General features: G+C 67.1%; 54 protein-coding genes and 1 tRNA gene (2 of these 55 cut by a window edge). 24 read left to right on the top strand and 31 right to left on the bottom strand.

Annotated elements, in window-relative coordinates; genetic code table 11:
* Positions 1–324 carry the end of an ABC transporter ATP-binding protein gene (locus AC6RIC_RS03410; protein WP_499735098.1) on the top strand. 435 nt of this gene lie to the left of the window's left edge, so 324 of the gene's 759 nt are visible here — the last part of the coding sequence; its start codon lies off the left edge, out of view; it ends in the stop codon at positions 322–324.
* Positions 311–1,027 (top strand): ABC transporter ATP-binding protein, encoded by a 717-nt coding sequence (locus AC6RIC_RS03405; RefSeq protein ID WP_499735097.1) that lies wholly within the window; start codon positions 311–313, stop codon positions 1,025–1,027. Before AC6RIC_RS03410 ends, AC6RIC_RS03405 begins: the two co-directional genes overlap by 14 nt.
* 153 nt (positions 1,028–1,180) lie before the next feature.
* Here the strand turns inward: AC6RIC_RS03405 and AC6RIC_RS03400 are convergent, their stop codons facing one another.
* From AC6RIC_RS03400 to AC6RIC_RS03350, 11 genes are read right to left on the bottom strand one after another with little or no spacing between them, the layout of a single operon-like run.
* Entirely contained in the window at positions 1,181–2,146 is a 966-nt protein-coding gene (locus AC6RIC_RS03400) for a 2-hydroxyacid dehydrogenase (RefSeq protein ID WP_499735096.1), read from the bottom strand.
* Between the two features lie 25 nt (positions 2,147–2,171).
* Positions 2,172–3,848: a cephalosporin acylase I gene (locus AC6RIC_RS03395; RefSeq protein WP_499735095.1), complete on the bottom strand. Its 1,677-nt coding sequence runs from the start codon at positions 3,846–3,848 to the stop codon at positions 2,172–2,174.
* Positions 3,849–3,859: 11 nt separating this feature from the next.
* A complete protein-coding gene (locus tag AC6RIC_RS03390) occupies positions 3,860–4,540 on the bottom strand; it encodes an RraA family protein (protein WP_492285811.1) in 681 nt (226 codons plus the stop codon).
* Positions 4,541–4,549: 9 nt separating this feature from the next.
* Positions 4,550–5,338: an ABC transporter permease gene (locus tag AC6RIC_RS03385; RefSeq protein ID WP_499735094.1), complete on the bottom strand. Its 789-nt coding sequence runs from the start codon at positions 5,336–5,338 to the stop codon at positions 4,550–4,552.
* Positions 5,335–6,177 (bottom strand): ABC transporter permease, encoded by an 843-nt coding sequence (locus tag AC6RIC_RS03380; protein ID WP_499735093.1) that lies wholly within the window; start codon positions 6,175–6,177, stop codon positions 5,335–5,337. The genes AC6RIC_RS03385 and AC6RIC_RS03380 overlap by 4 nt, the downstream gene beginning before the upstream one ends.
* Complete coding sequence (locus AC6RIC_RS03375; RefSeq protein WP_499735092.1) at positions 6,174–7,223, bottom strand: ABC transporter ATP-binding protein; 1,050 nt, start codon at positions 7,221–7,223, stop codon at positions 6,174–6,176. Before AC6RIC_RS03375 ends, AC6RIC_RS03380 begins: the two co-directional genes overlap by 4 nt.
* A gap of 10 nt (positions 7,224–7,233) precedes the next feature.
* The gene (locus AC6RIC_RS03370; protein ID WP_499735091.1) at positions 7,234–8,289 is read right to left on the bottom strand and encodes an extracellular solute-binding protein; all 1,056 of its coding nucleotides are present in this window, start codon (positions 8,287–8,289) and stop codon (positions 7,234–7,236) included.
* Between the two features lie 54 nt (positions 8,290–8,343).
* A complete protein-coding gene (locus tag AC6RIC_RS03365) occupies positions 8,344–9,168 on the bottom strand; it encodes a creatininase family protein (protein ID WP_499735090.1) in 825 nt (274 codons plus the stop codon).
* A gap of 33 nt (positions 9,169–9,201) precedes the next feature.
* A complete protein-coding gene (locus AC6RIC_RS03360) occupies positions 9,202–10,020 on the bottom strand; it encodes an ABC transporter permease (RefSeq protein WP_499735089.1) in 819 nt (272 codons plus the stop codon).
* On the bottom strand, positions 10,017–10,973 hold the full coding sequence (locus AC6RIC_RS03355; protein WP_499735088.1) for an ABC transporter permease: 957 nt from the start codon (positions 10,971–10,973) through the stop codon (positions 10,017–10,019). The genes AC6RIC_RS03360 and AC6RIC_RS03355 overlap by 4 nt, the downstream gene beginning before the upstream one ends.
* Positions 10,970–12,502 (bottom strand): ABC transporter substrate-binding protein, encoded by a 1,533-nt coding sequence (locus AC6RIC_RS03350; RefSeq protein ID WP_499735087.1) that lies wholly within the window; start codon positions 12,500–12,502, stop codon positions 10,970–10,972. Before AC6RIC_RS03350 ends, AC6RIC_RS03355 begins: the two co-directional genes overlap by 4 nt.
* Positions 12,503–12,821: 319 nt before the next feature.
* On the opposite strand from AC6RIC_RS03350, the gene AC6RIC_RS03345 reads away from it, so the two are divergent.
* Positions 12,822–13,505: a GntR family transcriptional regulator gene (locus AC6RIC_RS03345; protein ID WP_454654728.1), complete on the top strand. Its 684-nt coding sequence runs from the start codon at positions 12,822–12,824 to the stop codon at positions 13,503–13,505.
* Positions 13,506–13,587: 82 nt separating this feature from the next.
* Here AC6RIC_RS03345 and AC6RIC_RS03340 read toward each other — a convergent pair.
* Positions 13,588–13,663 (bottom strand) — tRNA-Ala (locus AC6RIC_RS03340).
* Positions 13,664–13,782: 119 nt separating this feature from the next.
* Between AC6RIC_RS03340 and AC6RIC_RS03335 the strand changes: the two genes are divergently transcribed.
* Both AC6RIC_RS03335 and AC6RIC_RS03330 read left to right on the top strand, forming a co-directional pair.
* Positions 13,783–14,073 carry a YggT family protein gene (locus AC6RIC_RS03335; protein ID WP_454654712.1) on the top strand — a complete coding sequence of 97 codons (291 nt, stop codon included), beginning with the start codon at positions 13,783–13,785 and terminating at the stop codon, positions 14,071–14,073.
* A gap of 209 nt (positions 14,074–14,282) precedes the next feature.
* Entirely contained in the window at positions 14,283–15,878 is a 1,596-nt protein-coding gene (locus AC6RIC_RS03330; protein ID WP_499735086.1) for a gamma-glutamyltransferase, read from the top strand.
* A gap of 50 nt (positions 15,879–15,928) precedes the next feature.
* Here AC6RIC_RS03330 and AC6RIC_RS03325 read toward each other — a convergent pair whose 3' ends face one another.
* Both AC6RIC_RS03325 and AC6RIC_RS03320 read right to left on the bottom strand, forming a co-directional pair.
* Complete coding sequence (locus AC6RIC_RS03325) at positions 15,929–17,512, bottom strand: ABC transporter substrate-binding protein (RefSeq protein ID WP_499735085.1); 1,584 nt, start codon at positions 17,510–17,512, stop codon at positions 15,929–15,931.
* 45 nt (positions 17,513–17,557) lie between these two features.
* Entirely contained in the window at positions 17,558–19,051 is a 1,494-nt protein-coding gene (locus AC6RIC_RS03320) for an amidase (protein ID WP_499735084.1), read from the bottom strand.
* Between the two features lie 133 nt (positions 19,052–19,184).
* Between AC6RIC_RS03320 and AC6RIC_RS03315 the strand changes: the two genes are divergently transcribed.
* Both AC6RIC_RS03315 and AC6RIC_RS03310 read left to right on the top strand, forming a co-directional pair.
* Positions 19,185–19,517 carry a DUF167 family protein gene (locus AC6RIC_RS03315; RefSeq protein WP_454654708.1) on the top strand — a complete coding sequence of 111 codons (333 nt, stop codon included), beginning with the start codon at positions 19,185–19,187 and terminating at the stop codon, positions 19,515–19,517.
* A 69-nt stretch (positions 19,518–19,586) separates the two neighbouring features.
* Positions 19,587–20,285 (top strand): carbonic anhydrase, encoded by a 699-nt coding sequence (locus AC6RIC_RS03310; RefSeq protein WP_454654706.1) that lies wholly within the window; start codon positions 19,587–19,589, stop codon positions 20,283–20,285.
* 53 nt (positions 20,286–20,338) lie between these two features.
* Here AC6RIC_RS03310 and AC6RIC_RS03305 read toward each other — a convergent pair whose 3' ends face one another.
* Positions 20,339–21,268: a site-specific tyrosine recombinase XerD gene (locus AC6RIC_RS03305; protein WP_499735083.1), complete on the bottom strand. Its 930-nt coding sequence runs from the start codon at positions 21,266–21,268 to the stop codon at positions 20,339–20,341.
* Positions 21,265–21,411, bottom strand: coding sequence for a histidine kinase (locus AC6RIC_RS03300; RefSeq protein ID WP_199093353.1), 147 nt, complete (start codon positions 21,409–21,411; stop codon positions 21,265–21,267). The genes AC6RIC_RS03305 and AC6RIC_RS03300 overlap by 4 nt, the downstream gene beginning before the upstream one ends.
* Before the next feature lie 186 nt (positions 21,412–21,597).
* Here AC6RIC_RS03300 and AC6RIC_RS03295 point away from each other — a divergent pair, with 186 nt between their 5' ends.
* Both AC6RIC_RS03295 and aroB read left to right on the top strand, forming a co-directional pair.
* A complete protein-coding gene (locus AC6RIC_RS03295) occupies positions 21,598–22,197 on the top strand; it encodes a shikimate kinase (protein ID WP_499735082.1) in 600 nt (199 codons plus the stop codon).
* Complete coding sequence (gene aroB / locus AC6RIC_RS03290) at positions 22,194–23,333, top strand: 3-dehydroquinate synthase (RefSeq protein ID WP_454654703.1); 1,140 nt, start codon at positions 22,194–22,196, stop codon at positions 23,331–23,333. Before AC6RIC_RS03295 ends, aroB begins: the two co-directional genes overlap by 4 nt.
* 6 nt (positions 23,334–23,339) lie before the next feature.
* Here the strand turns inward: aroB and AC6RIC_RS03285 are convergent, their stop codons facing one another.
* From AC6RIC_RS03285 to AC6RIC_RS03235, 11 genes are all read right to left on the bottom strand, one after another.
* Complete coding sequence (locus AC6RIC_RS03285) at positions 23,340–23,675, bottom strand: DUF1330 domain-containing protein (protein ID WP_499735081.1); 336 nt, start codon at positions 23,673–23,675, stop codon at positions 23,340–23,342.
* Positions 23,676–23,776: 101 nt separating this feature from the next.
* On the bottom strand, positions 23,777–24,886 hold the full coding sequence (locus AC6RIC_RS03280) for a calcium:cation antiporter (RefSeq protein ID WP_499735080.1): 1,110 nt from the start codon (positions 24,884–24,886) through the stop codon (positions 23,777–23,779).
* A 120-nt stretch (positions 24,887–25,006) separates the two neighbouring features.
* Entirely contained in the window at positions 25,007–26,815 is a 1,809-nt protein-coding gene (locus AC6RIC_RS03275; RefSeq protein WP_499735079.1) for a glucan ABC transporter ATP-binding protein/ permease, read from the bottom strand.
* 259 nt (positions 26,816–27,074) lie between these two features.
* A complete protein-coding gene (locus AC6RIC_RS03270) occupies positions 27,075–27,362 on the bottom strand; it encodes a hypothetical protein (RefSeq protein ID WP_454654699.1) in 288 nt (95 codons plus the stop codon).
* A 5-nt stretch (positions 27,363–27,367) separates the two neighbouring features.
* A complete protein-coding gene (locus AC6RIC_RS03265) occupies positions 27,368–28,378 on the bottom strand; it encodes a WD40 repeat domain-containing protein (protein WP_499735078.1) in 1,011 nt (336 codons plus the stop codon).
* A gap of 14 nt (positions 28,379–28,392) precedes the next feature.
* Positions 28,393–29,355, bottom strand: a complete 963-nt coding sequence (locus AC6RIC_RS03260; RefSeq protein WP_454654696.1) for a CobW family GTP-binding protein — start codon at positions 29,353–29,355, stop codon at positions 28,393–28,395.
* Between the two features lie 180 nt (positions 29,356–29,535).
* Positions 29,536–30,477 (bottom strand): metal ABC transporter substrate-binding protein, encoded by a 942-nt coding sequence (locus tag AC6RIC_RS03255; RefSeq protein ID WP_499735077.1) that lies wholly within the window; start codon positions 30,475–30,477, stop codon positions 29,536–29,538.
* Between the two features lie 33 nt (positions 30,478–30,510).
* Entirely contained in the window at positions 30,511–31,386 is an 876-nt protein-coding gene (locus tag AC6RIC_RS03250; RefSeq protein ID WP_454654694.1) for a metal ABC transporter permease, read from the bottom strand.
* A 22-nt stretch (positions 31,387–31,408) separates the two neighbouring features.
* A complete protein-coding gene (gene aztA, locus AC6RIC_RS03245; RefSeq protein WP_454654693.1) occupies positions 31,409–32,143 on the bottom strand; it encodes a zinc ABC transporter ATP-binding protein AztA in 735 nt (244 codons plus the stop codon).
* Between the two features lie 10 nt (positions 32,144–32,153).
* The gene (locus tag AC6RIC_RS03240; protein WP_454654692.1) at positions 32,154–32,303 is read right to left on the bottom strand and encodes a hypothetical protein; all 150 of its coding nucleotides are present in this window, start codon (positions 32,301–32,303) and stop codon (positions 32,154–32,156) included.
* Between the two features lie 259 nt (positions 32,304–32,562).
* Positions 32,563–34,197 (bottom strand): OpgD/OpgG family glucan biosynthesis protein, encoded by a 1,635-nt coding sequence (locus tag AC6RIC_RS03235; protein ID WP_499735076.1) that lies wholly within the window; start codon positions 34,195–34,197, stop codon positions 32,563–32,565.
* Between the two features lie 226 nt (positions 34,198–34,423).
* On the opposite strand from AC6RIC_RS03235, the gene AC6RIC_RS03230 reads away from it, so the two are divergent.
* From AC6RIC_RS03230 to AC6RIC_RS03220, 3 genes are all read left to right on the top strand, one after another.
* Positions 34,424–35,392 carry a TAXI family TRAP transporter solute-binding subunit gene (locus AC6RIC_RS03230; RefSeq protein WP_454654688.1) on the top strand — a complete coding sequence of 323 codons (969 nt, stop codon included), beginning with the start codon at positions 34,424–34,426 and terminating at the stop codon, positions 35,390–35,392.
* 97 nt (positions 35,393–35,489) lie between these two features.
* Positions 35,490–37,802, top strand: a complete 2,313-nt coding sequence (locus AC6RIC_RS03225) for a TRAP transporter permease (RefSeq protein ID WP_499735075.1) — start codon at positions 35,490–35,492, stop codon at positions 37,800–37,802.
* Positions 37,799–38,164 carry a DUF1850 domain-containing protein gene (locus AC6RIC_RS03220; RefSeq protein WP_499735074.1) on the top strand — a complete coding sequence of 122 codons (366 nt, stop codon included), beginning with the start codon at positions 37,799–37,801 and terminating at the stop codon, positions 38,162–38,164. Before AC6RIC_RS03225 ends, AC6RIC_RS03220 begins: the two co-directional genes overlap by 4 nt.
* A gap of 18 nt (positions 38,165–38,182) precedes the next feature.
* On the opposite strand, the gene AC6RIC_RS03215 is transcribed toward AC6RIC_RS03220, so the two are convergent.
* Positions 38,183–38,422, bottom strand: a complete 240-nt coding sequence (locus tag AC6RIC_RS03215) for a hypothetical protein (protein ID WP_454654685.1) — start codon at positions 38,420–38,422, stop codon at positions 38,183–38,185.
* A gap of 133 nt (positions 38,423–38,555) precedes the next feature.
* On the opposite strand from AC6RIC_RS03215, the gene AC6RIC_RS03210 reads away from it, so the two are divergent.
* Genes AC6RIC_RS03210 through AC6RIC_RS03190 form a run of 5 tightly spaced genes read left to right on the top strand, consistent with a single transcriptional unit; the run spans position 38,556 to position 43,022 of the window.
* The gene (locus AC6RIC_RS03210; protein WP_499735073.1) at positions 38,556–40,151 is read left to right on the top strand and encodes a gamma-glutamyltransferase family protein; all 1,596 of its coding nucleotides are present in this window, start codon (positions 38,556–38,558) and stop codon (positions 40,149–40,151) included.
* Positions 40,152–40,157: 6 nt separating this feature from the next.
* Positions 40,158–41,354, top strand: a complete 1,197-nt coding sequence (locus AC6RIC_RS03205; protein ID WP_454654683.1) for an amidase — start codon at positions 40,158–40,160, stop codon at positions 41,352–41,354.
* 12 nt (positions 41,355–41,366) lie between these two features.
* Entirely contained in the window at positions 41,367–41,996 is a 630-nt protein-coding gene (gene nthA, locus AC6RIC_RS03200; protein ID WP_454654681.1) for a nitrile hydratase subunit alpha, read from the top strand.
* A complete protein-coding gene (gene nthB / locus AC6RIC_RS03195; RefSeq protein WP_499735072.1) occupies positions 41,993–42,652 on the top strand; it encodes a nitrile hydratase subunit beta in 660 nt (219 codons plus the stop codon). Before nthA ends, nthB begins: the two co-directional genes overlap by 4 nt.
* The gene (locus AC6RIC_RS03190) at positions 42,639–43,022 is read left to right on the top strand and encodes a nitrile hydratase accessory protein (RefSeq protein WP_499735071.1); all 384 of its coding nucleotides are present in this window, start codon (positions 42,639–42,641) and stop codon (positions 43,020–43,022) included. Before nthB ends, AC6RIC_RS03190 begins: the two co-directional genes overlap by 14 nt.
* A 148-nt stretch (positions 43,023–43,170) precedes the next feature.
* Here the strand turns inward: AC6RIC_RS03190 and AC6RIC_RS03185 are convergent, their stop codons facing one another.
* Together AC6RIC_RS03185 and AC6RIC_RS03180 are read right to left on the bottom strand one after the other, a co-directional pair.
* Positions 43,171–44,193 carry a nickel/cobalt transporter gene (locus AC6RIC_RS03185; protein WP_499735070.1) on the bottom strand — a complete coding sequence of 341 codons (1,023 nt, stop codon included), beginning with the start codon at positions 44,191–44,193 and terminating at the stop codon, positions 43,171–43,173.
* Positions 44,184–44,828 (bottom strand): DUF1007 family protein, encoded by a 645-nt coding sequence (locus tag AC6RIC_RS03180; protein ID WP_499735069.1) that lies wholly within the window; start codon positions 44,826–44,828, stop codon positions 44,184–44,186. The genes AC6RIC_RS03185 and AC6RIC_RS03180 overlap by 10 nt, the downstream gene beginning before the upstream one ends.
* A gap of 308 nt (positions 44,829–45,136) precedes the next feature.
* On the opposite strand from AC6RIC_RS03180, the gene AC6RIC_RS03175 reads away from it, so the two are divergent.
* From AC6RIC_RS03175 to AC6RIC_RS03165, 3 genes are all read left to right on the top strand, one after another.
* The gene (locus tag AC6RIC_RS03175) at positions 45,137–48,679 is read left to right on the top strand and encodes an indolepyruvate ferredoxin oxidoreductase family protein (protein ID WP_499735068.1); all 3,543 of its coding nucleotides are present in this window, start codon (positions 45,137–45,139) and stop codon (positions 48,677–48,679) included.
* 327 nt (positions 48,680–49,006) lie between these two features.
* Positions 49,007–49,681 (top strand): Crp/Fnr family transcriptional regulator, encoded by a 675-nt coding sequence (locus AC6RIC_RS03170; protein ID WP_454654673.1) that lies wholly within the window; start codon positions 49,007–49,009, stop codon positions 49,679–49,681.
* 364 nt (positions 49,682–50,045) lie between these two features.
* The gene (locus AC6RIC_RS03165) at positions 50,046–50,351 is read left to right on the top strand and encodes a hypothetical protein (protein WP_499735067.1); all 306 of its coding nucleotides are present in this window, start codon (positions 50,046–50,048) and stop codon (positions 50,349–50,351) included.
* Between the two features lie 89 nt (positions 50,352–50,440).
* Here the strand turns inward: AC6RIC_RS03165 and AC6RIC_RS03160 are convergent, their stop codons facing one another.
* On the bottom strand, positions 50,441–50,839 hold the full coding sequence (locus AC6RIC_RS03160; RefSeq protein WP_499735066.1) for a VOC family protein: 399 nt from the start codon (positions 50,837–50,839) through the stop codon (positions 50,441–50,443).
* 271 nt (positions 50,840–51,110) lie between these two features.
* On the opposite strand from AC6RIC_RS03160, the gene AC6RIC_RS03155 reads away from it, so the two are divergent.
* The 4 genes from AC6RIC_RS03155 to AC6RIC_RS03140 form a co-directional block, all read left to right on the top strand.
* Positions 51,111–53,096: an AMP-dependent synthetase/ligase gene (locus AC6RIC_RS03155; protein WP_499736547.1), complete on the top strand. Its 1,986-nt coding sequence runs from the start codon at positions 51,111–51,113 to the stop codon at positions 53,094–53,096.
* Between the two features lie 11 nt (positions 53,097–53,107).
* A complete protein-coding gene (locus AC6RIC_RS03150; RefSeq protein ID WP_499736546.1) occupies positions 53,108–53,908 on the top strand; it encodes an ABC transporter ATP-binding protein in 801 nt (266 codons plus the stop codon).
* A gap of 172 nt (positions 53,909–54,080) precedes the next feature.
* Positions 54,081–54,995 carry a branched-chain amino acid ABC transporter permease gene (locus AC6RIC_RS03145; protein ID WP_454658924.1) on the top strand — a complete coding sequence of 305 codons (915 nt, stop codon included), beginning with the start codon at positions 54,081–54,083 and terminating at the stop codon, positions 54,993–54,995.
* A gap of 13 nt (positions 54,996–55,008) precedes the next feature.
* On the top strand, positions 55,009–55,393 hold the beginning of the coding sequence (locus tag AC6RIC_RS03140; RefSeq protein WP_499735065.1) for a branched-chain amino acid ABC transporter permease. It continues 695 nt past the right edge of the window; only the first 385 of its 1,080 coding nucleotides appear in the window; it begins with the start codon at positions 55,009–55,011; the stop codon falls past the right edge of the window.

The raw sequence follows: 55,393 nt of genomic DNA, 5'->3' as shown, positions 1-55,393 counted from the left end.
GCGACGATCGCCTATGGCCAGCAGCGCCTGCTGGAGATCGCCATCGCCCTGGCGCAACGCCCCAAGGTGCTGCTGCTCGACGAACCCGCGGCCGGCGTGCCCTCCAGCGACACGCCGCGCATCGAGGAGGCCTTGGCCCGCCTGCCGGCCTCGCTCGCCGTGCTGATGATCGAGCACGACATGGACCTCGTCTTCCGCTTCGCCAAGAGGGTCGTCGTGCTCGCGGCGGGCGAGGTCATCTTCCAGGGCCTGCCGGCCGAAGTCGCCAAAGACCCCAAGGTCCGCGAAGCCTATCTCGGGAGCTATGCCCATGCCGGCGGCTGATCTCGACGTCCGCAACCTCAGCGCCGGCTATGGCCAGACCCATGTGCTGGAGGATGTCTCGTTCTCGGTGGCGGCTGGCGGGCGCCTCTCCATCCTCGGCCGCAACGGCATGGGCAAGACCACGCTGATGGCGAGCCTGATGGGGCTGACGCGCCGCTATGCCGGCAGCATCAGCCTTGGCGGGCAGGACGTCACCGCGCTCGGCACGGCGGCCCGCGCCCATGGCGGCATCGGCCTCGTCCCGCAGACCCGCGAGATCTTCAAGGGCCTCACCGTCGAGGAAAACCTCTTCGCCGGATTGAAGGGCCGCCCGCGCGCGGCGATCGAGGAGGCCTACACCCTCTTCCCGCGCCTAGGGGAACGCCGCCGCAATCTCGGCTCCCAGCTCTCCGGCGGCGAGCAGCAGATGCTGGCGACGGCGCGCACCATCCTCGGCCAGCCCTCGGTCCTGCTGCTCGACGAACCGCTTGAAGGCCTCGCGCCGGTCATCTGCGACATGCTGATGGAGGCGTTCGGCCGCCTTGCCGCGAGCGGCGCGATGACCATCCTCTTCGTCGAGCAGCGATTGGAAAGCGCCCTCGCCTTCGCAGATGACGTCATCATCCTCGAACGCGGCCGGATCGTCTGGTCAGGCAAGCCGGATGCGCTGCGCGCCGATGCCGACGTGCTCGAACGCTATATCGGCGTCGGCGGGCTGCACTGAATCTGCCGCACTTGGAAACGCGGGTCATCCCGGCAGGAGCGAAGCGTAGAGCCGGGATCCATGCCTGAACCTTGAGCGGCAGCGCTCCGGCATGGATCCCGGGTCCAGCCCGGGATGACGGCGTTTTTGTTGTAAAATGACGACGCGTGAACCTCACACCACCAGATCGAGCGGCGGCACCGGCTCGCCGCGCGAAACGTGCTGCATGTTCGCGAACATGCGCTTCACCACCGGCGCGAAATTGTCGGAGGCCATGGCGGCGAGATGCGGCGTGGTCACGAGATTGTCGAGGGTGAGGAGCTGGCTGTCGGCCGGCAGCGGCTCGATCTCGTAGACATCCATCGCCGCGCCCGCGATCTCCTTCGCCCGCAGAGCCGTGACGAGGTCCGCCTCGTTGACGACGCCGCCACGCGCGCAATTGATCAGCACCGCCGTCTTCTTCATTTTCTTGAGCGCGGCGAGATCGATCAGATCCTTGGTTTCGGGCGTCAGCGGGCAATGCAGCGAGACGACGTCGGCCTGGGTCAGGATCTCGTCGATCGAGGCATGCTTCACGCCGAGCGCCGCCTCCTCGGCGGCATCGAGCGGGGTCCGCTTGCTGTAGAGGATGGTGCAGCCAAAGCCCTTCAGCAGCTTGGCGACATTCTTGCCGATCGCGCCGAGGCCGACGATGCCGACCGTCTTGCCGGAGAGCGTGTAGGTGTCGGACGGCAATTGACCGGTGCGCCAATTGCCCTTCTTCAGCTCGGCATTGCCATAGGCGATCAGGCGGAGCGTCGAGATCGTCAGGCCGAGTGCGAATTCGGAGACGGCGACCGCATTGGAGCCGGTCGTGCGCGCCACCTTGATGCCGAGCTCCTTCGCCGTCTCGATATCGATATTGTCGTAGCCGACACCCCATTTATGCAGGAGCTTCAGCTTCTTGGCCGCGCGCAGCACGTCGCCGGAGACGCCGACCTGGCCGGAGATCGCATAATCGGCCTCGGCGATGATCTGCTTCATGTGCTCGTCGCCGCGCGCCGTGCCATGGGTCAGCACGAAGCCCTCAGGCAGGAATTCGCGCAGGCGGTCGGCCCGCTCGGGCGTGGTCATGTCGAGGAGGCAGATGGTCTCGGGCATGGGATGGTCCAGTCAGAAGATCGGGTCAGATGGTGAAGCGGGCACCGGCGCGGGCAAGCCCGCCGGAGATGGCGACAGGCGTTCCGTCGGCGCGCCAGCAGGCGGCGCCGGTCAGGGTACCGTCCGGATTGAAGGCGATGGCGTTCATGCCGCCAGCGACGCGCGGCGAGCGCACCACCTTGTGGCCGCGCGCGATCAGCGCCTGAGCCACCGCCTCGGGGATGGCCTCCTCGAGCTCGAGCACGCCACCCTCGGTCCAGACGCGCGGCGCCTCGACGGCTTCCTGCAGGCTCATGCGGTGATCGATCAGGTTGACGATCGCCTGCAGGGCCGAGGGGAAGATGCGCAAGGCACCGGGCAGGCCGAGCGCGAAGGCGAGCCGGCCCTCCTTCACCGCCATCATCGGCGCCATGGAGGTGAAGACCCGCTTGCCCGGCGCGATCGAGAGCGCCCGGCCGGGATGCGGATCGAAGTTGTACATATAGTTGTTGGCGATCATGCCGGTGCCGGGGATCTGCACGCAGGCGCCGAACAAGCCGTTGATCGTCTGCGTCGCGCTGACGACATTGCCCATGGCATCCGCAACGGTGACATGGGTAGTGTCGGCGGATTCTCCGCCGGAGAGCCCGGCCGTCCAGCTCTTCGCCTGCTCCATCGCGATCAGGGCGCGGCGCTCGTCGGCATAGGCCTTGTCGATCAGCCTCGCGACGGGAACCTTGACGAAGGCCGGGTCGGCCGTCGCCACGGCACGGTCGGCGAAGGCGATCTTCAAGGCCTCGGCGAGCAGATGCACCGCATCGGTCGAGCCGAAGCCGAGCGAGCCGATATCGTAGCCTTCGAGGATGTTGAGCATCTGCGCGATATGCACGCCGGAGGACGAGGGCGGCGGCGGGCCGATGATCTCGTAGCCGCGATAGGAACCCCGGATCGGCTCGCGCAATTCGATGCGGTAGTTGGCGAGGTCGGCATGATCGATCAGCCCGCCATTTTTCGCCATGTAATCGGTCAGCGCGCGCCCGAGCTTCCCGCCATAGAGCGCCTCCGGCCCTTCCGCCGCGATCAGTTTCAGGCTCGCGGCATAGTCGGACTGGACAAGCCGCATGCCCGGCTGGAGCGGCTTTCCGTCCGGCAACAACATCGCCGCAAGGCCGGGATCACGCGCGAGATCGGCGGCATTGTCGGTGATGCAGTTCGAGAGATAGGGCGTGACCACGAAGCCGCGCTCGGCCAGCCCGATCGCGGGCTGGAGGACATCGGCCAGCGTCAGCGTACCGAAGCGGGCGAGCGCCTCGCACCAGCCTTTCAGAGCGCCGGGAACCGCGACCGCCTTGGCCCCGACCACGTTCTCGCGGTCACGCGTGTCGCGCTGCTTGCCGATCTCGTCGGACAGACACTCGTACATGCCGGCCGTCGCCTTGCCCGGCGCGGTCGAGAGATTATCGATCACGACATGGCGCCCGTCGGCGAGCCGGATATGGCTCAGACCCCCGCCGAGGATGCCGACCATCATCGGCTCGGCCACCGTCAGTGCGAAGAGCGAGGCGACGGCCGCGTCGATGGCATTGCCGCCGGCGAGCAGGATCTGCGCGCCCGCTGCCGAGGCGAGCGGGTGGTTGGTGACGACCATGCCGCGCGAGCCGCTCGCCGGCTTCTTCTCGCAGGTGAAATCAGCGACGCGTGGGACGGAGACGGGAGCGTTCATGGCCGGCCTCGTCAGCCCTTCGCCGCGGCGATGGCGTCGAGCACCATCTTGGTCGCGCCGGAGATGTCGCCGAGCTTCTCGCCCGCCTTCACCCGGCCTTGCGTCTTCTCGCCGCGCTCCTGCCGGGCGATGGCGGCGTCCGCGATCGCCTCGGCCTCGGCGCGCGGCAATACCAGCACGCCGGATTCATCGGCGAGGATGACGTCGCCGGCCTTGACCGGGACATTGCCGCAGGAGATCGGCAGGTTGAGCGTGCCGCCGAGATTGTAGAGGCGCGTGGTGATCGGCGACATGCCGCGGCACCACATCGGGAAATCGGAATCCTCGATCTCGGTGAGGTCGGTGCAGGGTCCGTCGACGATGCCGCCGACCGCGCCGGCTGCCTTCGCCGCGACCGTGACGCCGCCCCCCCAGCAGGCATGCTTGTCGTCGCCGAGCCGGTCGACGACGAGGATGTCGCCGGGGCGCAGCAGGCCGAGCGTGTGGTGCAGCAGGGTCGAATCCTGGCCGGGGATCGCCAGCGTCACCGCCGCCGCGGCGATACGCTTGCCGCGCAGCAGCGGCTGGATGCCGCGATCCATGAAGCCCCAGTGCTGGGAATGGCCGATGGTCGCGGTCTCGACCTTCTGCAGTTTCTCGACCAGCGCAGCCGGCAGCTGCTCGGGCATGGCTTCGATGCGGTAATCGGGCATGGGCGTCTCCTATTTCCCTACGGCACGGGCGACGCCGACCAGGCGTTCGACCACGAGAACGACGGCGAGCGTCGCGACAATAAGCACCACGGACAGGGCCGCGATAAGCGGATCGGTGCGCCCTTCGACATAGCGCACCATCTCGACCGGCAGGGTCGAGGCACGCGGGCCGGCGATGAAGAGCGAGATCACCGTCTCGTCGAAGGAGAGCAGGAAGGACAGGCAGGCGCAGGCGATCAGGCCCGGCGTCGCCAAAGGCAGCGTCACCCGCCGCACCACGCGCCAGGGCGTGGCGCCGAGCGTGGCGGCCGCCGCCTCGATATCATCCGGCAGATTGGCAAGCGCCGTCGTCATCATCCTGATCACGAAGGGCACGGTCACCGTCATATGGCCGAGCACGAGGCCGGGCAGCGTCGCGGTCAGCTTCAACGGCGAGAAGAACAGCAGCAGGGCCAGGCCGGTGATCAGCGTCGGCAGCAGCAGCGGCGCCAGGAAGAAGCCCGTCAGCGCATCCTTGCCGGCAAAGCGGCCCTTCGCCAGCGCAAGAGCAGCCGGCACGCCGACCGCGAGCGACAGCAGCGTCACCATCGCCGCGATCCGCACGCTGAGCCAGAGCGCCGTCAGCAGCGGCCCGTTGCTCGCGAGCTGGTTGAACCAGCGCAGCGAATAGCCGGATGGCGGGAACAGGATGAAATTATCAGCCGAGAAGGCCAACATGACGACGACGACGATCGGCGCCAGGATCAGCACATAGACCAGCGCCGCGAAGCTGGAGAGAACGCGTCCCGCCCCGGTCATCGCTGCAGCCTCCGCGCCACCAGATTGGAGATCACGAGCAGGGCGAGCAGCAGGACCAGCGTATAGATCGCCAGCACCGCCGCGACCGGCCAGTTTGTGTTGGTTGTCGCCTGCTCGAAGATCTCGGTCGCCAGCACGAAGACGCGCCCGCCACCCAGGAGCTTGGGCGTGATATAGGCCGACATCGAGAGCACGAAGCCCAAGCCCGCCGCCAGCGCGATCGCCGGCAGGCTGAGCGGCAGCGTGACCCGCCGGAAGGTCCGGAACGGCGAGGCGCCGAGCGAGCGCGCGGCTTCCTCCAGCGTGCGGTCGAGCCGGCCGAAGCCGGCGAGCAGCGCCAGGATCATATAAGGCATGATGCTCTCGGCGAGGCCGATGGTGACGCCCGTCCAGTTGAAGACGAGCTTCAGCGGCGTCGAGATCAGGCCAAGCGATTGCAGCGTCGTATTGACCAGCCCGCGATCCCCGAGAATGGCGAGCCAGCCGAAGACGCGCACCACGCCGGAGACCAGCATCGGCATGATCGCGACGACCGCGAGCAGCCCGCGAAAGCGGGAATCGGTGCGGAACAGGAAGAGCGAGACGGGATAGGCCATGCAGAGCGCGATCAGCGTCGACACTGCCGAAAGCCAGAGCGAGTTCAGCGTCAGTTCGAAGGTGAAGCTGTCATGGAAGGTGGCGCGCGCGGTCTCCAGCGACCAGGCCTCGACCATCGCCCCGGTCGGCCCAACCTCGTTGAAGGCGTTGCGGAACAGCCCGAGCGACGGCAAGACATAGATGGCGAGCAGGAAAAGCGTCGCCGGGATCAAAAGCAATGGCAGGCGGCGCGAGACGGTCATGACGCCTCGCGCGCGAAGACGCGGCTCTCGTGGCGCGGCCAGACGACCGCGACCTCGGTCCCCTCGGCCTGCGCGGCCGAGCCCGAAGGCATCTCGACCGTGAGCTGCCCATCCGTGCCTTCCACCAGCACCTCGACATGGTCGCCGACGAAGACGCTGCGCAGGACGCGGCCGGTCAGGCGCGCCGTGTCGCCACCGGCCGGCTCGGAAACCGGTACGATCCGCATCCGCTGCGGCCGGACGAACAGGTCGGCATTATCAGCAGCCTCGACCGGCACGGCCTGCCCCCAGACGGTGGCCCGGCCCTGCCCGTCGCGCGCCAGCGGCAGCACGTTGGCGCGGCCGACGAACTCGGCCACGAAGCGCGTCGCCGGCCGGTCGTAGATATCCTCGGCGCTGCCGATCTGGGCGATGCGGCCGCGATGCATCACCGCGATCCGGTCGCACATCGTCAGCGCCTCGACCTGATCGTGGGTGACGAAGAGCGTGGTGATGCCGAGCGAGCGCTGGATCGAGCGGATCTCGTGGCGCATCGCATCGCGCAGCTTGGCGTCGAGATTGGACAGGGATTCGTCGAGCAGCAGCACCGAGGGCTGGATCACCAGCGCACGGGCCAATGCGACGCGCTGCTGCTGGCCGCCCGAGAGCTCCTTCGGGCGGCGCTCGCCGAGCCCGCCGAGCCGGACCAGCGCCAGCCCCTCCTCGACGCGCTTGGCGATCTCGGCGCGGGAAACGCCGCGCTCCTCCAGGCCGAAGGCGATGTTGCGCCCGACCGAGAGATGCGGGAACAGCGCATAGGACTGGAAGACATAGCCCATGTTGCGCTTATGGGCCGGCAGCTTGGTGATCTCGTTGCCGTCGAGCGTCATGGTGCCGCGGTTCGGCTCGATCAACCCGGCGAGCATGCGCAGGGTCGTGGTCTTGCCGCAGCCGGAGGGGCCGAGCAGCGCGACGGATTCGCCCTGCTCCACCGCCAGTGAGACCTCGTCGACCGCAACCGAGTTGCCGTAGCGCTTCTGCAGCCCGGCGAGTTCGAGATAGCTCATCGTCTTCCGCTCAGCGCGCCGCCGTAATCACTTCGCGCCGCCAGCGGTTGTTCCACTGGTCGCGCACCTTCAGGACCTCGTTCCAGTCGACCGGGATCATGCGCGCAAGGTTCTCCGGCGAGGCCGCGGTGCGCGCCAGCGCCTTGGCTTCGATCTGCGCCTTGGCATTGGTCGGGGCGTAGAACATCCGCTCGGTGAAGGCCTTCTGCGCGCCCGCCGACAGCGCATGCGCGACGAAGGCAGCGGCAGCGGCGCGGTTCTTCGAGCCAGCGGTGAGATTGATCGTGTTGATCTGGAAGACCGAGCCCTCGGGCGGCAGCAGCGCGTTGATCTTGCCGCCGGTCTGGTCGGAATAGAGCTGGGCGCGGGCGTTCCAGCCGGTCGCGACCTTGGCCACGCCGTTCAGGATCAGCGAGTAGCCGTCCGGATTAGGATCGAAGGTGGTGACGCTCGGCGCCAGCTCCTTCAGCTTCTTCATCGCGGCGTCGATCGACTTGCGGTAGTCGCCGCCTTCCATCTTCTCGGTCATCGCCGTCAGCGCCAGGCCCTGGATGTTCGGCGGCGCCGAGAGCGCGATCTGACCCTTGAGGTCAGGCCGCCAGAGATCGGCGAGCTTGGCGATCTGCGGCTTCAGCGCCGCATCCTGCACGATGACGAGATGGTCGAAGGTCACGGCCGGGCCGAAATCGCCGCCGGCCGCGCGCGCTGCCGGCAGGAGCTCGTTCAGCACCGGGAACTCGGAAAGGCTGAGCTTCTCGAACAGCCCTTCGAGATTACCGATGCTGGAGGTGGTGACGTCCATGATCGCGACATCGGTCTGCGGATCGGCCTTCTGCGCCCGGACGCTGCCGACCATCTGGGCCGAGGTGCCGCCGGGCACATAGTTCACCTTCACGCCGGGATGCGCCTGCAGGAACGGCTCGATCACCGCCTTGGTGTAGTTGTCCTGGAAGATGCCGGCATAGGACATCAGCGTGATCTGCCCCGAGAGCGTCTGCGCCCGGAGGACGGCCGGCATCGCGATGGTCGCGAGGCCGGACTGGATGACGAGGCGGCGGGTGAGCATGAAAAATCTCCTGCTGTGGCGCCGCCTCGGGCGGCTGATTGGCGAATTCTCGGCTCAGGCCGGGATCTTGGACGCGAAATGGGCGATGAAGCGGGCGCAGACATCGGTCAGCTTCTCGGCCAGCTGCACACCGGTCTCGGCCGAGCAGAGCGTCGGATCGCCCTTGCCGACGCCGTCATGGTAGACCTCGTCATATTCGTTGGGCATGCCCACTTCGGCGCCGTCGAAGCTCGCGGTGCCGAGCCCCGTGAAGGGCAGGTCGAGGATCGGATCGCGCTTCATCGGCTTGCCAGCCGGGATGAAATCCTTGCGGATCAGCTCGGGGAAGAGGTGCAGGCCGAGGCTGGTCAGCGGATCGGCGCCATGGCCGGAGACCTTGGCCGACGTCTCGGCGCCGACGATGCCCGGCAGCATACCGTAGGCGATACGCCAGAGATAAAGGCTCGGCAGCACGATGCGCTCGCGCTGATAGAGCTCGCGCGCGACCTCGGAGATCGGCCCGACATTGCCGCCATGGCCGTTGATGACGATGATCCGGGTCAGGCCGTTGCGATGCAGCGAGTCGACCATCTCTGCGATGACCGCGGTCAGCGTGCCCTGCGAGATGGCGATGCCGCCGATCATCGGACCGAACCAGTCCGCTCCGCCATAGGGCAGGACCGGCGCGACCAGCGTGCGCGTGCCGGCCTTGGTCGCCTGCAAGGCGGCGAGTTCGGCGATCTTCTCGGCCAGCAGGTAGTCGCCCATTGGCGCATGCGGGCCCTGGTCCTCATGGCTGCCCATCGGCAGCAGGATGACGGGGTTTGACTTGAGCAGCTCGCGCGCCTCCCCGCCCGAGATGGTGCCCATATGGACGAGAGGATCGGTCTTGGTAGCCATGGCGTAGTCCTTCCTTGGTATAGGCTTAGGTCTTCAGCGCTCGCTGGTGCGCGGGTCGAGAATGTCGCGCAGCGCGTCGCAGAGCAGGTTCATGGCGAGGATGGTCAGGGTCAGCACGGCGCAGGGCCAGAGCAGCAGCAGCGGTGCCTGCTCCATGGTCGAGCGCGCGCCACGGATCATCAGCCCCAAGGACGGCGCCGGCGGCACGACACCCAGTCCCAGGAAGGACAGGCCGCTCTCGATCACCACGGCAGCGGCGACGGCGAGCGAGAACTGCACCAGCAGCGGCCCGGCGATATTTGGCAGCACGGTGCGGAAGAGCAGATGCGACTGGCTGGCGCCGAGCGCCCGCGTCGCCTCGACATAGTCGCGCCCCTTGACCGCCAGCACCTCGGCATAGGTCACGCGTGCGAAGCCGGGCAGGTAGAGCACCGAGAGAACGAGGATCAGCGTCCCGGCGCCCGGCCCGAGCAGCGTCACCACCAAGAGCGCCAGCAGCACCGGCGGGAAGCACATGATGATCTCGACGCTGCGCACCGTGAGAAAAGCGCCCCAGCTGCGGGCCCAGCCGCCGATCAGTCCGAGCGTGATGCCGACGAGCCCGGCGAACAGCGCCGAGACGAAGGCGACGGACAGGCTGGTGCGTGCGCCCCAGACCAATCGCGAGAGCACGTCGCGGCCGAACTCGTCGCGCCCGAGCCAGGAGCCGGCCATCGGCCCGGCCAGGCGCCGCGCCACGTCCTGACGGATCGGATCAGGCAGCGGCAGCAAGGGTGCCGCGATCGCGACGAGCAGGATCGCCGCGACGATGCTGCCGGGCAGGAGGAGCCGTTTGACGCCGCGCCGCTTCATCCGTGCTGCACCCGGGGGTCGATCGCCGCATGCAGCAGTTCGACGAGAAGATTGATGAGCAGGAACAGCACCGAGATCGTCAGGATGATGCCGACCACCATCGGATAGTCGCGCCCTTCGACGGCGCGCAGCAGCGGCGTCGACAGGCCCGGCCAGTTGAAGACGTATTCGACCAGCACGGTGCCGCCGAGCAAGGTCCCCATCTGGAGACCCAGCACGGTGACGACCGGGTTCAGCGCATTGCGCAGCACGTGAACGACGAGAACCCGCCGCGGCGACAGCCCCTTGGCCCGCGCCGTGCGGACATAGTCATGGGCGAGCGCATCGAGCGTCGCGGCGCGCGTCATCCGGAACAGCACCGCCGCCAGTCCCTTGGCGATGGCCACAGCAGGCAACGCCAGGAGCTTGAGATGCTGGCCGGGGTCCTGCGTGAAGGGCACGAAACCGCCCGCCGGCATCAAACGAAGCGTCTGCGCCAGCAGGAGGATCAGCAGCGTCCCGACGACGAAGACCGGCACGGCGAGCAAGAGCGCGGTGATCCAGGAGGCGACGCGGTCGAAGGTGCCGCCGCGATGGACCGCGGCATAGACGCCGGAGGGCACGCCGACCACGAGCGCGATCAGCGTCCCCGCCAGGATCAGCTCCAGCGTGCGCGGCAGCCGGAGCCCGATCTCCTTGATGACGGGATAGTCGTCGACCAGCGAGACGCCGAGATCGCCACGCGCCAGTCCCGCCAGGAACTGGCCGTACTGGACCAGGATCGGCCGGTCGAGCCCAAGCTTCTCGCGCAGTTCCTGCACCGTGGCCGGGTCGGGCATCGCGCCGGAGGTCGAGAGCAGCAGCTCGGCCGGGTCCCCGGGCACTATGTGCAGCGCCAGGAACACGATCGTCGCAACAACCCAGGCCATCGCCAGGGTCAGGAAAAACCGCCGTCCGAGCCAGGCCGCGCTCATCCGAAATAGGTCTCCTCGAGCATGTTGCCGGAGGAGTTCGAGAGCGCGCCGGGCAGGTTGACGAAGCCCTGGATGCTCTTGTCCATGCCATAGCCCTGCTGACGCCAGGCGAGGCCGACCAGCGGCACTTCCTCGAGGGCAGCGCGCTGCATCTCCTTGTAGATCTCGACGCGCTTGGCCTGGTCGAATTCCGTCCGCCCCCTGGCGAGCGCGGCGATGGTGCGCGGCGCATCGACCTTGAAGGAACGCCCATGCGTCGGCGAGAGCGAGGTGTCGAGCACCACGGTCAGCCCGTCCGGATCGTTGTTGTCCGAGGACACGCCGTGGATCGCCATGTCGTACTGGCCGCGCGTGCCGCGGCTGACCCGCGTCGACCAGTCCGGCAATTGCAACTCGGCCTGGATGCCGATCGCCGCGAGATATTGCTGGACGATCTCGGCCGTGTCCTTGTGCATGCCGAACTGGGCGGTGGCGAGCAGCGTGGTCTGGAAGCCGTTGCCGTAACCGGCTTCCGTCAGGAGCGCCTTGGACCGGGCCGGGTCGTAGTTCCAGCCATGCGCCAGCTCCTTGTCGTACCAGGGCGTGCCCTCGACGATCGGCACGCCTTCGAGCGGCTTGCCACGCCCGAAGAAGGCGACCTTGACGATATCCTCGCGCTTCACGGCGTGGGCCACGGCCCGGCGCACGCGCGGATCGTTGAACGGCGGCTTGGTGCCGTTGAAGAGCACGTCCATGAACGGCCCTTCCTGCGTGTCGAGCTTGAGGCGCGGATCGGCCTGCACCGTCGCCATCGACTGCCACGGCACGTATTCGATCATGTCGACATCGCCGGAGATCAGCGCCGCGTTGCGCAGGTTCTCGTCGGCATAGACGATGAACTTGATGCCCTTCGCCTTGGGGATGCCCGGCTTGTAGAACTTGTCGAAGGCGGCGAGCTCCAGCGAGGTGCCGCGCTCCTGCCCGATGAGGCGGAAGGGACCCGCGCCGATCGGCTCGTTCGCGCTGGATTTCCGCCAGATGATGAAGGTGTTGTAGTTGGCGAACCAGCTCGGCAGCGTGACCTGCGGCTCCTTGGTGACGAGACGCACCGTCTGCGGATCGGGGATCTCGACCCGCTCGATCAGCTGGAACTGCGTGCGCATATAGGCGGTCGATTTCTCGCCGGCGATCTGCTCGATCGACCATTTCACGTCGTCGGCCGTGACCGGCTCGCCGTTATGGAAGACGCAGCCCTTGCGCAGCTTGAAAACCCAGGCGCCATCGGCATCGCGCGACCAGGATTCCGCAAGCTCGCCGCGCAGCTCCCCCTTGGAATCGTAGGAGACGAGGCTGCGGTTGATCAGCATCTTGACGGTGCCGGCCGAGGCACCGGTCGAGACCCAGGGCTGCAGGTTCGGCGGGAAGGCCGAGAGGCCGTAGCGGATGATGCCGGCGGCGCGCTGCGCTCGCGCGGGGCTGATCAGGAAAGGCGAGGCCAACAGCGGACCGGCAAGACCGGCACCAAGGACGGAACGGCGAGAGATGGTCATCGGCTGATCCTCTGCTGCTGGGTCCGGCTGTCCGCGGGGCGTTATGCCCTGTCGCGTCCCGATGGCGGGAAGGGCGGAGCCGGGCGGATGCGAGCAATAACCGCGCCAGCGATCCGGCAAGGCCGGGCGTATCCGGCCGAATGGCCCGGATTCCGGCTCTCTATCGCGATGGCTGCGTGCACGGTCATGCGGTTCCCCGGCGCGGCTTCACTGTAGACGAACAGATGAGCCACACTCTTGATGCGTCATGTATACGTGGCGGATTTTTTGTTGTCTACTCTCGAAAGCCCTAAGGAAGATCGAAAGGGGCGCGATGTCGATGGCCATGACCGAACAGGACGAGATGGCTGCCTTGCGCGGGAAGCCGACCCGGGAACGGGTCTATCTCTACGTGCGCGAGCAGATCCTGCGCGGCCGCTTCCTCGGCGGCTGCTTCATCGAGGAAGAGGAGATATCTTCGGCGCTCGGCGTGTCGCGAACGCCGGTCCGCGAGGCCTTCCATCGCCTGGAGGCCGAACGCTTCATCGATCTCCTGCCGCGTCGCGGCGCGCTCGTCCGGCAGGTGACGGCGCAGGAACTGCTCGATCTCTATGAAGCCCGGCGCATGATCGAGAGCCATGCGATCCGCCGCATCTGCCGCGAGGAATTGCCGCTTCCCGCCGACATGCACGCGATCCTCGCCGAGTTGGAGCGCCTGCCACAGGGCGACTATTTCAACCGCGTCGAGCTCAACCGCGAGTTCCATTTCGTGATGATCGCCGCGCTCGGCAATGTCGTGCTGTCGGACCTCTACCAGTCACTGGGCGCCCGCCAGCAACGCGTCGCGATGACGGCGATCAGCACCGACCCGACCCGCGTCGCGCGCATCAGCAAGGAGCATCACGCCCTGATCGCCGCCCTCTCCGAATGGGACGAAGAGAAGGCGCTCGCGATCCTCGAACAGCATCTGCGGCCGATCGTCGGGGTGATCTCGCGCCTGCCGGAACAGGCCGGCGAAATCTGACACGTCAGGCGCATTCCAGCCCGGCCCGGACCGCCTCAGCGTCCCCCAGGATGCCCGACATCTGTCATTTGCTGGAAAGCCTTGGTGGAGCTGAGGGGATTCGAACCCCTGACCTCTGCAGTGCGATTGCAGCGCTCTCCCATCTGAGCTACAGCCCCAAGGCGCTGGCCTTCTAGGCTGTGCGTCGCGTGGATGTCAATCACTTCCGCCATCTGTTTTTGGCAAGTGCGAGGGATATTCCGCGTCACCTTTCCGGACAGACGCAAAAGGAAGATCGATGCGTGCCGTTCTCGACGTGGTTCTGCTCGCCCTGCAGATCTATGTATGGCTTCTGATCGCCTCGGCAGTGCTGAGCTGGCTGATCGCCTTCAATGTCATCAACACGCGCAACCAGTTCGTCTCCACCGTCTGGGACTCGCTCTATCGCGTCACCGAGCCCGCGCTGCGGCCGATTCGCGAGCGCCTGCCCAATCTCGGCGGCCTCGACATCTCCCCGATCATCCTGCTGCTGATCATTTTTTTCATCCAGAGCGTGATCGTCCGCTACATCTACCCGAACGTGTTCTGACCAGGCATCGGACCGAAAAGTGGAATGCACTTTTCGGAGACATCTGATGCCAGAACCAAAGGACGGATCGTCACTTTGTGCCCGAGAGGGCGCATGACGATCCGCCCGCGCCCTGCACGGGGCGCGACCCGCGCACCGCCACGACGCATTCGACGCCGTGGCGGACGGCATGCAGTATGGCCGCCTCGCCACCGCTTCGAGGTTTCCGCATGGCCGCTGCCGTCCTTCCCTATCGCAGCCAGAACTGGGCTCTGACCAAACCTGCCGCGCGTGGAAAGCACGGCATCGTCGTCTCGCAGAGCCGCGAGGCGGCCGAAGCCGGAACGGCGGTCCTCGAACAGGGCGGCAATGCCGCCGACGCCGCCGTCGCCGCATGCTTCGCTCTGGCCGCGGTCGAGCCCTGGAACAGCGGACTCGGCGGCATCGGCTTCGCCGTCGTGCTGAAGGCCGGCGAGAGCCGCGCGCAGGTCGTCGATTTCGGGCCGGTCGCGCCGCGCCGCGCCGATCCCGCCGATTATCCCCTCACCGGCGAGATGAAGAAGGACCTCTTCACCTGGCCGGAGGTGGTCGACGACCGCAACATCCACGGCCCCCTCTCCTTCGTCACGCCCTCCTCCGTCGCCGGCTACAAGAAGCTCAAGGAAGCCTTCGGCTCGAAGCTGCCGCTCGCCGACATCCTCGCGCCGGCCATTGCGCTCGCCCGGCGCGGCCTGCCGGCCGACTGGTACACGACGCTGAAGGTCGCCTCCTCGGCCTCGGTCCTTCGCCTCTATGCTGAGAGTGCGCGCATCTACCTGCCGGGCGGCCTGCCGCCGGTGCCGCCCTATCAGGGCATTCCCGGCTTCATGAAGCTCGGCCAGCTCGGCGACACGATCGAACGGCTGGCAAAGGCCGGGCTCGACGATTTCTATCGCGGCGATGTCGCGAACCGGCTCGTGGCGGATATCGCCGCGGCCGGCGGCGTCGTCGATGCGCAGGACCTCGCAAACTGCAAGGCTGAGCTCCGCGATGCCCCGACGATCGACTGGCGCGGCAGCCATCTCGTCCACACAGCCGGCGGACTTACGGCAGCGCCGACGCTCGAGCGCGTAGTCGCCGGCATGGCGGATGCCCCGCTCGATAGCAACGGCCCCTCGGCCGCCTGGTTCGCGCAGCTCTCGCAGGTGATGCGTGAGGCCTACAAGGAGAGGCTGGACGGCCTCGGCGCTGCCGTCACGGCGAAGGAGCCGGGCGACACCTGCACCACCCATCTCACCGTGGTCGACGGCGAAGGCAATCTCGTGACAGTCACCACGACGCTGCTCTCCTCGATGGGCAGCCGCGTCGTGCTGCCCTCGACCGGCGTGCTGATGAACAACGGCATGATGTGGTTCGATCCGCGCCCCGGCAGCGCCAATGCGATCGCGCCCGGCGCCCGCCCGCTCTGCAACATGTGCCCGGTCGTGGTCACGCCGAAGGATGGCAGCTGGCCGCGCCAGGCGATGGGCTCCTCCGGTGGACGCCGCATCCTCGCCAGCATCTACCAGACACTGGCCTGGCAGCTCGATTTCGGCATGGGCACGGAGGCGACCGCCCATCAGCCGCGCATCGACGTCTCCGGCCCGGATTCGGCCAGCGCCGATCTGCGCCTGCCGGTCGAGACGCTTGCGGCTCTGGAAGCGGCGGGACCGACCGCAATCGTCGAGCACAGCGTGCTGCCGATCAACTTCGCCTGCCCGAACTTCGTCCGCGTCGACAGGAACGGCGCGGAAGGATCGAGCGACGCCGCCTCGCCTTGGTCGGCAGCCGTGGCCGCGACGCGCTGAAACAAAAAAGGGCGGCCAGTGCGGCCGCCCTTCTTCATGATCCCATGCGATCAGCCGCGCTTAAGCCCCCACGGATAGGGCGCCGAACCGGCGAGCATCCCGGTCATGTCCTTGCGATAGGCGGTGCGGCTGACGAACTGGCCGAGCGGGATGGTCGCGACCTCCTCCAGCGCCAGTCTGGCCAGCGCCTTGGCGCTCTTGCGCTGGGCGGCCTCGTCGGGGGCGTAGAGCCATTCCTCGGCCAGGGCCTCGGCCGCATCGCTCTTCCACCAGCCGAACCAGCCCTTGTCGCCCTGCCCGCGCACCAGCGACGACATCGCCGGATTGCCCCAGCTCGTGGCCGAACCCGTCGTGTGGAAGATGCTCCAGCCGCCCTTCTCGGTCGCCTCGCGGCTGCCGCGACGCTGCACGACCGTACCCCAGTCGCTCGCCGCCATCTCGACATTCATGCCGAGCTGCTTGAGCAGTTCGAAGGTCACCTCGCCGAGCGGGCCGATATCAGGGAAGTCGGTCGGGTTGATGATGACGACCTTCTCGCCGTTGTAGCCGGATTCCTTGAGGGCTGCCTTCGCCTTCTCCAGGCTCTGCGGCATCAGGTCTTCCTGCTCGCCGTCGAAATACGGCGTGCCGCGCCACCACAGGCTGCGGCAGGTCTGCCAGAGCGTGGTGTCGTCGCCCTGGGCCGCGCGCATGTAGTCTTCCTGCTTCACCGCCATGCGCACGGCCGCACGCACCTTCGGGTTGTTGAAGGGCACCTGCAGGTGGTTGAGGCGGATGATCGCGCCCCGCCCAGCCTTGTCGATGATCTCCTGCTTGATGTCCTTGTTGCCGGCCAGCATCGGCTGCAGGTCAGTGAGCGGGCGTTCCCACCAGTCCACCTCGCCACGGGTCAGCGCCGCGGCGGAGGTCGCGGGATCCGGCAAGATGTTCCACTCGATCCGCTTGAAATGCGCGACCTTGCCGCCGGCATTGCGGCTCGGCGGCTCGGCGCGCGGCTTGTAGCCCTCGAATTTCTCGTAAACGACCTTGCTGCCGGAAACATACCCCGAAGCGACGAACTTATAGGGCCCCGAGCCGATCATCTCGGTGACCTGCGTGTTGGCGTCGGTCTTGGCCAGGCGCTCCGGCATGATGACCGGCGGCTGGTCGGATTTCGCCAGGCAGTCGAGCATCATCGGGAAGGCGCGCTTGAGCTTGATCTCCACGGTGCGATCGTCGGGTGCACCCCATTCTTCGACCGCCCGGCCGAGCAGCTGGCCGTAGGGATCGCGCTGCGTCCAGCGCTTGAGGCTAGCCGCGCAGTCGACGGCCTTGACCGGCGTGCCGTCATGGAAGCTCAGGCCCTCGCGCAACCTGATGCGCCAGGTCTTGCCGTCGGCGGAGACCTCGTGCCCCTCCGCCATCTGCGGCTGCGGCTTCAGGTTCTCGTCAGCCCCGTAGAGCATATCGAAGACATAGTAGCCGTGGTTGTTGGTGACGGTCGCGGTGGTCCAGACCGGGTCCAGCGAGGACAGGTTGGCCTGCGGCACGAACTTCATCAGCGTTGTGCTGGCTTGTGCCACCGCCAACCGCGGCAGGGCTGGGCCGGCCAGGCCGAGCGCGGCCGTCCCCATCAGAAAATCACGACGCTTCATCCGTAGTCTCCCCTTTTATGATTGGCTTGGAAGGCAGGTCCGGGCTCAGGCGAAGCCCATGAAATTCGGGCTCTCGCTGAGCGGCCGCGCCTTGGCGAGCTTCGCCAGATCCGGCACCGGGCGCGCCGTCAGCGGATCACCGGCAAGCGCCGCTTCCAGCGCAGCCGCCACCGCCAGAACCTTGGCGTCGCCGCCGCGCGGCCCGACGATCTGCAGACCGAAGGGCATGCCGTTGCGGTCGAGCCCGACCGGGAGCGAAATCGCGGGATGGCCGACGATGGTGACGGCATAGGCCGCCGCCAGCCAATGGAAATAGGTCCGCGTCGGCTTGCCGTCGATCTCGGACGGGAAGAGTTCGGTCCAGGGCCGCGGGCTCAGCGTCACCGCCGGCGACAGAATGACGTCGTAATTGTCGAAGAAGCGCTGCCAGCGCTGGTAGATCACCGTCTGCTGCTTCATCGCGCGGGTAACGTCGAGCGCGGAATAGCCGAGCCCCTCCTCGACATTGGCGCGCACGTTCGGCCCGACCATCTCCGGCGTGTCGCGAACCTTGTCGAGATGTGCGGCAAGGAAATTGCTCGCCCGCAGGATCTCGAAGACCTCGTCCGTCCCCTCGCAATCCGGCGTCGCCTCCTCGGCCGCGTGGAAGAGATGGCTGAAGGCCCTGGTCTTGTCGAAGAACGTGTCGCGGATCAGGCGTTCAGTCGGCGCGAAGCCGAAATCCGGAGTCAGAGCCACCTTGAGCGAAGCGAGATCGATCGCATCGGGACGGGCGAAATCCTCCGGCCGCCGCACGGTCTTGCCGTGGATCGTCGTCGCGAGCGGGTCGGAACCGGCATCGGAGACCATGGTCGAGAGCAGCAGGCAGAGATCCGGCACGTTGCGCGCCATCGGCCCGAGCACCGGCAGCGCAGACCAGCCGAGCTGGCGCTTTTCGCTCGGCACGAGGCCGGGGGTCGGCCGGAAGCCGACGATGCCGTTGAAGGCGGCCGGATTGCGCAGCGAACCGCCGGTATCGGAGCCGGTCGCCAGTGGCACCATGTTCGTCGCCAGCACGACGCCGGAACCGCCGGAGGAGCCAGCCGCGCTCTTCGAGGGGTCGAACGGGTTGCCGGTCGCGCCATAGACGGCGTTGCGGGTATTGGCGCCGGCGCCCCATTCCGGCGTGTTGGTCTTGCCCGCGATGATCGCGCCGGCCTTGCGGACCGAGGCGACGATGAGCTGGTCCTCCTTCGGCACGAAATCGCGATAGAGCGCGCTGCCATAGGTGGTGCGCAGGCCGGCCGTGTTCTCGAGGTCCTTGATGCCGATCGGCAGGCCGTGCAGGGCACCCAGCGCCTCACCCCGCGCCGTCGCCTCGTCGGCCGCGCCCGCATCCTTGCGCGCCTTGTCGTCGTCGCGCGCAACCATCGCGTTCACCGCCGGATCGATCGCATCCATGCGGCGGATGCAGCTGTCGAGCAATTCGCGGGCGGAGAGCTTCTTGGCGCCGATGAGGGCACGCGCGGCAACAGCGCTGAGGTCGCAGGGTTCGGTCAAGGCAGGTGTCTCCGTTGCGCTCAGCCCCACGCAAGCGCTATGCCGCGCAGGGGCAATCCCCGCAGACTAGGCGAGGACGGCCGCATGTCCATGTCCCGGCGGCGCATGGCCGCCCCTTTCCGCGCGAGGGCTCATGAGCGATCCGGCCGCCCGGCCCTGGCGGGAAACAAAGGGCGGGATCGCGATCGATATCCGCCTGACGCCGCGCGGTGGGCGCGACAGCCTCGATGGCGTCGAGACGCTCGCGGACGGGCGCACCGTCCTGAAGGCACGCGTTCGCGCCGCCCCTACCGAAGGTGAGGCGAATGCCGCGCTCATCCGCCTGCTCGCCAGCGAGCTCGAATTGCCGCGCTCCCGGCTTTCAATCGTGGGCGGTGCCAGCGCAAGGCTGAAAACCGTGGCGATCGCTGGCGATCCCCGCAGCCTGCCGATGATTCTCGCCGCCTGCCTCGGGAGAATCACCTAGACGGAAATCGCAACCCCGCATTGCAGCAAAAGCTTGACGAAGGGCGCCGTTTCCTGTTCCAGAAGGGCCATGGAAAAGCCTCCCGAGCCATTCCCGCAGCGCCTGACGGAAGGCTACCGTACCTTCCTCGACGATCGTTTCATCCGAGAGCAGAGCCGTTACGAAGAGCTCGGCGAGCACGGCCAGACGCCGCAGATCATGCTGATCGGCTGCTGCGACTCGCGTGTTTCGCCCGAAGTCATCTTCGACGCGAAGCCCGGCGAGATGTTCGTCGCGCGCAACATCGCCAATCTCGTGCCGCCCTTCCAGCCGGACGACCAGCTCCACGGCACCTCGGCGGCGCTCGAATACGCCATCCAGGCGCTCAAGGTGCGGCATATCGTCGTGCTCGGCCATGGCCGCTGCGGCGGTATCCGCGCCTTCGCCGATGACAGCCAGCAGGCGCTTTCGCCCGGCGACTTCATCGGCAAGTGGATCACCTTGATCGGCCCGGCGGCGGAGCGTACCGGCGGGCGCGGCCGCAACGAGAACTTCGAGGACTACCTTCAGCGGCTCGAGCTGGCCTCGATCCAGCAGTCGCTCGCCAATCTGCGCACCTTCCCCTGCGTGCAGATTCTGGAGAGCAAGGGCCGCCTGCATCTGCATGGCGCCTATTTCGCCGTCGCGACCGGCGTGCTGATGATCCTCGACAACGCGACCGGCCAGTTCATCCCGGCCGTCGGCGAGATGCCCAAGCGCGTCCAGCAGATCCGCTGCTCCGAGGCGTGATTTTCGGGCGTCATCCCGTGCGCGCTGCGGCGCGTGCGGGATGACATCCCGCCTCACTCTCCATCCGCCAGGGGGTGGAGATCACGAACCATGCTCTTCAGACGCTCGTCGAGGACATGGGTGTAGATCTGCGTCGTCGCGATGTCGGCATGGCCCAGAAGCTCCTGCACGACCCGGAGATCGGCGCCGTTCTGGAGCAGATGGCTGGCGAAGGCGTGGCGCAGCACATGCGGGCTCAACGCCGCCGACGAAAGCCCCGCCGCCCCGGCCAGCGACTTGAGGTCCCTGGCGAAGACCTGCCGGGTCAGGTGCCCGCTCTCGCCCTCCGACGGGAAGAGCCAGCGCCCGTCCGGCGCTCCCGCCTCTTTCAGCGCCTCCAGCCAGTCCCGCGCCGCCTGCCGCGCGGCCTCGTTCAGCGGCACCAGCCGCTCCTTGTCGCCCTTGCCGCGCACGATCAGGAAGCGCTCGCGTGTCGTCGCGGCCGACAAGGGCAAAGCGATCAGCTCGGAGACGCGCAGGCCCGTGGCATAGAGCATCTCGACGAGGCAGCGCATGCGCAGGGACTTCAGCCGCGCGGCCTTGGATATCCCCTCTTGTTCGCAGGCACCCCGCGCCGCCTCCAGCAGGCGGTCGACATCCGCGACCGTCGCCACCTTCGGCAGCGGCCTGCCCAGCCGCGGCCCGGCGATCGCAGCCGACGGATCGGTACCCGCGAGCCCCTCCGTGTAGAGGAAGCGATGGAACTGGCGCACGGCCGAGAGCCGGCGCGCCGCCGAGGAGGCCTTGAGGCCCCGCGCCGCGAGGTCGGAAAGCCAGCCGCGGATATCGTCCGCCGCGGCATCACCCGGCGCCTTGCCGCCGAGGAATTCGAGGTAATCCGCGATATCGCGCTCATAGGCGTCGAGCGTATTGCGCGCCGCGCCGCGCTCGGCCGCCAGCATGTCGAGGAAGGCATTCAGACGCTGGCGCGCCAGCCGACTCATTTCGGTTGTAGCTTGGAAGGGGGAACGATCTCGATCATCTCGCGCTGGACCGGCTGGACGAAAGTGACGAGCGCGATCATGCCCCCGAAGATCAGCCCGGCGATGATCCCTATGAAAGCCAGGAAACGGAACAGCGTCGGCACGTCGGGCGGACTCTCGCAATCGCTTGCGGTGCGCGCGATCCGGGCACCGAGCTTGACTATCCCCGATCGCAACCCGCCCGCGCAAGGGCGGGCGGGCCACAGCCCCGTGCAAAGCGGCTACGGACCATGACAAGGGCATGACGCGGCTGCCGGCCGGTGCTACAGCCGTGCCGAGGACACATTACCATGAACGCCGCCGCTTCCGTCGCCATGCCCGATATGACCGATCTCCGCGCCGCTCTCGGCCAGCGCGCGATCGTGCTCGTCGGCATGATGGGTTCCGGCAAGAGCTCGGTCGGTCGCCGGCTGGCCGGGCGCCTCGGCCTGCCCTTCGTCGATGCCGATACCGAGATCGAGACGGCCGCGCATATGACGATCCCCGAGATCTTCGCGCAGCGCGGCGAGGCGGAGTTCCGCGAGGGCGAGCGCCGCGTCATCAGCCGCGTCCTGACGACCCGTGCCCCGCTCGTGCTGGCAACCGGCGGCGGCGCCTTCATGAATGCCGAGACGCGCGAGCGCGTGAAGGAACTCGGCATCTCGGTCTGGCTCAAGGCCGAGCCCGACGTTCTGATGCGCCGCGTCCGCAAGCGCTCCAACCGCCCGCTGCTCCAGACCGCCGATCCCGAGGCGACGCTGCGCCGGATGCTCTCCGAGCGCGAGCCGGTCTATGCGCTGGCCGATATCACCATCCTGTCGAGCGACGAGCCTCACGAAGTCGTGGTCGGCGAAACCATCGCCGCATTGGACGACTATCTGAGGCTGGCAGCCGGAGCGACAGCATCATGAACGCCACCATCTCCGACAAGACCGGCGCCCGCATCGTCGTCCCCGTGGCGCTCGAAGGCCGCGGCTACGACATCCATATCGGCCGCCACCAGCTCTGCGAGGCCGCCGCCCTGATCGCCGCCTTCGCGCCCGGCGCCAAGGCCGCGCTCGTCACCGACGACAGCGTGGCCGCCCTGCATGGCGCAGCCTTCGAGACCTGCCTGCAGCAGGAAGGCATCACGGCGACCCGCATCACCATCCCGCCGGGCGAGGCCTCCAAGTCCTATGCCCAGTTCGCCGCGCTCTGCGACGCGCTGCTCGCGGCGAAGATCGAACGCAACGACCTCGTCATCGCCTTCGGCGGCGGCGTCGTCGGCGACCTCACCGGCTTCGCAGCGGCCGTGCTCCGGCGCGGCGTGCGCTTCGTGCAGGTGCCGACCACCCTGCTCGCCCAGGTCGATTCCTCGGTCGGCGGCAAGACCGGCATCAACTCGCCGCATGGCAAGAACCTGATCGGCGCCTTCCACCAGCCGGCGCTGGTCATTGCCGACACCGCGCTGCTCGACACGCTGAGCGAGCGCGAATTCAAGGCCGGCTATGCCGAGGTCGTGAAATACGGGCTGATCGACGATCCCGCCTTCTTCGACTGGTGCGAGGCGAACTGGAACCGCGTCATCGCCGGCGGCCCCGAGCGCGATCACGCCGTCGCCGTCTCCTGCCGGGCCAAGGCCGCCATCGTCGCCCGTGACGAGCGGGAGGAGGGCGACCGTGCCCTGCTCAATCTCGGCCACACCTTCGCCCATGCGCTGGAGCGCCTGACGAACTACGACTCCGCCCGCCTCGTTCATGGCGAGGCCGTCGCGATCGGCCTGGCGCTGGCTTTCCGCTTCTCGCAGCGTCTCGATCTCTGCTCGGGACAGGATGCGGGCCGCGTGTCCCGCCATCTCGACCATGTCGGCCTGCCCAGCCGCCTGCAGCAGGTGCCGGGCGGGGCCGGCAGCGCCGAGGAGATCGTCAACGCGATGGCGCAGGACAAGAAGGTCAAGCGCGGCGTGCTCACCTTCATTCTCGCCCGCGGCATCGGCAAGAGCTTCATCGCGCCGGGCGTCGCGGCCGAGGAAGTTCGGGCTTTCATCGAGGCCGAGCTCGTAGCCTGAGCGGGATCAGGCGAGGCCGATCTTTGCCAGGAAATCCGTCGCGCGGTAGCCGGGGTCCACGCCTTTCACGAGCATCGTGACGCCGCGCGAGTTCTCCGTCCGCAGCGGCAGGATCGCGCGATAGGCCGGCGAGTCGTACCAGGCGCGCGCCCGCTCGATATCGGGAAAGGCGATGACGACGAGATCGCCCGGCCACGGCCCCTCGACGATCTCCGGCGTCATGCCATGGATCAGGAAGCGGCCATCAAAGGGCTCGAGCGTTGCGTCGATGCGCGCGATGTAGTCGATGATCTCGGCGCCGAGACGGACGTCCTGCAGATGGGCGATGGCATAGGCGGTCATGGTTTTCTCCTGCGAAGGGCGGCCGGAAGGCCATCCGTTGCGAAGGACCATGACGTGTGCGGCGAATGAGGTCGATTACCACCGGGGTAATCAGACGATGATCACGGGCTGAAGACCAGCACGAGGAAGACGAAGAACACCGCCAGATGCACCGCACCCTCCAGCATGGTGGTGCGCGTGCCGGTGAAGGTCAGGGTCGAAAGCAGCAGCGTCATCGCCGCGATCACCATATTGGTCGCCGACAGGCCGAGCACGACCGGCTGCCCGGTGAAGACACCGATCAGCAGCACGGCCGGCACGGTCATGCCCAGCGTCGAGGCCGCCGCGCCCAGGCAGAGATTGACCGCGCGCTGGAGCTGGTTCGAGGTGATCGCCCTGAGCGCCGCGATGCATTCCGGCGTGAAGACCACCATCGCGATCAGGATGCCGCCGAGCGCGGCCGGCGCACCGAGCTTGGCGATGCCGAAATCCAGAACGGTCGCGAGGCCCTTCGACAGGATGACGATTGGCAGGATATTGGCGAGCAGCAGCCAGACATGCGGCAGCACCTCCCGCACCGACGATGGCGAAACCGGCTCGCCATCCGCGTCCACGGCGACAACCGGCTTGCCGTCCTCGTCCGGCTCGCGGAAGAACATGCTGTGCCGGCCGGTCTGCAGCGCGAGGAAGGCGCCGTAGAGCGCCACCGTGAAGATCGAGAAGGCGACCGCCTGGAAAGGGGTCAGCGTGCCGTCCGGCGTCGAGGTCGTGAAATTCGGCAGGAAGAGCGGGATCACCGTGAGCGGAATGATCACGGCCAGGTATGACGACGCGCCCTTGAGGTTGTAGCGCTGCTGGAAATGCCTCAAGCCGCCGATCAGCAGGCCGATGCCGACGACGCCGTTCAGCACGATCATCAGCACGGCGAACATCGTGTCGCGGCCGAGCGTCGGCGCGCCCTTGGCGCCGAGCATGACGGCGCCGACCAGCGCCACCTCGATGATGACGATCGAGAGCGTCAGGATCAGCGTGCCATAGGGCTCGCCCAGCCTCTCGGCCAGGTCCTCCGCCTCATGCACCACGCCGAAGGACGACCAGATGATGACGCCGAGCAGCCAGAGGAAGACGAACAGCGACGGCAGGGGCGCGCCGAGCTGGCCGAGCAAGGTGTCGCCGAACAGAAGGAAGGCGGCAACCGAACCCCAGGCACAGGCAAGGCGAAGAAACATCATCGGCAGGATCACTCGGAGATCGGGGGCGGGGAAAGTTACCGCCCAATAAGCGGGAAAGGCGACAGCGGCGCAACGCCCGATCGTGCCTCCGATCCCCGAAACGGCCCGAAACGTCGCTCCTCAGCCCGGAAGGATCTTCTGCGCGAGCGGGCTCGGCGTGTCCTCGGCCGCCGGCTTGTCGCTGACGAGATACTGCGCCCGCGCCAGCGCGGCGAAGCGGCCGCCCTTGGCGACGAGCTCGTCGAAGGTGCCCATCTCCTCGACCTGCCCCTGCTCGAAGACGAGGATGCGGTCGGCGTTGCGGATGGTCGCGAGCCGGTGCGCGATGACGAAGGTGGTGCGGCCCTTCATCACTTCTTCCAGCGCCTTCTGCAGCTTGACCTCGGTCGCGGCGTCGAGCGCGGAGGTCGCCTCGTCGAGGATCAGCACCGGCGGGTTCTTGAGCAGCGCGCGGGCGATCGAGAAGCGCTGGCGCTCGCCGCCGGAGAGCGTGCGGCCGCGCTCGCCGACCAGCGTGTCGAGCCCGTCCGTCTGGCGCGCCATCACCTCGGCCGCCTGAGCGCGTTCCAGCGCCTGCATCATCTCGGCGTCGGTCGCATCCGGCTTGCCGACGAGCAGGTTCTCGCGGATCGAGCGGGCGAACAGCATCGGCTCCTGGAAGACGACGCCGATATTGCGCCGGAGCGAGAGCAGCGAGATCTCGCGGATATCGGTGCCATCGACGGTGATCCGGCCCGATTGCGGATCGAAGGCACGGTGCAGCAGACCGAGCGTCGTCGACTTGCCCGATCCGGTCGAGCCGACGACGGCGATGGTCTCGCCGGGCTTCACGGTGAAGGAGACGTCGCGCACGGCGGCGCGCTTGCCGTCATAGGAGAAGGAGACGTCCTCGAAAGCGACCGCGCCTTCGAGCCGGCCCGGGTCCTTGGCGTTCGGCAGGTCGCGCACGCTCGGCAGGGTGTCGAGGACCTCGAAGAACTCCCGCATCTTCGGCGCCTGCATGAAGATGAAGTTCACGAAGCCGACGATCTGCTCGAGCCGCCCGACCAGCATGGTGGCGAAACCCATGAAGGTGACGATCTCGCCGACCGTCGTCTGGCCATGCATCAGGAGCCAGGTGCCGACGATAAAGATCAGCAGCACGGTCAGCGTCGCCGACGCCCGCGTCGCGACATTGGCGACAGCCCACCACGACAGCACCGGTAGCTGCGCCGCCAGGACATTGGCGATGGTCGTGCGCAGGCCGCGCACCTCCGCCTCGATGCGGGTGAAGCTCTGGATCACCGGCACGTTGCCGAGCGCGTCCGAGGCCCGCTCGGCGAGATTCGAGTGATAGGTCTCGACATTGCTCTGCAAGCGGTCGGTCTTGCGCAGCACATAGGCGGTCAGCGAGCCGAACAGCACGACGAGCGCGACCAAGAGCAGCCCGAGCTGCCAGTTCTTCCAGATCGTGAAGGGCAGGAGCACGAACAGCGCCACGGCCGAGGCGCAATGCTCGCGGAAGAAGGACAGCCACAGCCCCCACATCGCATTGGTGCCGTCGAGCATGATCTTGAGCACGCGGCCGGAATGGGTCTGGCTGTGATAGGCGAGCGGCAGCGACAGCGCGTGTTCGAAATAGCGGGCCATCACCATCAGGCGCGCACGATGGGCGAGCCTATCGGCATGCAGCGCGACGAACACACCCAGCGCGATGTTGGCGAGGCCGAAGCCGACCCAGGCGACGATCAGCAGGTTGATGCTGGCCCAGGTCAGCGCGCCGCCCGAGGCCTGGATCGTGGTCAACCGATCGATCAGCGCGCCGAACAGCATCGGCTCGGCGAAGGCGACGGCCGCCAGAACGATATTGGCCAGCGCCAGAATGACGCCCAACCGCCTTTCCGGGCCGAGTTCACCGAGGACGCGGGCATAGAGCGAGAGCAGAGACATCGCGTGGAGCTTTAGACCATCGGGCCGGAAGGTGGGCACCACTTTTCGAACAAATCCGATGGCCGGGCAAGGAGCGGATCGCTTGTCATTCCGGGGCGCGCCAAAGGCGCGAACCCGGAACCCACGGCTGGGTGAGACATGCAATGCTTGGGTTACGGAGGGTTCGCCCGGTCGTAGGTTCCGGGTTCTTCGCTACGCGAAGCCCCGGAATGACAATGGTGGTGCCGGCCACGAACGATCCATCGTTCGTCCACGCAGCCTAGGAGCGGAGCGCCTCCGCCAAAGCCTCCGGCGTCACCTCGGCCATCGCCATCTGCAATTTGTAGGCACGGGTCTTTTCGCCCGGCTTCATCACCAGGATGACCGTCTCGTTGCCCGGACAGGCGGGATCGGCACAGATGATCTCGTTGACGGCGATCGCCGCCGTCTCGGGCAGACCGAGCAGCTCCCGCACTTGCCCCTTCAGTCGTTCGGCAAGAGCCTTGGCTTCGGCCTTCGCATCGCCGCCCTTGCGGGTATCGGGTTTGCCGAAGAGGCCGAAGCGCATGGTGCTCAACCCGGCAGGACGAGCACGCCGGCCGCGCCATCCTCGGCGCCAAAGGCGAGTCGCTTGCCGGCCTTGTCCCAGGCGAAGGCGCTGATGCCGCTGCCCCGCAGAGCCGGCCGCACCAGCAATTCGGAACCATCGGTCAGCCGGACCATCAGGATGCAGCCATCGTCATAGCCGATCGCCAGCACCAGCGCGCCCGGATGGAAGGCGACCCGGGTGACGCGGGCATGGCGCACGCCGCATTCGCGCGGCGCCTTGCCCTGCGGCCCGTCCCCCTGGAACGGCCAGACGATCGCGCCATCGGCCCCGCTGGACGCAAGCCAGAACCCGTCATGCGACCAGGACAGCGAGCGCGGCTTGGCGGGATAGCCGGTCATCCGCATATGGCCGGGCTTGTCGCCGAGCTTCCAGCCATGCAACGCGTTCTCCTGCATCGAGGAGACGACGAAGCGCCCGTCCGGCGACCACGCCACGTCGAGATGCGAGCCCTTCCATTCGAGGAATTCCGGCTTCGCCTCAGTATTGGGATACCAGAGCGAGACGCCGTTCATCTGGGCGATGGCGAGGCGATAGCCCTTCGGCGCGAAGACGAGCCCCTGCGGCGTGCTCGCCGCCTCCAGCGTGCGGATGCGGCCCTTCTCGTCGCGGGCCTGCACGGTTTTGCCGGTATTCCAGGCGAGGTTACCAGAGGGCGACAGCGTGATCGCATCGATCCAGCGACGCTTCTGGTCCTTGGCCAGCTCCTCTGGCTCACCTTCGAAGCGGGTCGCGACGACGCGTCCGTCATCGCCGCCGGTGATCAGGCGTTCGCCATCGCCGGTCGCGCAGAGGATGCCGCCGGCATGGGCCTCGACACTGTCGACGAGGGCACCGTCGCGCCAGCGCAGCACACGCCCATCGGCGAGCGCGAGCACAAGCCCCTGCTTCAGCCAGTGGACCGCGACGACATGCGTCTCGGCGGCGATCGGGGTGACATGCTCGCGCAGCGAGACGGGTGGGGTCATCGTGGTCATGACGCGGCTTTAACTCAGGCCGCGCAGGCTTCAAACCCCTTGCGCAATTCGTTCTCGTTGAGATCGCGCCCGATGAAGACGAGGCGGCTCTCGCGCGTCTCGCCATCCTTCCAGTCGCGCTGCAGATCGCCGTCGAGGATCATATGCACGCCCTGGAAGACGAAGCGGCGCGGCTCGCCCTTGAAGGCCAGGATGCCCTTGGAACGCAGGATGTTCGGACCCTGAATCTGGGTGAGGTCGTTGATCCACGGCATGAACTTCTCGGGATCGACATCGCCCGGCACGGTCAGCGAGATCGAGCGCACATCCTCGGCATGGTGATGATGATGCCCGGCCTCGAGGAAATCCGGCTCGATATCGAGGATGCGATCGAGATCGAAGGCGTTGCGGTCGAGCAGCGCGGCAATGTCGACATTGGCGCGCTCGGCCTTGTGCAGCTTGGCATAGGGGTTGATGGCGCGGATCGCGGCCTCGACATCGGCCAGTTCCTCGGCGTTGACCAGGTCGGTCTTGTTGAGGACGATGACGTCGGCGAAGGCGATCTGGTTCTTCGCCTCCGGCGCGTCCTTGAGGCGGTCCTTCAGCCACTTGGCGTCGGTGACCGTCACGACTGCGTCGAGGCGGGTGGCGTCGCCGACATCCTGATCGACGAAGAAGGTCTGGGCGACCGGCGCGGGATCGGCGAGGCCGGTGGTCTCGACGATGATCGCGTCGAACTTGCCCTTGCGCTTCATCAGGCCGTCGAGGATGCGGATCAGGTCGCCGCGCACGGTGCAGCAGATGCAGCCGTTGTTCATCTCGAAGATTTCCTCGTCGGCCCCGACGATGAGGTCGCCATCGATGCCGGCCTCGCCGAATTCGTTGACGATCACGGCGAATTTCTTGCCGTGGTCTTCGGTCAGGATGCGGTTGAGGAGCGTGGTCTTGCCGGCGCCCAGATAGCCGGTGAGCACCGTGACGGGGATTTTCTCGGACATGGCTTGACCTGTTCGGTATTCAGCAACGGGTTCTCACCCGGACCGGAAACAAATCCGCAACCGTCATCCCGGCCGAAGCGCCGGGATCCATCATAGAGCGACGCCCTTAGATGGATCCCGGATCGGCGCCGCTTGCGCGGCTCGTCCGGAATGACGGCGTGGTTCCTGCGGATTTGTCTCTCAGGCCGGGCCGGCGGCGAGCGCCTTTTCGATCTCGCTTATATTGTGCTTCATCATCCGGATGTAAGTCCCCGCCGGCTCGCTCTCGGCCGAGAGCGCATCCGAATAGAGCCGGCCGCCAACCTTGGCCCCGCTTTCACGCGCGATCTGCTCGACGAGGCGCGGATTGGTGACGTTTTCGAGGAAGACGGCCGGGATCTTCTGCGCCTTCACCTGCCGAATGATGCGAGCGACGTCCCTGGCGGAAGCCTCGGCTTCGGTCGAGACGCCCTGCGGCGCCACGAATGCGATGCCGTAGGCCTTCACGAAATAGCTGAAGGCGTCATGGGTGGCGATCGCCTTGCGTCGCTGCGCCGGAATGCGGGCGACCGCCGCCTTCACCTCGCCTTCGAGCTTGTCGAGCTCGGCGAGATAGGCCGTGGCATTGGCATCGTAGCTCGCCTTGCCCGCCGGATCGGCCGCGCTCAGCGCATCCCTGATATTCGCGACATAGATCTTCGCATTGGCGACGCTCTGCCAAGCGTGGGGGTCGTCATGGCCATGAGCATGCGCATGGCCGCCCTTGCCCTTCTCGTCATGATCGTCACCGGCTTCGAGTGGGGTGATGCCCTTTGTCGCCGTCGCCATGGTCGCCTTGGTGCCGGACGACTTCACGAGGCGCGGCAGCCAGCCCTCGAAATGCAGGCCGTTGACGAGGACGAGCCTGGCGGCGGCCATCGCCTTCGCATCGGCCGGCGTCGGAGAATAGACATGCGCGTCGCCGTCAGGGCCGACCAGCGTGGTCACGCTGACGCGGTCGCCGCCGACCTGTCGGGCGAAATCGCCGAGGATCGAGAAGCTCGCCACCACCGGCAGCTTCTCCTGCGCGAAGGCGCCAAGCGGCGCGGTGACTGCGGCAAACCCGAAAGCAAGGCCGGCAACGAGGGCGCGACGAGTGGGCATGGGCGACTCCAAAAATGCAACGATATAACGTTTCTATCTCTGGAGGTGGGCGCGAGGCAAGAGGCGTCGCGCAAGCCCATCCTGCGAGCCGAACAGGAGCGAGCCGATATAGATCGCTCCCGCGGCGAGGATGATCGACGGCCCCGCCGGCAGGCTCGACCCGGCCGCATAGGATGTCACGAGCCCGGCATAGCCGGAAACCATGCCGAAACCGGCTGCGAGCAGCAGCAGGCGCGTGATGTCGGCCGTCCAGAAGCGCGCGGCCGCTGCCGGCAGCATCATCATGCCGACGGCGAGCAAAGTTCCGAGCGCATGGAAGCCAGCGACGAGATTGAGCACGACGAGCGCGAGGAATGTCAGGTGAACGAAGCCGCCGGAGCGGCTGACCGAGCGCAGGAAGCCGGGATCGACGCATTCCAGCACCAGCGGCCGATAGAGCGCCGCCAGCGACAGCAGCGACACGGTCGCAACGCCCGCGAGCAGGATCAGCACCTGATCGTCGAGCGCCAGCACATTGCCGAACAGCACATGCAGCAGGTCGATCGCCGAGCCCCTGAGCGAGACGATGGTGACGCCGAGCGCCAGCGAGATCAGGTAGAAGGCCGCAAGCGAAGCGTCCTCCTTGAGCACCGTCGCGCGCGCCACGGCGCCGGCCGCGAGCGCCACCGCGAAGCCGGCGGCAAGCCCGCCGATCGTCATCGCCGGCAGGGAGAAGCCCGCGACGAGATAGCCCAGCGCCGCACCGGGCAGGATCGCATGCGCCATGGCGTCGCCGGTCAGGCTCATCCGCCTGAGCATCAGGAACACGCCGATCGGCGCACCTGAGACAGACAACGCCACCACGCCGACGAGGGCGCGGCGCATGAAGTCGAATTCGGCGAAGGGGCCGATGAAGAGGTCGTAGAGCATCGGCTTGGCTTGGCTGGACGGATCAGGCGGCGTCGCGCTGGCAGGGAACGGCGTGGCTGTCGAAGGCTTCGACCATGCGCCGCGCCTTCAGCAGGTTCTCCGGCGTCAGCACGGTCGCGGTTTCGCCCCAGGCCACAGCCTCGCGCGCCAGCAGGAGCGTCTGCGGAAAAGCCTGCCTGACCGTCTCGATATCGTGCAGCACGGCGACGACGGTACGGCTCTCGCCATGCCAACGCCGGACCAGTTCGAGCAGATCGGCGGTGGTGCGCGCATCGATCGCGGTGAAGGGCTCGTCGAGCAGGATCACGTCGGCATCCTGCAGCAGGAGCCGCGCGAACAGGGCCCGCTGCATCTGCCCGCCGGACAACGTGCCGATCGGCCGGCGCTCGAAACCGGTCAGGCCGACGGCTGCAATGGCATGCTCGATCTTGTGGGCCGCACTCGCACCGATCCGACCGAAGATGCCGGCGCGATTCCACAGGCCCATGGCAACGAGATCGTAGACATGGATCGGGAAGGAGCGGTCGAGATCAGCCGATTGCGGGAGATAGGCGAGCTGCTTGCCCTTGGCGAGCGCAACACCTCCCGACAGAGGCGCCAGCGCCCCGGCGATGCCCTTGAGCAGGGTCGACTTGCCGGCGCCATTCGGCCCGACGATGGCGGTCAGGCTCCCGGCCTCGATCTCGCCGGAGAGGTGATGCACCGCCGGGTGGCGATCATAACCCAACGTCAGGTCGGTCAGGCGAATGGCGGACATCAACGCAAACTCACAGGATCACGGCCAGCGTCGCCAGCCAGAGCAGGGCGACGACGGCAGCGGCCAATCCCACGCGCGTTCCCGCCGACAGACGCAAGAGCGACCACCCCGGAGCTTCCGAGGCGGCGCGATGCGAATGGTGGGCGTGCGCGTGAGCCATGAGAAACGATATAATGTTACGCTCGTGCCGGAGCAAGCGCGATTCCGTCTGTGTCCCAACGTTCGGGACGGAAGGCATGCTCCGTACCGTTGTCATTCCGGGGCGCGCCGTAGGCGCGAGCCCGGAACCCACGACTGGGCGAGCGGCTGACAACGGGGCATCGAATGTCTTACCCGGTCGTGGGTTCCGGGTTCTTCGCTGCGCGAAGCCCCGGAATGACAAAAGTGGTTCATCCAAGAGCCGCCGGCGACGAACCCGCTCAGAACGGCAGATACTGATAGAGCCAGGTTTCGGTCAGCACGGTGTCGCCGATCTTGAGATAGCAGCGCATCTCGACCGGCTCGCTGCCGCCGACGGTGAGGTCGAACTGGGCGCGCCAATGACCGGGCACATCGTCCGGCATGGCCTCCGCGAAGATATAGGAGAAGCTGCCGCGCGAGGTCGAAAGCACCACCTCGGGCTTCACGCCGAAGGGGACAGCCTCCAGCGCCGGTCCCAGAAACTCGACCATGAACTTGCGCACGCCGCGCGGCCGCGCGGTCCCGGGCTGGCCGCCATTGCCCAGCCGCGTGGCGACGACCCGGCCGAGCTGCGTCGGGAAAGGCTCGTCGGCGAGCCAATGCAGCGTGTAGCGGAAATTATAGGCGTTGCCGGCCTTGGCCGGCGCCTCCGGAACCCACATCGCGACGATGTTGTCGTGGATCTCGTCATCGGTCGGAATCTCGATGAGCTGCACCGAGCCCCTGCCCCATTGCCCGTCGGTTTCGACCCAGAGACTGGGGCGCCGCTCGTAATGCACGCCGTCGAGATAGTGCCCGGTCTCGCGGTCACGCTGCATCAGGCCGAAGCCGCGCGGATCGCTGTCGACGAAGGCCGAGGCCATCGTGTGCGAGGGATTGTTGAGGGGACGCCAGGCGCGCTCGCCCGGCCCCGTCCAGAGCGCGAGCCCATCGGAATCATGGACTTCGGGGCGCCAGTCGATCGCGGTCTGCTTCGCCGTCTCGGAATACCAGAACATCGAGGTCAGCGGCGCGATGCCGAGCCGTGTCACGTCCTTGCGCAGATGCAGCGCGGTCTCGATCTCCATGGTCACGCCCTTGCCGCGATGCATGCGGAAGCGATAGGCGCCAGCCAGGCTCGGCCCGGAGAGCAGCGCATAAATGACGACATGCTCGGCGCCCGCCTGCGGCGTCTCCAGCCAGATATGGGTGAAGTCCGGGAATTCCTCGAGCTTGCCGGAAACCGCCGGGTCGATCGCGACGCCGCGCGCCGACAAGCCGTACTGATACAGCTCGCCGATGGCCCGGAAATAGGAGGCACCGAGGAAGGCGACCCAGTCGTTCGTCTTCCAGTCGAGTGCCTCGCCGTTGCGGCCGGGATGGCCGCTGCGGCTTTCCTGCAGGCGGAAGCCGGCGAAGCCCGCCCCGGCCGGCAGGTCGCGGGCCGGGGAGTTGGCCGGCATCTCGAAATAGCTGGGATCGTAGACGATCTCGCGCGCCTTGCCGGCCTCGACGACATGCATCCTGACCGGCTTCTGGAAGAAGCGGCCGAGATGGAAGAAGGTCACCGGCCAAGACGAGGGTCCGTCCGCCCAGAGCGCCGCTTCCGGCTTGAACCGGATATTGCCATGGGCGTCGTAGTCGATCCGCTGCATCGCTTCAGGCCGCGGACTCGGCGGTGCCTGATAAGGCTTGGCCGCCATCTCCTTCGCCCGCGCCTTCAGCGCCTCGAAGGTGAAATCACTGGCATCGCCGAGCTTCAGCCCCTGCTGCGCCAGAGCGTCCGGCGCGAAGCCGAGCGCAACGAGCGTCGCCGTCGCGCCCGCACCTGCGAGAAGAGTTCGTCGGTCGAGGCGAGGCCCCTGGCTGCTACCCTGCTCGGCACGGTCGTGCATGTCGTTCCTGATCGCTCGTTGCTCGGAGGCGCGGCCGGCCCTGCTCATCGACAGGGACCGCCGCGCGAAACCGGAGATAGGCAGCCAATCATGGCGAAACCAGTCCGCTCCTTCGGCTAAAGGCGAAGGACCGCCTTTCGTCGAATGCTTTCCCTTTCGGGTTCAGCGTGCTCTAAAAACCCGATCAACCGGCCGTATGAGCCGGAGCGACCCTAAGGGAGACGTCATGAAAGTACTGTTCCGCAACCGCCGCCTTGCCGGTCTTGCCGCCGCAGCCCTGATCGCCGCCGCCCCCGCCACCGCCCGGGCGCAGGAATTCATCAACGTCCTCACCGGCGGCACTTCGGGCGTCTACTATCCGCTCGGCGTCGCGCTCTCGAAGATCTATGGCGAGAAGATCCAGAATGTCCGCCCGACCGTGCAGGCCACCAAGGCTTCGGTCGAGAACCTCCAGCTGCTGCAGCAGGGCAAGGGCGAGATCGCCTTCACGCTCGGCGATTCGCTCGATGCCGCCTGGAAGGGCGATGAGGAAGCCGGCTTCAAGGCGCCGCTGAAGAAGCTGCGCGGCATCACCGCGATCTATCCGAACTACATCCAGATCGTCGCCTCGAAGGATAGCGGCATCAAGACGCTGGCCGATCTCAAGGGCAAGCGCCTCTCAGTCGGCGCCCCGAAATCCGGCACCGAGCTCAATGCCCGCGCCATCCTCACCGCCGCCGGACTGTCCTACAAGGACCTCGGCAAGATCGAGTACCTGCCCTTCGCCGAGTCGGTCGAGCTGATGAAGAACCGCCAGCTCGACGCCACCCTGCAATCGGCCGGGCTGGGCGTCGCCTCTCTGCGCGACCTCGCGACCTCCGTCGAGATCACCGTCGTCGAGGTGCCCGCCGCCGTCGTCGACAAGGCCGGCCCGCCCTTCGTCAAGGTCTCGATCCCCGCCAACACCTATACCGGACAGACCGCCGCCGTGCCGGCCGCCGCGGTGGTCAACTACCTCGCGACCCATGAGGGCATGAAGGAGGAGACCGTCTACCAGATGACCAAGGCGGTCTATGACAACCTGGGCGAGCTCGGCGCCGCCCATGCCGCCGCCCGCTCGATCAAGCTGGAGAACGCGCTGGAAGGCATGCCCCTGCCGCTGCATCCGGGCGCAGCGCGCTACTTCAAGGAAAAGGGCCTGAAGGTCGGTTCCTGAGCCGAAACTTCCGTCCGTAATGACGGGCGAGGCCGGCCTGACCGGTCTCGCCCTTTCCATGCCGGCAACACCGGCGTGATGCCAGGGGCACAGCAGCATGAGCCGTGACGAAACCAGACCGCTCGCAGAGCAGGATCTCGCGGGAGCCCCCGCACCGGCGGCTGCGCCCTACGATCCCGAGCACGGCCTGCCGGCCACCTTCGGAACCGGCTGGAAGGGCCGGCTGCTGTTCTGGCTGGCCGTCGCCTTCTCGGCCTTCCAGGTCGTCACCGCCTTCGGCATCCCGCTCGATTTCCGGCTGATCGGCTCCGTCGCCTGGCTGACGCCGATCACGCTGATCCGCGTCGCGTTCGTGCTCTGGTTCGTCTGGATCGTGCTCGGCCTGGTGCGCGGACGCACGATGCTCGAAGCCGCCATCGCATTCCTCGCGCTTCTCGGCGCCTTCGAGCTCGTCTCGCTCTATACCGGCACGCTGCCGAACCAGGTGCTGCGCACCGTCCATGTCGGCTTCCTGGCGCTGATCGCCTGCGGGCTCCTGGCCAATGCCGACGAGACCGCACCGCCGGCCCGCGCCTTCTGGTGGGCTGTCGGCATCGTCGGCTTCGGCGTCGGGCTCTATCACTGGTGGAACTACATGGAGCTGGTGAACCGCGCCGGCGAGCTCACCGATGCCGACATGGTCGTCGGCATCGCCGCGCTCGCCGTCCTGTTCCTGCTGGTCTGGCGGGCGATGGGCATCGCCCTGCCGCTCGTCGCCGGCACGTTCCTGGCCTATTGCCTGTTCGGCCGCTATCTGCCGGCGCCGTTCGACCATCGTGGCTACAGCCTGGAGCAGGTGATCGAGCAGATGTCCTTCGGCACCGAAGGCCTCTACGCCACGCCGACGGCGGTCTCGGCTACCTTCATCTTCCTGTTCATCCTGTTCGGCGCCTTCATGGAGCGCGCCGGCGTCATCGACTTCTTCAACGACATCTCGATGGCGGTGTTCGGCGGCAAGCAGGGCGGGCCCGGCAAGGTCTGCGTCGCTTCGTCGGCACTGATGGGCACCGTCTCGGGCTCCGGCGTCGCCAATGTCGTGGCCTCCGGCCAGTTCACCATTCCCCTGATGAAGCGCTCGGGCTTCAACGGCGCCTTCGCCGGCGGCGTTGAGGCGACCTCCTCCATGGGTGGCCAGATCATGCCCCCGGTCATGGGCGCCGTCGCCTTCATCATGGCCGAGACCATCGACGTCCCCTATTCCAAGATCGTCGAGGCCGCGATCATCCCGGCTCTCCTCTATTTCGCCGCCTGCTATTGGGCCGTGCATCTGGAAGCCGGCAAGCTCGGCCTCACCGGCCTGCCGAAATCGGAACTGCCGAGCGCGCGCGCCGAGTTGCGCAAGAACTGGTACCTGATCGCGCCGCTCCTGGTGCTGGTCTATCTCCTGTTCGCGGGCTTCACGCCGCTCTTCGCCGGCGCGATCGGCCTTGCTCTCACCGTCGCGCTCATCCTGGCGCTGGCGATCTCCGCCGGGCTCGCGACACCAGCTCTGCGGATCGTCTTCTGGGTCGGCTTCGCGCTGATCTCGGCGGCGTCGATGTCGATCAGCGTCGCGACCGTACTTGGCGTCGTCCTTCTCCTCGTCATCTGGAACGTGCTGCGCGGCCGCTCCGGGCGCGAGGTGCTGAACGCCTGCATCGAGGCCTTGGCCGACGGCGCCCGCCAGGCGCTGCCGGTCGGTCTCGCCTGCGCGCTGGTCGGTATCGTCATCGGCACGATGACGCTGACCGGCATCGGCACGATCTTCGGCTCCTGGCTGATCGGCATCGGCAAGGAGAGCATGTTCCTGGCGCTCGTCCTGACGATGATCTTCAGCCTGATCCTCGGCATGGGCATCCCGACGATCCCTAACTACATCATCACCTCCTCGCTCGCGGCGCCCATCCTGCTGCAGCTCGACGTGCCGCTGATCGTCAGCCACATGTTCGTCTTCTATTTCGGCATCATGGCGGACCTGACGCCGCCGGTGGCGCTGGCGGCCTTCGCGGCGGCGCCGATGGCCAAGGTCTCAGGCATGAAGATCGGCGTCCAGGCGGTGAAGATCGCGCTGCCCGGCTTCGTCGTGCCCTATATGGCGGTCTACGATCCCACGCTGATGCTGCAACCGGTCGCGGGCCTGACGGGCTCCAGCTACTGGCTCGCCGTCGTCTATATCGTCGTCAAGGCAACGCTCGCCATGCTGCTCTGGGGCATGGCCTTCGTCGGCCAGTTCCTGCGTCCCTTGTCGATGTGGGAGCGGATTCTGGCGGCGGTCGGCGCCGGCTTCCTCGTCGCGGCGGTGCCGCTGACCGACGAGATCGGCTTCGCCATCGCAGCGGTGATGATCGGCCAGCATTTCTGGCGTATTCGCGCCGCGAAGATCGCCGCATGAGTCTCTGCCTCGCGGCCGGCGCGCTCGTGGTGGCGCTCGGCCAAGGCGAGACCACGCTGGGCTGGCGCCATTCGGTGCAGAAGACGCTCTGGGAAGAGGTCTGGCGGGAGACACCCGCCGGGCTGGAAATCGTCGAAGCGCGTATCGAGGGTTCGGGCGCCGGCATGGACCCGCCCGACGGCGCGAGGCTGATCGGCGGCTTCTGGCGCTGGCATCCGGCCTTGCCGCCGCTCAAGGAAGTGGTGATGCGGCGCTCGGGCGCGACCGCCGACTGGCGCATCTGCACGGCATCAGGCTGCCGCCCGATGGGCGACTATCTCCCGGCAGATGCCGACCCGGTCACGTTGAAGATCTGCAATTGATGGAGAAGGCCGACGGCCTCAATCGACCTCGGTGAGATGCTCGATCTTGAGCATGCGGCGCATCAGGTTGATGAGGCCGTAGCCGGCGAAGACCGAGAAGATCGCCATCATGATGTATTCGAAGATGGTGCCGAGCTCGAACAGGCCGGCCAGGGCCCAGCCGGCCGCCAGCGCCACGCCGAAGAGCTCGACGGCAATCAGGATCCCGAACGAGGTGACCATGATCAGGTTGCGCCAGTTGGTGTGCCGTCCGGCCATGCTGTCCTTCCTTCGCGCGTGGGCCACGTTGCGCGGCCATGCGCCCCACGCACCTAGCGGAGCTTGCCGCCCCATGCAACAAATTCGCGCCCTTCGTGCAGATGGGCACGATCTCCGCGCTTGAAAAGTCCCGATGCTGGATACGCCTGTCTTCGCTTCCGCCGCCGTGGCGGCCCCCCATCGCCTCGCCTCCGAGGCGGGCCGGGCCATTCTGGCCGAAGGCGGCAATGCGATCGAGGCCATGGTCGCGATGGCAGCGACGATCGCCGTGGTCTACCCGCATACGAATGGCATCGGCGGCGACGGCTTCTGGCTGGTGCACGAACCCGGCGGCCGCCTGCACGGCATCGAAGCCTGCGGCCCGGCAGGCGCTCTCGCGACGATCGAGCGCTATCGCGGCAAGGGCTATGACATCCTGCCCGCACACGGACCGGAAGCGGCGCTCACCGTCGCGGGGGTCGTCGCGGGCTGGCAGCTCGCCCTTGAACTGTCACGCGCCCTTGGCGGTCGCATGCCGCGGCGCGAGCTGCTGACCGATGCGATCGGCCATTGCCGGGAAGGCTATGCGGTTTCGGATTCCGAGCGTCGCAAACGGCCCGACGAGCTGGAGGCCTTGAAAGCCGCACCCGGTTTCGCCTCCAGTTTCTGGATCGATGGCGATCCGCCCAAGCCCGGCGCTCGCCGCAGGCCTGAGCCTCTCGGCGCTGCGCTGGAGCAACTCGCCCATGCCGGGCTCGACGACTTCTACCGCGGCGATATCGCCCGCGAGATCGCCGCCGATCTCGAGCGCATCGGCGCGCCTGTCACCCGCACCGATCTCGAACGCTATAATGCGCGTTCGGTCGCGCCGCTCACGCTGAAGCTCCCCGGCCTCACCGTTGCCAACCTACCGCCACCGACGCAGGGACTGGCCTCGCTGTTGATCCTCGGCATCGTCGAACGGCGAGACGAGGCGCGGCTCGACAGTTTCGAGCATCATCACGGGCTGATCGAGGCGACAAAACGCGCCTTCGCCATCCGCGACCGCTATATCGCCGACCCCACCCATCTTTCCCGCCCGCCCGCCGAATTCCTGAGCGGCGCCGCGCTGATGCGCGAGGCAACCGCGATCGACGGGAAACGGGCGGCAAAACTCCCGCTGCGCGAGGCCGATGACGATGGCGCCGCCGTCTGGATGGGTGCGATCGACGGCAAGGGCCTCGCCGTCTCCTATGTCCAGTCGAACGGCCGGGCCTATGGCTCGGGCTGCGTCCTGCCCGCAACCGGCATCCACTGGCAAAGCCGCGGCGCCTCCTTCTCGCTGGACCGGGATGCGGTCAATCCGCTGGCGCCCGGCCGCAAGCCCTTCCACAGGCTGAACCCGGCCCTCGCCCGCTTCGATGACGACCGCATCGTGCCCTATGGAGCAGCGGGCGGCGATGGCCAGCCGCAATTCCAGGCGCAGATCCTGTCGCGCTATCGCGCCGGCCAGAATCTCGCAACGGCGGTCGACGCGCCGCGCTGGCTCTTCGGCAAGACCTGGGGCACCGGCTCGACCAGCCTCACATGCGAGAACCGCTTCGACCCCTCGCTGCTGGAGCGGCTCGATGCCGCCGGGCACCCGGTCGAGGAGAGCGGCCGTGCCTATTGCGAGGGCTTCGGCCATGCCGGCATGCTGGTGAAGCACGCCAAGGGTCAGGTCGAGGCCGTGCATGATCCGCGTTCCGACGGCGATTCCAGGGGGATCTGACGCCAGATGACTTTCGACGATCCGTTCCGCTGCTTCCTCCCCTATCCCGACGCGCCCGTGAAGCACGCCGTCGCCGGCCCGCTCGCCGGTTTGACGCTGGCGGTGAAGGACCTCTTCGACATCAAGGGCTATCCGACCGGGGCGGGCTCGCCGCTGGTGCTGGCGCAGTCCGGCATCAAGACCAAGACAGCGCCGATCGTGAAGGACCTGCTCCAGGCCGGCGCCCGCTTCGTCGGCAAGACCCATACCGACGAGCTCGCCTTCTCGCTCAACGGCCAGAACGCGCATTTCGGCTCGCCGATTAACCCGGCCGCGCCGGATCGCATCACCGGCGGCTCCTCCTGCGGCTCGATGGCGGCGGTGGCAGGGCGCCTTGCCGATATCGCATTGGGCTCCGACACCGGCGGCTCGGTGCGCGCGCCGGCAAGCTATGGCGGCCTTTTCGGCATCCGGCCGAGCCATGGCCGGCTCTCGCTGAAGCGGACCTGGCCGCTGGCGGAAAGCCTGGACACGCCCGGCTGGTTTGCCCGCGACGGCGACATCTTCGCCCGCGTCGCCAATGTCCTGTTCGGCCCGGACAAGACCGAACTCCCGGAAACCCCGCGCCTCCTGATGGCCGACGACATGTTTGCCCAGGCCGTACCCGAGGCGGAGACGATCCTGCGTAATGTCGTGCAACGCACGGCCACCACGCTCGGCCAGCCCGAGGGCGTCAAGCTCGTTCGCGATCTCGACGCTCTGTATTGGGCCTTCCGCTGGATCCAGGGCCGCGAAGCCTGGCTGTCCGACGGGCCGATGATCGAGCGCTTCAACCCGCCGCTCGGGCCGGGCGTGAAGGAGCGCTTCGCCTTCTCGAAGGCGGTGACCGACGCCGAATACGCCAGGGGCGAGTCCACGCGAAAATCCTTGCGCACCAAGCTCTCGCGCCTGCTCGGACAGGACGGCGTGCTGATCCTGCCGACCATGCCCGACGTCGCTCCGCTGATCGCGGCGAAGGAGTCCGAGCTGGAGGATTTCCGCAACCGGGCACTGCGCCTGCTCTGCCTCGCAGGGCTCTCCGGCTTCCCGCAGGTCACGATTCCCGTCGCGCAGCGCGAGGGCGCTCCGCTCGGCCTGTCGCTGATCGGGCCGAAGGGTTCCGACCGCTCGCTCGTCGCCTTCGCGGTGCGCTATGAGCGCGCCGCCCGCATCCGGATCGCCTGAGAGGAGACCGCCATGAGCGGACATCACCACCACGATCACGACCACCATCACGACAACCACTTCACCGCGATCGAAGCGCGGGTGAAGGCGCTGGAAACGCTGATGGTCCAGAAGGGTTATGTCGATCCCGCCGCGCTCGACGCGATCATCGACACCTATGAGACGAAGATCGGTCCGCGCGACGGCGCCCGCATCGTCGCCAAGGCCTGGACCGACCCGGCCTTCGCCGAGCGGCTGAAGGCGGACGGCACCGCGGCGGTCGCCGAAATCGGCTATGGCGGGCGCGGCGGCGAGCATATCGTCGCCTGCTTCAACACGCCGGAGCAGCACAATCTCATCGTCTGCACGCTCTGCTCCTGCTATCCGTGGCCGGTGCTGGGGCTGCCCCCGGTCTGGTACAAATCCCCGCCCTATCGCGCCAAGGCGGTGATCGACCCGCGCGGTACCATTGCCGATTTCGGCGTGACGCTGCCGGAGAGCCAGCGCGTCCGCGTCTGGGACTCGACCGCCGAGACCCGCTTCATCGTCATCCCGATGCGGCCTGCCGGCACCGAGGGCTGGAGCGAGGAAAAACTGGCCAGCATCGTCTCGCGCGATTCGATGATCGGCACCGGTTTGCCGAAGGTGGAGGACGCGGCATGAACAGCGCCCACGACCTCGGCGGCCAGATGGCCTTCGGCCCGGTCGTTCCCGAGCCGAACGAGCCGGTCTTCCATGGCGACTGGGAGAAGCGCGTGCTCGCGATCAATGTCGCGGCCGGCGCGATGGGCGCCTGGACCATCGACGAGATCCGCCATGCCCGCGAGAGCCTGCCGCCGGCCCAGTACCTCTCATCGACCTATTACGAGATCTGGCTCGCCGCGCTCGACAAGGTGCTGGTCAAGCACGGCTTCCTGAGCGCGGACGAACTCGCCAGCGGCAAGCCGGCGCCCGAACGCCGCGAGCCCAAGCGCGTGCTCAAGGGCGAGGAGGTCGCGGGCGTGCTGCGGCGCGGCTTCCCCTATGAGCGCGAGGCCAAAGTCCCGGCCCGCTTCGCCATCGGCGACAAGGTCCGCACCATCGTGATGCACCCGCAGCACCACACCCGCCTGCCGCGCTATGCCCGCGGCAAGACCGGCACGGTCGAGCGCATCGTCGGCTGCCACGTCTTCCCGGATACGGGTGCGCAAGGGCAGCCCGAGACGGCGCAATGGCTCTACACGGTGGTCTTCGACGGCCACGAGCTCTGGGGCCGCGATGCCGACCCGACCTCCACCGTCAGCATCGAGGCCTGGGAGAGCTATCTTGAGCCGGCCTGAGACCGATCTCGCGGCAGCGCTCGCCGCCGATACGCCGATCCCGCGCGACACCGAAGGCCCGATCTTCGCCGAGCCCTGGCAGGCGCAGGCCTTCGCGCTGGTTGTCGAACTCCAGAACAAGGGCGTCTTCACCGCCGATGAATGGGCGCAGGCGCTCGGCGCCGAAATCCGCGAGGCGCTCGCGGCCGGCGGCTGCAAGGACGGCTCGGACTATTACGAGCGCTGGTGCGAGGCGCTGGAGCATATCCTGATCGCGAAGGGGCTGACCTCCCATGACGGCGTCGACGCGCTCGCCGCCTCATGGGCCCGCGCCGCCGAAGCGACGCCGCATGGCAAGCCGATCCTGCTGGAGAACGATCCGCTGCGGTAACCGCCAAGTGCGCGAGAACCTCTGCCGTCATCCCGGGCTTGCCCCGGGATCCATCGGAGGGCTTCGCATGCTACGATGAATCCCGGATCTGCGCGGCTTCACCGCTTGTCCGGGATGACGGCGTGCTTCCGTGCCAGGTTGGCGTGCGCTAGCTCCCCGCCCCGCCGATCCAGAGGCCGGTGAACAGCGCCGCACCGAGCACGGCGACGAAGGCGGCCGCCAGCAATTCAAGCCCGGCGATCCATCGCGCCGAGCGCAGGCTGCCGCCGCCGGCCAATTTCAGCGCCGCGAACTTGAAGAACACGGCGAAGGCCGCGAGCGCCCCGGTCGTGATCGCCGTCCCCAAGGCCATGGCGAAGGTCGCGGCGATGCCGGCCCAGAACAGGCCCTGCGCATTGGCGAAGACGAGGATGATCAGCGCCCCCGCGCAGGGCCGCGCGCCGGCCGCGACGACGACCCCGGCCATGTCGCGCCAGCCGGCGAGCCGCGAGACCTGTTCGGCATCGGGCATATGGACATGGTCGCAAGCCGCTGGATCATGCGCCCCGCCGGCTTCCAACCGGACCAGCGCGCCCGCCTTGCGCCAGAGCATCAGCAGCCCGACGAGCGCGACTAAGAGGAAACTGCCCTGCTCGATCACGGTCGTCGCGGCGTTCATCTGCATCGCGGTCACCCGCAACAGCAGGGTCGCCACCGTGACGATCGCGATCGCAACCAGCGCCTGCAGGAACGCCGCGGCGAAGCTGAGGCCCAGGCCCCGCTTCAGGCTGCGATTGTCGGCGACGATATAGCCGGAGATCACCGCCTTGCCATGGCCCGGCCCCGCCGCATGGAAGACGCCATAGCCGAAGGAGAGCCCAAGCAGCCCCCAAAGCGCACCAGGCGCGGTCGCGATCGCCTTCAGCGTCGCCGTCAGCTCACGATAGAAGCTCGACTGCCAGGCGATCAGCACCGCGCCGAACCCGGTCGTCGACGGCATCGCCTCGCGCGGCAGGGCCGTGCCGAAGGGATTGCGCGGCGGAGGCGGAGGCGGCGGGCTGACGCTCGCAATCAGGAACGCGATCAGGGCAACCACGCCCCCGACCAGCAGCAGCGCCAGCGCGCAAACGATCAGGCGTCGCGACAGCGTGGCTCCGGCGGGGCGTGCTGTCTCGACGGATGTCACGGACATGCCACCAGCGCCCGCGTCACGATCTCGAGCCCGCTGACATCGGGCGTCGCGGTGATATCGGCTTCGGCAAGGCGCTTCTGCGTGGCGTCGTCGAGCTTGGGCGGGCGATTGACCCGCACGACGCAGCCCTGCGGCGCCCCCTTGGTCACGACCGCATCGGGCTCATCGACGATGTTGAAGGCGACGAAATAGGTGGGGTCGCCGATCTCGATGCCGAAGGAGCGAACCTTCGCTGGGGTCTTCAATGGCAGCGTGAAGACCAGCGTCAGCACCTTGTTGTCATAGCTCATGACCTGCTCGCCCGGCGTGCCGAACTCCTGCTTGCGGCCGTTGAGCTTGGCGGCCGTAAAGAATTCGACATCGGGCAGCGATTCGACATTGATCTTGGCCAGTTCGGCGAGCTCGTCCGAGGTCAGCTTGCCGTCGCCGTTCTTGTCGAGGCCTTGCGTGATATAGGCCGAATAGGCCTCGTCGAAGCTCCAGCGGTTCCGGATCGCCTGCACCGAACCGTCGGCCGCGAAGACGATCTCCGCCTTGGCCGTGACGAAGACATGCGGATGCGCAGCCGCCGGCCCGGCCGCGATGGCCGCCAGCAGGAGCCCCGACAAGGCCATGAGATGCGCGTGTCGCGTCAAAGGCGAGCCCTCCGTGATCCCGCTTGCGTGGATCATGGTGAAGCGATCGTCAACGGGCGCTTCGCCGCGTTCGATCACCGCGACAGCCATTCCCGCCAAACAGGGCCAAATCGCGGCGCCTCTCGCGTGGCGCGTACCGGCCACGCTCGCAAATCTCTGGACCCGGCCCCGAAAACTGGAATGATACCAGAATGATTGACCGCCTCCGGTCGATATGTCAGCCTTGCTGACATATCGACCGGAGGCGGTGAAGCATGAGGCCGGGACCACCGGCCCGTCGGCGGGAACGATGATCCGGGAGGCCGAGCATGGCCGAGACACCACGGAAATCCGGCACCGAGGCGGGGGCGCTGCGCAGCGTCGCTCTCGACGACAAATACGATCTCGGCAAGAGCGAGGTCTTTCTCACCGGCACGCAGGCCGTCGCCCGCATGCTGCTGATGCAGCAGGAGCGCGATCGGCAGGCCGGGCTCGACACCGCCGGCTTCGTCTCCGGTTATCGCGGCTCTCCGCTCGGCGGGCTCGACCAGCAGCTGATGCGGGCGTCCAAGCCCCTCAAGGCCGCGAACATCGTCTTCCAGCCCGGCCTCAACGAGGACCTTGCCGCCACCGCGATCTGGGGCACGCAGCAGGCTGGCTTGAGCGGCGAGGGCAAGCACGACGGCGTCTTCGCGCTCTGGTACGGCAAGGGGCCGGGCGTCGATCGCTCCGGCGACGTCCTCCGCCATGGCAACATGGCCGGCACCGATCCGAAGGGCGGCGTGATCTGCCTGATGGGCGACGATCACACGGCGGAATCCTCGACCAACGCCCACCAGACCGAATTCGTACTGGTCGACCGGATGATGCCGATCCTCAACCCGGCCGGCGTGCAGGAGATCATCGATTACGGCCTGCACGGCCTCGCGCTCTCGCGCTTCGCCTCGGTCTGGGTCGGCATCAAATGCGTGAAGGACAACATCGAATCGACCGCCTCCATCGATGGTTCGCTCGACCGCGTCACCATCGTCACGCCGACGGATTACACCCCGCCGCCCGGCGGCCTCGCCATCCGCCGCGAGCTCGATTTCGTCGAGCAGGAACGCCGGATGCATCTCTACAAGCGCGATGCGATGCTCGCCTATCTGCGCGCCAACAAGCTGAACCGCATCGTCACCCAGGGCGGGAAGAAGCCGCGCATCGGCATCGCCACCGTCGGCAAATCCTATCTCGACGTGCAGCAGGCGCTCGCCGATCTCGGTATCGACGAGGTCCGCGCCAATAATCTGGGCATCCGCCTGTTCAAACTCGCCTGCCCCTGGCCGATCGATCCGGCCGAACTCAAGGCCTTCGCCAAAGGGCTCGACCTGATCATGGTGGTCGAGGAGAAGCGCTCGCTGATCGAGGTCCAGGTCCGCGAGGAGCTTTACGGCGCCAAGCACCAGCCGATGGTGATCGGCAAGAAGGACGAGAAGGGCGATTGGCTCTTCCCGGTCCATGGCGCGCTCGACCCCAACGACATCGCGATCGCGCTCGCCGGCCGCCTGCTGCAATATCACGACGATCCCGCCTTGCGCGCCCGGCTGGAGGAGATCGCTGCGGCGCAGGGCCGCCTCGCCGAGGCGCAGGAAATCGCCAGGCGCACGCCCTATTTCTGTTCGGGCTGCCCGCATAATTCCTCGACCGTAGTGCCCGAGGGCTCGCGCGCCTATGCCGGCATCGGCTGCCATTACATGGTGCAGTGGATGGACCGCGACACCGCCGGTTTCACCCAGATGGGCGGCGAGGGCGCGAACTGGGTCGGCGAGGCGCCGTTCTCGAAGCGCGGCCATGTCTTCCAGAATCTCGGCGACGGCACCTATACCCATTCCGGCTCGCTCGCGATCCGCTGGGCTGTCGCCTCCGGCGTCACCATCACCTACAAGCTGCTCTATAACGACGCTGTCGCCATGACCGGCGGCCAGCAGGCCGAAGGCCATCTCTCGCCCGACCAGATGGCGCGGCAAGTTGCGGCCGAAGGTGTCGCCCGCATCGCCGTCGTCAGCGACGATCCCGGCAAATACCCGCCGGGCACACAATGGCCGGCCGGCACCACGCTCCACCATCGCGACGACCTCGACGCCGTCCAGCGCGAGCTCGCCGGGGTCTCCGGCGTCTCGCTGCTGCTCTATGACCAGACCTGCGCCACCGAGAAGCGCCGGCGCCGCAAGCGCGGGGCCTATCCCGATCCCGACAAGCGCGTGATCGTCAATGAGCTGGTCTGCGAGGGCTGCGGCGATTGCGGCGTGCAGTCGAACTGCGTTTCGGTGCAACCGCTGGAGACCGAGTTCGGCCGCAAGCGCCAGATCGACCAGTCGAACTGCAACAAGGACTTTTCCTGCGTGAAGGGCTTCTGCCCGTCCTTCGTCACGGTTCATGGTGCGAAGCCGAAGAAGGCCGATCCGCTCCGGCTCGACGCCTCGGCGCTCGGTGAAGTCAAATTGCCCGAGCCGATCGTGCCGGCGCTCGATCGCAGCTTCGCGGTGATCGTCACCGGCGTCGGCGGCACCGGCGTCGTCACCATCGGCGCGATCCTCGGCATGGCCGCGCATCTCGAAGGCAAAGGCTGCGGCATGATCGACATGGCCGGCCTCGCCCAGAAGGGCGGCGCGGTCTTCAGCCATGTGAAACTCGCGCCGCACCCGGACGACATCCACGCCATCCGCGTCACCGCCGGACAGGCCGATCTCGTGCTGGGCTGCGACCTCACCGTCACCGGCTCGAAGAAGGTGCTCGGCGCGATCCGGCCCGAGCGTGGCACCGTGATCGTCAACACGGCCGAGAGTCTGCCGGGCGATTTCACCCGCAATGCCGATTTCTCGCTGCCGACCGAGCGCCTGAAGCGCGCGATCCTCTCGGCCGCCGGCCGCGATCAGACGCATTTCATCGATGCGACGGCCGCCGCCGTCGCCTTCCTCGGCAATGCCATTGCCGCCAACATGTTCATGCTCGGCCATGCCTGGCAGCTCGGCGCGGTCCCGTTGTCCCGCGACGCCTTGATCAGGGCGATCGAGCTGAACGGCGAGGCTGTCGCCATGAACAAGCAGGCCTTCGAGCTCGGCCGCCGCGCCGCGCATGATCCCGAAGCGCTTGCCGGCCTCCTCTCGCAGAGCAAGGCGGCGACGCCGGCCCGCCGGCTCTCGCAGACGCTGGAAGAGATCATCGAGCGCCGCGTCGCCTTCCTGACCGCCTATCAGAATGCGGCCTATGCGGCGCGCTATCGCCATCTCGTCGCCCGCGCCCAGACGCGAGAAGCAGCGGTGATGCCCGGCCAGAGCGCGCTGAGCGAGGCCGTCGCCCGCAACCTCTTCAAACTGATGGCCTACAAGGACGAATACGAGGTCGCCCGGCTCTACAGCGACGGCGCCTTCCGCAAGCAGGTCACGGCGACCTTCGAGGCTGAGGCCAGCGACGGCAAGCCGCTGCGCTACGAGTTCCACCTCGCCCCGCCGCTGCTGGCACGACGCGATCCCAACACCGGCCTGCCGCGCAAAATGAGCTTCGGTCCGTGGATGATGGGCGCGTTTTCGATGTTGGCGAAGCTCAAGGGACTGCGCGGCACCGCCTTCGATCTCTTCGGCCACACCGAGGAGCGCCGCACCGAGCGCCGGCTGATCGCGGATTACGAGGCCCTGTTGAACGAGCTGCTGACCCGTCTCACGGCGGAGAACCACCCGCTCTGCGTGGCGCTGGCCGCGACGCCTGAAAAGATCCGCGGCTTCGGCCATGTCAAGGAGCGGCATCTCAAGGCGGCGAAGGCCGAGGAGGCGACGCTGCTGGCGCAGCTGCGCGATGGATCGCCTTCAACCGCGTTGCCGCAGGCGGCAGAATAAGGCGCGGGGAACCCCTCTCCTGCATCGAAGTCGGCTGTTGCCGACTTCGACATTTTGAATGCTGATCTCGGCAACAGCCGAGATCAGTGAGAGGGGCAGGGGTGAGGTGTCGGCCCCTGGACCAGCAAAGCGCCAACCTCCCGGCTGCGCAGCGACCACCTCACAGCAAACCGCATGAGGACCTACCCCTCACCCTGCCCTCTCCCTATGGGAGAGGGTTTCCCGCGCCCCTCTCGTTCACGCGCGCCTCTTTGGTTCAACTTGAGCCCAGCCCCCGTCGCAGCCCATACTGCTGCGAACCGTTCCATTGCCCGGATAACCGCCATCTTGATCACCCCCGAGGAACTGCGCGCCATCGCCTCCTGGTCCCATGATCTGTCCGAGGCCGAGTTCGAGGAGGCGCGGCGCGGCATCTCGTTCAAGAGCTACGGCAAGGGGGCCTCGATCTGCCATGTCGGCGACCGGCTCGAGGCATGGACCGGGGTGGCCGAGGGGCTGGTCAAGATGGCGACGACCTCGAAGACCGGCAAATCGGCGACCCTCGCCGGCCTGCGTGCCGGCGCCTGGTTCGGCGAGGGCACCGTGATCAAGGCCGAGGCGCGGCGCTACGAGCTGGTGGCGCTGCGCGAGTCGCGAATTGCCTTGATGCGGCGCTCGACCTTCCTCTGGCTGTTCGAGCATTCGGCCGCCTTCAACCGCTTCCTCGTCCACCAGTTCAACGAGCGCCTCGCCCAGTTCATCTCTCTGGCCGAGACCGAGCGCACGCTTGATTCCACCGGCCGCCTCGCCCGCAATCTCGCCTGGCTGTTCAACCCGATCCTCTATCCCGATCTCGGCCGTACCCTGGCGATCTCGCAGGAGGAACTCGGCATGCTCGCGGGCATCTCGCGCCAGATGGCCAATCAGGGGCTGGCGAAGCTCGCCGATCTCGGCCTGATCGAGCTCGGCCATGGCAGCGTCACCATCCGCGACCTCGACCGGCTCGCCCGCTACGAAGGGTGAAGAGCGGGCCTCGGCACCAAATCGCCTCTCGCGCGTTCCTTCTCCCGAACAGCCCTGGCTGAGAAAGGAACCGCCGCCATGTTTGGCCTCCTCGACCTGTTCGTGAAACGGGTCAACGACCAGATCGCCGAATACGCTGCCGCGCAGTCGGATACCGCCCGGCGCCTGTCGGGAAGCTGGTACGGTTCCCTCCACCCATGCCAACCGGCGAAAGTCCGCGTCGCGCCCCGGAATCCCGGCACGGCGTCGGAGCGGTCGCCCACACAGGGGCGCCGTCAAATATGAACGGCAGCCAACACCTGCGTTCAGATGGCATTGCACCGGGCCATGCTCTGATGACGCGCGTCGAAAGAAGGAGACGACCATGCGTGGAATTCTGATGGCCGCTGGCCTCGTTCTCGCTGCGTTCGCCGCAGCCCCTGCCGCAGCCGCGCCCGTGACACTCCCGCAGGCCGAGGCTCTCGATCGCCTGCCCGCCGAATACACCCGCCACAACCGCGAGCACCGCATGTGGGAAATCGAGCGCAACATGGAGCGGCAGGAGCGATATGGCCGTGATCGCTACGGCCGCGACTATGATCGCGGTTACGGCTATGGCCGCCGCCACGGTGGCCCGCCGCCCTGGGCACCGGCTCATGGCTATCGGCGTAACCACTACGAGCGCTTCTGAACGACCGCCGCTCCGGTTCAATCGCCCGCCATCCCCAGGATGGCGGGCATTTTCATGCTTTCGCGCGGCAGGTCCCGGAAGCGAAAACGCTACACTGGTTCGTTGAACACCGCCTCGATGGCATAACCGTCGGGATCGACCACGAAAGCTGCGTAGTAATGCGGCCCGTAATGCGCGCGCAGGCCCGGCGCGCCATTGTCACGCCCGCCATGCCGAAGCGCAGCCTCGTGGAACCGGTCGACACCGGCACGATCCGGCGCCGCAAAGGCGAGATGGAAGCCCGGACCCGGCGGCCGCTGTCCCTCCGGCCTCAGCTTAAGCGCGAGCTTGTCTCCCCCGCCCGGCAGGCCGTAGCCGACCGCCTGCCCCGCTTCGCCCGGCCGCAGATCCTGCCAGACCCTGACATAGCCGAGCGGCGCCAGCACCGCGTCGTAGAAGGCGCAGGCGCGCTCGATATCGGCAACGCCGAAAGACAGATGATGAAGCATGAGTCGGTCCGCCATCGTCGCGGGCGCGGTTCCGCCCACCGATTCGATCTGCCAAATTCGTGAGGAAAATCAGAGCCGAAGCGAAAAAATCACGCAACATATCTGCGTGAAAAGCAGACTTCGGCGGGACGATAGTCACCAAAAGGCGAATTGTCTGTCAAGCGGGTCCTTGCGAAGATAATGGCCGCCTGCAAGTCTTGCATGAGAACGAGGCCGGAAACCGGCCCGCGGAAGTCGCCACGACGCATGGCGGCTCGACAGGGAGAACGCAATCGTGGCAAGCGGCGCCGCCGGCCAGGCGGATACCTTTCCGAAATTGCTGTTGCGCAATGCACGGGAGCGCGCCTCGCGCGTCGCCTTCCGCCATAAGGATCTCGGGATTTGGCAGTCCTGGAACTGGGCTGAAGTCGCGGAACACGTCCGCAACTTCGCCAAGGGACTGCAGGATCTCGGCCTGAAGCGTGGCGAGAAGGTCGCGATCATCGGCCAAAACCGGCCGCGGCTCTACTGGTCGATGTGCGCGGCGCAATGGATCGGCGCGATCCCCGTGCCGGTCTATGCCGATGGCGTCGCCGAGGAGATGGCCTATGTCCTCGATCATGCCGAAGCCGTCTTCGCCGTGGTGCAAGACCAGGAGCAGGTCGACAAGCTGCTCTCGATCACTGAGCGCCTGCCGCATCTCCGGCACATGCTCTATGACGAGCCGCGCGGCTTGCGCGACTACGACCACAGCAAGCTCCACGCCATCGAGACGGTGATCGCTGATGGCGCGAAGGCGCTGAAGGACCCGCAGGCGCAGGCGGCGCTCGCCAACGAGATGGATCAGGGCCAGGGCTCCGATCTCGGCATCATCCTCTACACCTCCGGCACCACCGGGCGGCCCAAGGGCGTGATGCTCAGCCATTACAACGTGCTGATCGCGGCCGAGATCGGCTGCGGCTTCGATGGGCTCAACGAGACCGACGAGGTCATTGCCTACCTGCCGATCGCCTGGGTCGGCGACCACGTCTTTTCATACGCGCAGGCGATGCTCGCCGGCTTCTGCGTCAACTGCCCGGAAAGCCCGGACACGGTGATCGACGACCGCCGCGAGGTCGGCACGACCTACGCCTTCGCCCCGCCGCGCGTCTTCGAGAACATGCTGACCGTGACCATGGTGCGCATGGAGGATGCCGGCGCGCTCAAGCGCAAGATGTTCCACTATTTCCTTGACGTTGCGAAACGCTATGGCGAGCAGATCCTGAACGGCGAGAGCGTGCCGCTGAAAGGCCGGCTGCTCTACAAGCTCGGCGACTGGCTGGTCTACGGGCCCCTACGCAACCGCTTCGGCCTGACCAATATCAAGGTCGGCTACACCGCCGGCGAGGCGATCGGCCCCGAGCTTTTCCGCTTCTACCGTTCGATCGGCATCAACCTGAAGCAGCTCTACGGCCAGACCGAGGCCGGGGTCTACATCACCATGCAGCCGAACGGCGAGATCAAGGCCGACACCGTCGGCAAGCCCGCGCCGATGGTCGATATCCGCATCGACGACAATGGCGAGGTGCTCTACCGCTCGCCCTCGATCTTCGGCGGCTATTACAAGGACCCCGACAAGACCGCCGAGACGATGACCGCCGACGGCTATGTCCGCTCCGGCGATGCCGGCTTCTTCGACGAAGGCGGCCATCTCAAGATCATCGACCGCGCCAAGGATGTCGGCAAGCTCGCGAATGGCGAGCTGTTCCCGCCGAAATACATCGAGAACAAGCTGAAATTCTATCCGAACATCAAGGAGGCCGTCGCCTTCGGCCAGGGCCGCGATTACGCGACCGTGGCGCTCAACATCGACCTGATCGCCGTCGGCAACTGGGCCGAGCGCAACAACGTGGTCTATGCCTCCTATCAGGAGCTCGCCGGCCACGATCTCGTCTATGACATGATCGCCAAGCATGTCGACGAGGTGAATCGCTCGCTCGCCTCCGAGCCGATGATGGGCGGCGCGCAAATCAAGCGCTTCCTGATCCTGCACAAGGAACTCGACGCCGACGATGGCGAATTGACCCGTACCCAGAAGGTCCGGCGCGGCTTCATCGCCGAGCGCTACGCCCCGCTGGTCACGGCGCTCTATGACGGCTCGGAAGCCGCCGATATCTCGACAGAAGTCACCTTCGAGGACGGCCGCAAGGGCGCGATCTCGGCACGCGTCAAGGTGCGCGACGCCAAGGTCTATCCCGTCGCCCGGCAGGAGGCGCCGTCCCCGGCGAAGGCGGCATGAACGCGGAGCCGATGAACGTGACGGGCACCCCCATCCGCGGCAAGGGCGAGGTCCTGCTCTCTGTCGAGAACATCTCGCTGCGCTTCGGCGGCGTGAAGGCGATCGCCGATGTCTCCTTCGACATCCGCAAGGGCGAGATCCGCGCCATCATCGGGCCGAACGGCGCCGGCAAGACCTCGATGCTCAACTGCATCAACGGCTTCTACCAGCCGCAGGAAGGCCAGATCGTCTTCAAGGGCGAGCGCCGCGCCAAGATGCGCCCGCATCGCGCCGCCGCCGGCGGCATCGCCCGCACCTTCCAGAACGTCGCGCTGTTCAAGGGCATGTCGACGCTCGACAACATCATGACCGGCCGCACGCTCAAGATGAAGAAGGGCTTCTTCTGGCAGGTTCTGCGCCATGGCCCGGCGATGCAGGAGGAGATCGCGCATCGCCGCGTCGTCGAGGACATCATCGACTTCCTGCAGATCGAGCACATCCGCAAATTGCCGGTCGGCAAGCTGCCCTACGGCCTGCAGAAGCGCGTGGAGCTTGGACGCGCGCTCGCCATGGAGCCGGAGCTCCTGCTGCTCGACGAGCCGATGGCCGGCATGAACCTCGAGGAGAAGGAGGACATGTGCCGCTTCATCCTCGACGTGAACAACCAGTTCGGCACCACGATTGCGCTGATCGAGCACGACATGGGGGTGGTGATGGACCTGTCCGATCGCGTCGTCGTGCTCGAATACGGCCGCAAGATCGCCGACGGCACGCCAGAAGAGGTCAAGGCCGACCAGCGCGTCATCGATGCCTATCTCGGCGTGGCACATTGAGGAGCGTGGAGACATGAGCGACATCGCCACCCGCCCCGCCCCGAACCTCCTGGCCAACCCGCTGGTCAAGGCCGGTCTGATCGTCGCAGCCGTCATTGCGGCGCTCGCGATCGGCGTCCGGCTCGACCCCACCAACACGCTCTACGCCATCTTCGTCGATCCGTTCCAGCAGATGGTCCAAGCGCCCGACCTGCTGGTGCAGACAGTCTGGGAAGGGCTCGTCTCCGGCGTGCTCTATGCGCTGATCGCGCTCGGCTTCGTACTGATCTTCAAGGCCTCCGGCGTGTTCAACTTCGCCCAGGGCATCATGGTGGTGTTCGCGGCGCTGACGCTGGTCGGCCTCTACGAGAAGGGCGTTCCGGCCTTCCTCGCGGTCATCCTGACGCTCGGCGTGATGTTCGCGCTCGCCGTCACCATCGAGCGCGTGGTGCTGCGCCCGCTGGTCAACCAGCCCGACATCATCCTGTTCATGGCGACCTTCGGCATCACCTATTTCCTGATCGGCTTCGGTGAATCGCTCTTCGGCGGCAATCCCAAGCAGATGATCGCGGAGCAGCTCTATCTGCCCAAGGGTGCGGTCGACCTGCAGATCCTCGGCGGACTGGTGTCCTTGCAGAAGATCGACATCGCCGCCGCCGTCATCGCCTCGCTGATGATCGCCGCGCTCGCCGCCTTCTTCCAGTACACCCGCATCGGAAGGGCCCTGCGCGCCGTCGCCGACAGCCACAAAGCCGCGCTCTCGGTCGGCATCTCGCTCAACCAGATCTGGGTGATCGTCTGGTTCACCGCCGGCATCGTCGCGCTGATTACCGGCATCATGTGGGGCGCCCGCTCGGACGTCTCCTTCGCGCTGGAGATCGTGGCGCTGAAAGCGCTCCCGGTGCTGATCCTCGGCGGCTTCACCTCGATCCCCGGCGCTATCGTCGGCGGCCTGATCATCGGCATCGGCGAGAAGCTCGGCGAGTTCTACTGGGGCCCGCTGATCGGCGGCGGCATCGAGAGCTGGCTCGCTTATTTCATCGCCCTGGGCTTCCTGCTGTTCCGGCCGCAGGGCCTGTTCGGCGACAAGATCATCGAACGTATCTGAGGAGCCGGACGACATGCTCTACCGCGAGGCCGGCCAATACAAATCCAGCTACTCTGCCGACATGGCGGTCTTCCCGCTCAAGGAGGACCGGATCGGCATTGCCGTCATCCTGGCGATCGCGCTGGTCGCGATCCCCTTCCTCGGCAGCGACTTCTTCATCGCCTCGGTGATGATCCCATTCCTGATCTTCTCGCTGGCGGCGATCGGGCTCAACATCCTCACCGGCTATACCGGGCTGATCTCGCTCGGCACCGCCGCCTTCATGGGTGTCGGCGCCTATAGCTGCTACAAGCTCACCACCTTCTTCCCGGGTGTGAACATCATCGTCCTGATTCTCGTCTCGGGGCTGTTCTCGGCCGGCATCGGCGTGCTCTTCGGCCTGCCCTCGCTGCGCATCA

The sequence above is a fragment of the Allobosea sp. TBD101 genome (assembly GCF_059817965.1).
The sequence above is the reverse complement of the archived record's forward strand: the minus strand, read 5'-3'. Positions and strand labels throughout refer to the sequence as shown.

Excerpts from the sequence above, each read along its gene's own strand:
- AC6RIC_RS03145 (WP_454658924.1), top strand. The coding sequence starts at position 54,081 with ATGGTCCAAGCGCCCGACCTGCTGGTGCAGACAGTCTGGGAAGGGCTC.
- AC6RIC_RS03305 (WP_499735083.1), bottom strand. The coding sequence starts at position 21,268 with ATGAGTCGGCTGGCGCGCCAGCGTCTGAATGCCTTCCTCGACATGCTG.
- AC6RIC_RS03315 (WP_454654708.1), top strand. The coding sequence starts at position 19,185 with ATGAGCGATCCGGCCGCCCGGCCCTGGCGGGAAACAAAGGGCGGGATC.
- nthA (WP_454654681.1), top strand. The coding sequence starts at position 41,367 with ATGAGCGGACATCACCACCACGATCACGACCACCATCACGACAACCAC.
- AC6RIC_RS03250 (WP_454654694.1), bottom strand. The coding sequence starts at position 31,386 with ATGCTCTACGACCTCTTCATCGGCCCCTTCGCCGAATTCGACTTCATG.
- AC6RIC_RS03310 (WP_454654706.1), top strand. The coding sequence starts at position 19,587 with ATGGAAAAGCCTCCCGAGCCATTCCCGCAGCGCCTGACGGAAGGCTAC.
- AC6RIC_RS03385 (WP_499735094.1), bottom strand. The coding sequence starts at position 5,338 with ATGACCGGGGCGGGACGCGTTCTCTCCAGCTTCGCGGCGCTGGTCTAT.
- AC6RIC_RS03255 (WP_499735077.1), bottom strand. The coding sequence starts at position 30,477 with ATGCCCACTCGTCGCGCCCTCGTTGCCGGCCTTGCTTTCGGGTTTGCC.
- AC6RIC_RS03150 (WP_499736546.1), top strand. The coding sequence starts at position 53,108 with ATGAACGTGACGGGCACCCCCATCCGCGGCAAGGGCGAGGTCCTGCTC.
- AC6RIC_RS03220 (WP_499735074.1), top strand. The coding sequence starts at position 37,799 with ATGAGTCTCTGCCTCGCGGCCGGCGCGCTCGTGGTGGCGCTCGGCCAA.
- AC6RIC_RS03165 (WP_499735067.1), top strand. The coding sequence starts at position 50,046 with ATGCGTGGAATTCTGATGGCCGCTGGCCTCGTTCTCGCTGCGTTCGCC.
- AC6RIC_RS03215 (WP_454654685.1), bottom strand. The coding sequence starts at position 38,422 with ATGGCCGGACGGCACACCAACTGGCGCAACCTGATCATGGTCACCTCG.
- nthB (WP_499735072.1), top strand. The coding sequence starts at position 41,993 with ATGAACAGCGCCCACGACCTCGGCGGCCAGATGGCCTTCGGCCCGGTC.
- AC6RIC_RS03405 (WP_499735097.1), top strand. The coding sequence starts at position 311 with ATGCCGGCGGCTGATCTCGACGTCCGCAACCTCAGCGCCGGCTATGGC.
- AC6RIC_RS03270 (WP_454654699.1), bottom strand. The coding sequence starts at position 27,362 with ATGCGCTTCGGCCTCTTCGGCAAACCCGATACCCGCAAGGGCGGCGAT.
- AC6RIC_RS03375 (WP_499735092.1), bottom strand. The coding sequence starts at position 7,223 with ATGAGCTATCTCGAACTCGCCGGGCTGCAGAAGCGCTACGGCAACTCG.
- AC6RIC_RS03260 (WP_454654696.1), bottom strand. The coding sequence starts at position 29,355 with ATGTCCGAGAAAATCCCCGTCACGGTGCTCACCGGCTATCTGGGCGCC.
- AC6RIC_RS03280 (WP_499735080.1), bottom strand. The coding sequence starts at position 24,886 with ATGATGTTTCTTCGCCTTGCCTGTGCCTGGGGTTCGGTTGCCGCCTTC.
- AC6RIC_RS03370 (WP_499735091.1), bottom strand. The coding sequence starts at position 8,289 with ATGCTCACCCGCCGCCTCGTCATCCAGTCCGGCCTCGCGACCATCGCG.
- AC6RIC_RS03360 (WP_499735089.1), bottom strand. The coding sequence starts at position 10,020 with ATGAAGCGGCGCGGCGTCAAACGGCTCCTCCTGCCCGGCAGCATCGTC.
- AC6RIC_RS03160 (WP_499735066.1), bottom strand. The coding sequence starts at position 50,839 with ATGCTTCATCATCTGTCTTTCGGCGTTGCCGATATCGAGCGCGCCTGC.
- AC6RIC_RS03185 (WP_499735070.1), bottom strand. The coding sequence starts at position 44,193 with ATGTCCGTGACATCCGTCGAGACAGCACGCCCCGCCGGAGCCACGCTG.
- AC6RIC_RS03355 (WP_499735088.1), bottom strand. The coding sequence starts at position 10,973 with ATGAGCGCGGCCTGGCTCGGACGGCGGTTTTTCCTGACCCTGGCGATG.
- AC6RIC_RS03335 (WP_454654712.1), top strand. The coding sequence starts at position 13,783 with ATGCGTGCCGTTCTCGACGTGGTTCTGCTCGCCCTGCAGATCTATGTA.
- AC6RIC_RS03365 (WP_499735090.1), bottom strand. The coding sequence starts at position 9,168 with ATGGCTACCAAGACCGATCCTCTCGTCCATATGGGCACCATCTCGGGC.
- AC6RIC_RS03400 (WP_499735096.1), bottom strand. The coding sequence starts at position 2,146 with ATGCCCGAGACCATCTGCCTCCTCGACATGACCACGCCCGAGCGGGCC.
- AC6RIC_RS03380 (WP_499735093.1), bottom strand. The coding sequence starts at position 6,177 with ATGACCGTCTCGCGCCGCCTGCCATTGCTTTTGATCCCGGCGACGCTT.
- AC6RIC_RS03350 (WP_499735087.1), bottom strand. The coding sequence starts at position 12,502 with ATGACCATCTCTCGCCGTTCCGTCCTTGGTGCCGGTCTTGCCGGTCCG.
- AC6RIC_RS03175 (WP_499735068.1), top strand. The coding sequence starts at position 45,137 with ATGGCCGAGACACCACGGAAATCCGGCACCGAGGCGGGGGCGCTGCGC.
- AC6RIC_RS03230 (WP_454654688.1), top strand. The coding sequence starts at position 34,424 with ATGAAAGTACTGTTCCGCAACCGCCGCCTTGCCGGTCTTGCCGCCGCA.
- aroB (WP_454654703.1), top strand. The coding sequence starts at position 22,194 with ATGAACGCCACCATCTCCGACAAGACCGGCGCCCGCATCGTCGTCCCC.
- AC6RIC_RS03225 (WP_499735075.1), top strand. The coding sequence starts at position 35,490 with ATGAGCCGTGACGAAACCAGACCGCTCGCAGAGCAGGATCTCGCGGGA.
- AC6RIC_RS03325 (WP_499735085.1), bottom strand. The coding sequence starts at position 17,512 with ATGAAGCGTCGTGATTTTCTGATGGGGACGGCCGCGCTCGGCCTGGCC.
- AC6RIC_RS03205 (WP_454654683.1), top strand. The coding sequence starts at position 40,158 with ATGACTTTCGACGATCCGTTCCGCTGCTTCCTCCCCTATCCCGACGCG.
- AC6RIC_RS03345 (WP_454654728.1), top strand. The coding sequence starts at position 12,822 with ATGGCCATGACCGAACAGGACGAGATGGCTGCCTTGCGCGGGAAGCCG.
- AC6RIC_RS03235 (WP_499735076.1), bottom strand. The coding sequence starts at position 34,197 with ATGCACGACCGTGCCGAGCAGGGTAGCAGCCAGGGGCCTCGCCTCGAC.
- AC6RIC_RS03265 (WP_499735078.1), bottom strand. The coding sequence starts at position 28,378 with ATGACCACGATGACCCCACCCGTCTCGCTGCGCGAGCATGTCACCCCG.
- AC6RIC_RS03285 (WP_499735081.1), bottom strand. The coding sequence starts at position 23,675 with ATGACCGCCTATGCCATCGCCCATCTGCAGGACGTCCGTCTCGGCGCC.
- AC6RIC_RS03330 (WP_499735086.1), top strand. The coding sequence starts at position 14,283 with ATGGCCGCTGCCGTCCTTCCCTATCGCAGCCAGAACTGGGCTCTGACC.
- aztA (WP_454654693.1), bottom strand. The coding sequence starts at position 32,143 with ATGTCCGCCATTCGCCTGACCGACCTGACGTTGGGTTATGATCGCCAC.
- AC6RIC_RS03395 (WP_499735095.1), bottom strand. The coding sequence starts at position 3,848 with ATGAACGCTCCCGTCTCCGTCCCACGCGTCGCTGATTTCACCTGCGAG.
- AC6RIC_RS03210 (WP_499735073.1), top strand. The coding sequence starts at position 38,556 with ATGCTGGATACGCCTGTCTTCGCTTCCGCCGCCGTGGCGGCCCCCCAT.
- AC6RIC_RS03275 (WP_499735079.1), bottom strand. The coding sequence starts at position 26,815 with ATGTCTCTGCTCTCGCTCTATGCCCGCGTCCTCGGTGAACTCGGCCCG.
- AC6RIC_RS03295 (WP_499735082.1), top strand. The coding sequence starts at position 21,598 with ATGAACGCCGCCGCTTCCGTCGCCATGCCCGATATGACCGATCTCCGC.
- AC6RIC_RS03390 (WP_492285811.1), bottom strand. The coding sequence starts at position 4,540 with ATGCCCGATTACCGCATCGAAGCCATGCCCGAGCAGCTGCCGGCTGCG.
- AC6RIC_RS03240 (WP_454654692.1), bottom strand. The coding sequence starts at position 32,303 with ATGGCTCACGCGCACGCCCACCATTCGCATCGCGCCGCCTCGGAAGCT.